Below are 56,531 nucleotides of genomic sequence, written 5' to 3' on the forward strand. Positions count from 1 at the left end.
CAGAAAAGCCTCATGCGCAAGCATGGGGCTTTTTTGTTTGTCTGATATTACCAGGGGCCAGAGCGCCCGGCCTGAGTGATCATCGATCACTTCGATGCGCAGGAAGTCGGCGCCAATAATCACTATGAACACGTCTGTTGTCGCGGGCTCATTGCCGGCGATGACCCGTCAGGAGCGATACATACCTGAACGATGTTATCCATGGAGAGGCTCCGGAGTTACGGTTCACTGGGGCCTGAATGGCGCTGACCAGGCGCTGAGGAGTGATTTCTGGCAGGGAAGAGCCGGGATCTTATAAAAGCTCCATGTTGGCTGCAGGTGATTTATTGTTTCCTTGCGGTTGTAGTAACTCCGCGAGCAACTGATCCTTGATAACATTATGAGTGGTAAGGATATGGCGACCATCGCCGGGTTGCTGGATATTTCTGTCAAAACCGTTTATGCCTGCCGTAACCGGATGATCGGTAATATGGGATTTAATACCACCAGTTCCGCTGCCCTGATGCTTTGCCGGGATCTCACCCGACTCCCTCCTCCATTCGATGGCGTAAGTAAGCCTGGCGATTAAAGGGTATGACTGTGTCAGTCAACAGGCATCCGGTGAAATATCGTTGGTCATGATACGATGGCAGACAACGGCAGGCGGGGTGTTACCGATCTGCGATTACTGTATTTTTACCACACAATGCGCAGCAGGAAATTGCAGATGAAGATGCTTTCTTTCACCGGTTCGCCCTGGCAGACGGGACAACAGCTCGGTCAGTTCGGGCGCGACGCTTATCATAAAAAAATTACCCGGACCTCCCTGTGGCAGCGGGTGATGGCCCTGAAAGATTCCGACCATGCCAGGCTGATGCAGCAACTGACCCAAAGCGCCTTTCCGGCGATTTTTTCCGAACTGGAGGGCCTGGCTGAGGGGCTTGATGCGCCGTTTGAGGAGGTGTTTGCCTGGAACTGTCGCGGTGATTTAGTTCGTTCAACTTCCGATGGTTGCACGACAGTGGCGGGGTTTTCCGACAATGGTGCATGGGCCATTGCTCATAATGAGGACGGTTTCCCCCAGTTACTTGAGGACTGTGCGCTGGTGACAATACGACCAGAAGCGGGGATGGCGTTTACCAGTTTTGCCTACCCGGGCTCCCTGTGTGGCCATACTTTCGCGGTGAATGAAGCGGGTCTTGTCAATACGGTTAACAATATTCGCGCTCTGGAGCGACCCGCGGGGTTGCCGCGTCAGGTGCTGGCGCGCGCCGCGTTGAATGCGGTTTCGCTGGATGAGGCGCTGACCATTTTGACGACGCAACCGCGCGCCGGGGCGTTTCACCATACGCTGGGGCAGATGGGCGATCGGCGTATGTTTAGCGTCGAGGCGACCGGTAGCGGTTATTCGGTGATGGAGATTCAGTCGCCGTTCGGCCATGCTAACCACGCCATCCATCCGCAACTGGATGGTATGGCGCAGGTGGTGACCGCCAGTTCCGCGGCGCGCCAGGAGCAACTGGAAGCGTGGAAAATGCAGGTGGCGGGCGAAACGCTGGCGCCGTTGGCAATGCAGGCGCTGCTCTCCGATAACCGGCATCCACAATTGCCGATTTACCGCCTGGCGCCGGACGATCCCGATGATGAAAATACCCTGGCGACGGCGCTGTTTACGCTGACGGATGCCTCTGTCACATGGCAGGTCTGGCAGCGGGATCGCCATATTCCGCTACTATCCGGTACGCTGAACGCCGTTTGATCATGCTGTAAATAGACCAGGGCCATCAAAGGTTTTTATCAGGGGGAGTGATGGTTTTATCAACGCGCCCGGCAACGGATTTCAGCATCGTACAACTGGCGGATATTCTTGCATTTTGTTTTCGCGGCTATCCGGTTGCGCTGTCGATGACACCGGAGCGGTTTGCCCGGCGTTTTATGGCTGAAGATCTTAGTCTGCCGGATTCCGTGGTCTGGATGGCGGGAGAGCAACCGGCGGCGATAGCGCTGGTGGCGCGACGCGACTGGTCCGCCAGGCTGGCGGCGTTTGCGGTCAGCGATACCCGGCGTGGCCAGGGGCTGGGTAAGCGTTGCATGGCGCAGGTTGTGGCGCAACTGGCGCGCGACGGGGTACGCGATATGCGTCTGGAGGTGCTGGCAGATAACGTGTCGGGTATGGCGCTCTATCAGTCGCTGGGGTTTGAGATTCAGCAACGGCTGTTGGGATTCAGTGCGACGGATTTGCCGGATGTGGGCGATTTATCCGCAGAAGAAAGATGGCAGGCGTTCGATCCCGCCGCTTTTCCGCCCCTGGCGCCCGGCGAGGCGCAGGCGCTGCCGTGGCAGATGGCGCCGGCAACGCTGAATGGCCTTCCCGGCGCTCTGTGGCGCTATCAAAACAACGCGTGGGCGGCTATCAGTCGGCTAACCGCAACGCCACAGTTGCGTTTGCTGTATGTGGCGCCCGAGCTGCGTAGGCAGGGGAAAGCGCTCGCGCTGCTGCAAGCGCTGGGGCGGCGCTGGCCGGGAATCAGCACGTCCGTCTGCGTGCCGGAACGATTTACGCCGCTGTTTACTGCGGCGGGTTATGCGCCCATGGCATTATCCCAGTACGAGATGCGGCTCAGTTTTCCACCCGTTCCCGACGTTGAATAAATACCCGCAGAGCGATGATCGATAGCCCGGCGCAGGCCAGGGTCATCAGATGAAAGGTATCACTGCCCCATTGTTGCCAGAGCCAGCGCGCCAGTTCAATGCCCAGCGCCATCAGCGCCAGCAGGATAATATTCAGCGTCGCGGAAACCGTGCCTTTCGGGGCGCTGTCGGAAAATAGCGTCAGGCGGAACAGTACCGGAAACATCAGTCCGACGCTCAGGGCGAACAGACTCATCCCGGCGACCGGGCCTGGCCAGCCCCCGGACAGCAGGTGGTCCAGCGCCAGCGCCAGCGGTCCGGCAGCAACCAGTAGCGGGGCTGAGCGGCGCAGAACCTTGTGATGGGCGTTTTTCCCGGCCAGATAGCCGGACAGCAGGTTGCCGACAATCACGCAGCCAAATACCGGTACCTGAGACCAGGCGTAACCGGTGCTGGACAGACCGCGATCCTGCATCAGCACCAGCGGTGATATCGCCACCCAGCTCATCAGGGGAATATAGATGGCGGTAATGGTCAGCGTACCGCTAAGGAAAACCGGGTTGGCAATAATGCTGCGGAAATCGCGCCAGATGGCTGACAGCGAAAAACGCTGGCCGCGTTGCTGTACGGTTTCCGGCATATACAGGAGTAGCCCGATACCGCCGAGAGCGCTCATGACGGCAATTGCGCCAAACATCATTTTCCAGTGGGCCAGGTGGAGGAAGACGGCGCCGAGTAGCGGCCCGATAATTGGCGCGACCAGGGTGATGGAGATGATGATCGACATCATGCGGATTGCCGTGGTTTCGCTGAATGCTTCCTGTACCGTAACGTAGCCCACCGTAGCGATAAAACACATACTGGTACCCTGAATAAAGCGGGCGATCAGGAACTGCGTCATGGTCTGGGTCGCCAGGGTGGCGAGACAGGCCAGGGTAAAGATCGCGGCGCCGGCAATCAACACCGGGCGGCGGCCAATGCGATCCGAGAGCGGACCGAGCAGCCATTGTAAAACCATCCCCCCCGCCATGTATAAACTGATCGAGGCCGGCGCCAGCGACGGATCGGCGTTGAAATCGCGCACCACGTACAGGATCCCCGGTTGGATCATGTCATTGGTCAGGTATGCGGCGAATTCATAGAGAATCAGCGCAGCGGGAAAGAGGTACAGTGTTTGCCAGGCAGTCCGGGCGGTCATAAATTCTCCCTTGGCGGCGTTAGTTATTGCGGTATTTCTGCCAGCGTCAGCAGCATCCCGCAGCGGGCGGCGCGCTCAAAGCCGCAGGCGGCCTGCTGTTCCAGCGCCGTGTGCAAATGTGCCGGTAGAACCGCTTCCGGCACGATGGTGAATCCCAGCCGTTGATAAAATGGCGCATTCCACGGCACCTGGCGAAAAGTTGTCAGAGTGAGGCCGCGAAATCCATGCCGGCGGGCATGGGCGATCACCTGCTCCACCAGCCGCCGTCCGATTCCCTGGCCCTGCCGCTCATGCCTGACGGATAACTCTTCGATGTACAGCGCGTCACCCTGCGGGCTGGCGTTGATAAATCCGATGGGGCGGTTCTGGTCGTCAGTCGCTACCCAGGCCAGGCGGCGGCGAATAAATTCCCGGTGGCACTCCTGACTCTGAATCTCGTCGTCAGCAATCCAGGCCAGCGCCGGTATGCTGAGAAATGCCTGGCCGGCGGAGCGTTCAATGTCACACAGCAGGGGGACATCCTGGAGCGTGGCGTGGCGAATCGATAACATCCATTTTCCTTAATCGGTCGTTAGCGGCAGATCAAACAGCTTAATTATCGCGCTGGCCGCCGCGAGAATCTCTGTACGCTGTTCTTCCTGGCGGCGGGCCAGAAACACGGTGATATTCAGCTTCCCGGCGAGTGCCGCGGTCAGCGGTCGGTAACACAGACCGGGACGCGAACCGGAACACACCGAAGCCGGCAGCAGGGCATAACCTTCACCTCTGGCCACCTGCGCCAGAACGCGCAGTGTGTCCTGGGCTTCCGGTTGACGCGTAAGCGGTATGTCCAGCGTAGCGAATACCGCTTCACATTTGTCATAAAAGGCCGGATTTTCCCGGCGCGCAAACCAGTAAAGCGGTAGATCCGCGAGCTGCGTTGGGCTCAGCGTTGGCTGAGCGGCTGCCGGATGATGTTCCGGTAACGCCAGCATCAGCGGTTCATGCCATAGCGCCTGATAGTACAGACGAGGATCGGCCAGTACGCGTTCTCCCACCAGAGCGAGGTCGAGGTCGCGACGCAGCAGACCGTTGAGTAACTGCCGGGAGCTTAATCCTTCGCTGAGAACGATCTCGCGCATTTCAGGGCGCGCCAGCGCCTGAGCAAAAGGGGGAATGGCGCGGAAATCCAGATTGCTGGTCATGCCCAGAACCGGAAGCGGCGTGGCGCTGGTCAGCGAGGGAATAAAATGCTCCATCTCCTGTAACCAGCGGCTGGCGAACTGCTCCAGGCGCTCACCGCTATGGGTCAGGGTGACGCGGTGAGTATCACGAATAAATAGCCGGGTACCGAGCTGCGCTTCCAGATTCTGGATCTGGCGCGTCAGGGGCGGCTGGCTGATACCCAGCTCGTCGGCGGCCTGACGGTAGTTGCGGTAGTGCGCTACCGCCAGAAAGCAGCGTAGCGCACGTACTCCGGGCAGGGAAGAAAAGGCAAACATAGCGGCTCCGGGCAGGGCTGATACTTTTTTTATATCACAGAATTAGCAATTCCGCTGCCGGGGAAGCCGTGGGAAGGTGGTCAGGCAATCACAGGAGGAAGTATGAAATACCTGACATTACGCCACACTTCACAAAGCGCTGTCTCGCTGCCGGTTATTGGTTTCGGGGCGATGGGCATCTCTGAATTTTATGGCGCCACCGACGACGAACAAGCGCGGGAGGCGCTGGCATACGCTCTGGATCACGGCGTAACGCACTTTGATACCGCGGACTGCTACCAGTTCGGCGACAATGAACGCTGGCTCGGGCAGGCGTTGTCCGGTACACCGCGGGGATCTTATCTGGTGGCCAGCAAGGCAGGGATCGTGCGCGATCGCCACGACCCGGCGGCACGTGGAATTTGTATTGATGCGAATTATATTCAGCGCCAGCTGGAACAATCGCTGGCCAATCTCAACACCGATTATCTCGATCTGTTTTACATCCATCGTCTGCCGCCGCAGGCCACTGAGAGTGAGCTGACGGCGCTGGCCGGACGGCTGGCAGAGTTGAAGGCGCAGGGCATGGTGCGGGCGATTGGTCTTAGCGAACCGCGACTGTCCTGGCTACAGTTTATCCACCAGCGCTGCCCGGTGAGCGTCGTGCAGTCAGAGTTCAGCCTGCTGGAGCGTACAGTGGAACGCAATGGCGTGCTGGACTGGTGCCGCGAACAGCAGATCGCTTTTGTCGCTTACAGCCCGCTGTGCCGCGGTCTGTTGACGGAGGGATTTCAACTGCCGTCGGATAGCGCTGATTTCCGGCGCGCGCTGCCGCGCTTTAGCCCGCATAATCTCGAACATAACCAGGCGCTGGCGGCGCAACTGGCCGCTGTCGCCCGGCGCCACGGGATGACGCTACCGGCGCTGGCTATCGCCTGGCTGATCGGGCAGGGGGTCGCGGTCATTCCGGGAATGCGTAAGGCGCAGCGCGTGGAGGAAGCTCTGTCCGCACTGGCCTGCAATTTGACGCCGCAGATGCTGGAGGAACTGGAGGCGCTGCTTAGCGCCCACCCGGTGCAGGGGCTCCGCTATGCTCCACAGGCGATGCGCGCCTTCGGATTTGATAGTGAGAGGGGCTGATCCGTTGTCAGGCGGCAGATAAAAAAGGCCGGAGTATCACTCCGGCCCTGATCCCGCCAGCAGCCAGCAATCTTAGCCCTGCCCGGGTTCTGCCTGAGCGGCATCGTGGGTTGCCACCACCTTAATATCCACCATACCGATCCCCAGTTGACGCGGTGAGTGACCGAGGATATTGCCTTCGTTGGTGGACTGCGGGTCAGGCGGCACAATGGTCAGCACGTTACTGCGATCCGGGTTATCGAAATGCAGTGTTGTGGTGCTGACGTCATTGCCCAGCGTCACAGTCTGCTGCTGGTTGCCCACCCGAACCGGGATTGGCCGATTGGCATTGGGGCCAAAAGCTTTGGCGGTGATCACCAGATCGAATTTCTCCGGTAGCGGGTCGTTATATTCAATGGTCACTTCCGGCGCCAGCCGCGCATTGGACCAGCGGCCCCAGTCTTCCGGCCGCGAAATGCCGGCGAACTTTTTAACGCTTTGCGGTGCTCCCGCAACGCTGAATACAAAATTGTCCGACGGGTAGCGAATATCATTGTCGTTAATCTTCAGCATATCGACATATTGCTGGTAGCGCCCCATGTCAATCACGCTGCGGCCAAACGCCGCTTTTGCAGACCACTGCGGGCTGTCAACCCGCTGCACAGTTTGGGTTCCTCCTAATTGCCCCTGGGAAACGCACAAGTCGGTGGACAGCGCCAGTTCAGGTTTCCACAGGCGCGCCATCTTGTAGCAGCGATCGACCCAAATAAAGTTGTCCCGCGGGGCGAAATTGGCCAACTGGTAGCGCAGTGGTGCGGAATACTCGCTTTCCGGCAGCGGTTCTACGCGGTCATCGGAAACCCGCAGCAACAGCGGCAAACGGAAGCGTGAACCGGAAAAGGCAATGCTGTTTTTCTGCTGATCGATAGTGAAATCATCGATTTTCTTCGGGAAGTTCCACAGCCTGATCACGTCAGGTTTCCAGGCGAGGATTTTCTCTTTCATGTTCAGGAACACGGTCGACAGCGATTCTCCGGACAAACTGCTGCGTCCCAGACCAAGATAGTTGTCGCCACCCAGCATATCCAGCACCGTGGCGCCGTTATCCATCGCGTTGCGTTTCACTCCGTTCAGTTCCGCCTGCGGGTTATCGCCGCGCAGGATAAAAAACAGGTTGTTGCGATCGTGCTGGTTAAGGTATTTCCAGGCGCTATTGTTCATCGCCAGATGGTCGGAAGAGACGACAATGATGGTATCTTTAAACCACGGCGAGGCTTTGATTTTTTCAATCAGCGCCGCAACATGCTGCTGGCTGCAGGTCACCGCGCTAAAGGACTGGTTCACCTTGCCGTCAAAGGTATAGCTTTTGCGCTCGCAACTGCGGGAAACAAACCCGTCCGGATGGTGGGTATCAACGGTCAGGGTAAACAGCGAGAAACGCTTACCGGCCTGCGACAGCTCTTCATATTTCTTCCACACCTGATCGAGCACCACATCGTCGTAAAAACCCCAGTCGTTACGATAGTTGGGATCGTCGACCACGGTTTTCAGTTCTTCCGCCCCGTAGAGGTGATCGAAACCGTGGGATTTCAAAAACACGTCTTTTCCGGCGAAGCGCAGGTTGGCGCCCTGGATAAAGTAGTTTTCATAACCGGAATTCTTCAGGATATCCCCCAGACAGACGTTCTGCGGGAAGAAGCTCGAAACCGACGATGAGGCGTTGCCCTCAAAGGGCGCGAACAGCGGGACACCACACTGCGAGGCCACCATCCCGGCGATCGTGTAATCCATCCCCGGTAACTGCCCGGTATGGCTGAAATCCAGCCCTTCAGATTTCAGTTTCCCCAGTTCCGGCGTCAGACCGGGGAAGGCCTGGTCGTTAAAATAGGTACGCTCCAGGCTCTCCCCATAGATGTACACCAGATTATATTTGGGCGTCGGAATGGTTTTTCCGGGCTCTTTATAATAGATACGAAAATCCGGGTCGCCGTCACGGGTCTGGGATTTCACCAGTTCGGTTATCTGGCGGAACGCCGGACTGGCATCCACTGACGCCAGCGCCAGTACCAGTGCCAGTAGGCTATAGCCCATATGGTGGGGCAAATGACTACGGCGGCGCAGTAGCCAGGCAAGGCCGCCAAATACCGCCGTCAGTACCAGTATCAGGCCTGCGCCTGGTAGCAGGTACTTACTGACTCCCGCTCCGGCCAGGCTGTTGGTCAGCGTGTAGAGTACCGCGTCGTTGATCCCTTCGCCGGTAAAATAGTTACTGGCATAAAGGGTGATATTCAGGATAACAAACAGGCCAAGCACGACCAGGGTGGCAATAAACCACCAGGTATTGCGGCCCGCTTTAAGGGCATAAATCGCGATTGAAGCAATAAACAGCGCGACAGAAAGTAACTCTGACAACTCCGAAACCTCATCCAGAACTAAACGACCCTGCGAACAGGCGCCCATGACATTTTTCGCTGCTCAATTTAACGACGTTGTCATGTTGCTGCAATGCTACCTTCAAAGAACTGTGCCTTTATTCAGACTTAGTTTAGAAAAGCAATATTGTGTGTCGCGTCACATCAGAGGATTCTTTTTTTTTGTGTTGGTCGTAGCGGCCGGGTTGGTGTAATTAACTGTCCATTAGTCAGTTGTTAAATTTATTGCCTGCTGTTACGTGAACTATCTGACTTCATGTTGAGCGCTGTTAGCGGGCATTTGCTCCTTCTGGCGCGTCGGGAGAAAATCTCTCTTTTTTCCTCTGGTCTGGTAAATGAGTTTATTTTTAATTATTTGTTTATTGAATGTATTTTCTGGCGTCCGCTGTGTGGAGAAGACAAAGGAGAGAAAAATTTTCTCCCGGAAGCGGATAGCCCGCGGTATTTGAGTAAAAATTTCTTCGGCTGGTCAATTACAGTAATCACTATTGAGACTGCGCGACCAAAGAGATGTGCTATGAATGCCGAATACTCCCCATTATTAATGGAATGGCTGAAAAGAGAAGTTACGCCGGCGCTGGGCTGTACTGAGCCGGTTGCCGTGGCGTTCGCCGCAGCCTGTGCGGCCAGCTATCTTCCGTCCTCCTGCGAAAGTATCCGCGGATTCATTTCCGCTAACCTGTACAAAAACGCAATGGGCGTGACGATCCCCGGTACCAGTGTCTCCGGCGTCGCGCTGGCGGCAGCAATTGGCGCGTTGGGCGGCGATGCGCAAAAGGGGCTTCAGACGCTGCAGGGAATTAGCGGCGCTGTGGTGGGCCAGGCTCAGGAGCTGGTCGCCGCTGGCGCCGTGGCGATCGAAGCCCGGGATACCGCGGATTTTATCCATATTGATTTAACGCTGCAGGCTGGAGAACACTGTTGTCGGGTGGTGGTGATCGGGGCCCATACCCGGGTCGTTGGACTGTATGTGGATGGTGCGCCGGTGACGATCCCCCAGGCTGGCGACGGCGATCAACAGCGGGAACTGGCCGGATTTACCGTGGGTGAAGCGTTCAGATTCATCAGTCAGATCCCGGCGGCGGAAATTGCGTTTATGCTGGAGGCGGCGCGGCTCAATATGGCCCTGTCGGCTGAGGGGCGCCAGCGTAAATATGGCCTCAACATTAATGGTACCCTCGCGGCGGCGGTAGAAAGCGGCATGATGAGTAATGATCTGATGAGCGCCATTATCATTAATACCGTTGCAGCTTCTGATGCCCGTATGGGCGGCGCGGCGGTGCCGGCTATGTCGAATTTTGGTTCCGGCAACCAGGGAATTACGGCCACGATCCCGGTTGTGACCGTGGCTCGTCACCTGAACGTCGACGACGATACCCTGGCCCGGGCGCTGGCGCTGTCCCATCTGGTGGCGATTTCAATTCATGCCCGCTATACCCGGCTTTCCGCGCTGTGCGCGGCGTCAACCGCGGCAATGGGGGCGGCAGCGGGTATGGCGTGGCTGTTCAGCCGGGATCTGAAGGCGGTGAACAGCGCCATCATCAATATGGTCAGCGACGTCAGTGGCATCATTTGCGACGGCGCATCGAACAGTTGTGCAATGAAAGTCTCGTCAACGGTATCCAGCGCCTTTAAAGCGGTGCTGATGGCGCTACAGCAGAGCCAGGCCAGCGCTAACGACGGAATTGTCGGCGAGGATGTGGAGCAGACTATCGATAATCTGTGTCGCCTGGTGGTCAGGCCGATGGCGCACACCGATAAAGAAATTATTACCATTATGGCCAGTAAGTAAGCGCCCGCAAAGCAGGGAAGTGAAGGGAGCGCGGAACGGCTCCCTTTTTGCTGTCAGGACAGGTAGTTGACGCCCTGTTTGAGCACCAGATCGCAGGCTTTGGTTTTGACCTTTTCCGCCAGCGGCGTGCTGCCGATATTATTCAGATTCAACTGCTGCCCGTTGCCTGTGTTGAGCAGACCCATCAGACCCTGCTGATAATCGGTTTTCTGCTGTTCCTGGGCGCTGGATAGCCCAAGCTTATCCAGTAACTGGTTCTTAACGTTTTCTGTGCTGGTGGCGGCGACCAGTTTCTGTTTCATACAGTACTGGAGGATACCCGCGGCGTTGGTCATGCTGCCGGAGCTCAGGGCCTGATTGCCGCCGTTAAGCAAACTGGTCAGCGACGCGATGGAACTGCCGCTCTGGCTGGTGGAGGTTCCCGACTGGCTGAGCTGCCCGGCGGCGCTGGAAAGTTGATCCTGCCAGTTCGCGGCCAACGCAGAGGCGCTGAACAGGGTTGCGGCCGCGAGGGCGGCATAAAGACTACGGTGTGAAAGCTTCATAGCGATACTCTTGTCAGGATGTGTCCCACCATGGCATTCAGTGGTGACGGACAGGATGGCGCACGGCGGTACGCCTGTTGCGAGCAGCATAAACCTGCATCGGGCAGGGAGCCCGCGTTTATTAAGTAAAGTACAGGGTTCCGGATTATTCCTGGCAAATCAGTATTCTTTACCGGTTACCCGGCTGCGATAGCTGTCCCAGTTGAAGATCACCCACAGGCTGTTGCCGAGACGCATACGATCCATGACGCGTTCGCCCAGCAGCTTGTTCATTTCATCCATATTGCTGTTGGTCAGCATACCGGTAGGGCGTTTGGAGGAGGAGCGACGATCGACTAGCTGATTGATGATTACCTTTTCATAGCGGGATTCGGTCTGCATGCCGATCTCATCGATCACCAGCAGGTCGACATTGCTCAAATCGTTCAGTAACTGCTCCTCACTGGTCTCCCGGTTGCCAAAGGTGCCTTTCATCGCCGACATGATATCGGCGACAGTGATGATCAGGACTGATTTGCCGCGTAACAGCAGTTCGTTGCAGATCGCCGCGGCGAGGTGGTTTTTACCGGTCCCCGGTTTACCGGAAAAAATAAAGCTGGCGATGTTACCGTCAAACTCTTCCACATACTGGCGCGCTTTGGACAGCGCGTTCATCTGCCCCTCGTTTTCCACCCGATAGTTATCAAACGAACAATTCTGATGCAGCGGACGAATACCGGAACGGTTAAAGGTGCGCTGCATCTTCATGGCGCGATTCTCGCGGGCGAGGGCCGCCGAGCGCAGTTCACCCTGCTCTTTTTGCCAGGCCAGTAACTCTTCCCCGGTTTTGAAGGCCGGTTTGATATTGGCCGGCATCATTTTTTGCAGGCGTTTCATGAGTTCAGCAACGTCTTTCATCTTCAACCTCTGAAGCCCGGTGGAATTTGATTATCGGGTTCGCTGACGGCGTTAATATCGCGCGGCGGCTGGCCGCCGTTACGCATCCGGCCGGTCTGTACGCTGCGGGCCAGTTTTTGCTGCCATTGAACGTGATGGAATACTTTGCCTTCCGCCTGCCAGTAGGCGATAAAAGCCGCCAGCTCTTCGTCGGTAACTGGCTGAGTCAGGGCGATGCCCCATAGCGCGGCCAGACGCTGGAAATCCACATCGGGCTGCCAGGTGGAATACATGGCGAATTTACCCAACGGGGCCGCAGCGGGAGCAGCGGACGGCTCTTCAAAGAACGGCGCCTCCAGCGTGACATCGCTGACGGGCGCTGCCAGCTTTTCTTCCAGCGCCAGCAACTGCGCCAGCCGTTCCGGCGTCAGCGCGTAAAAGGCCGGCGCGTTATTGGCGAAGACAGCCACGGCGCCGCTTTGCGCTTTTGCCAGGACTGGCGCGTAATCCTGCATGAAAGCTTCAATAGCGCTCACATCGGTCGTCAAAATTCGCGATGACATAACATATCTCAATACCAGGCAATAAATAGAAAGGGCGTCAGACCACATAGTAGCATAGCGTGAAGGGCGGGAGGAGGTCGTGACGCCCGCAGTTGCCTGCGGGCCAGGTTCACACCCGCGGACGTTTGCGGTATAGCCACAGCCCCGGCAATGAAAGCCCGATGGAGAGCGCGCCAACAATAAAGGCCGCCTTCAGAAAGTTGGTCACCAGAGTTATCATCAGCGGCTCGCTGTAGCCGAAATGGGCCAGTTTGACCGCGGAAATCATGGCGGTATAGGCATAAATCCCCGGAAACATCGGGATAACCGCCGCCACGGTAAAGACTTTCGGATGCGCCAGATACCAGCGCGACCACTGAATCCCGATACTCCCCACCAGAATAGAAGCAATAAACGTACTCCATTCAATACCGAAGCCGGTGGTCATCAGCACCATGCGTGTGGCATGGCCGATGGCGCCGAGTAGCGCGCACCAGGGCAGGGCGCGCATCGGTACGTTGAATACCATCGCGAAACCCACCGCCGGGATGGCGGAAAGCGCCATATCCTGCACCAGCGTCACAATAAACGTGATTATGCCCATCCGCGCAGCCCCCAGAGCGTGAGCGCCATAACGACGCCGATACAGGTAGCGAGCGTCAATAGACTGGCCATCGCCCAGCGAGCCAGACCAGTATTGACGTGTCCTTTAAACATATCGGCGACGGCGTTAATCAGCGGGAAGCCGGGAACCAGCAGTAATACGCTGGCGGCCATAGCGATGGTTGATGTATCGGCAAACGGCGGCGTAGCCAGCAACAACCCGGAAACCGATGTCGCCACAAAGGCGGTAAGGCAAAAGTTGATCTGCGGATGCATGTGGCGCTGTGTCAGCGTCTGGCGAACGTACATGGCGATCGCGCCGGCAAAGAACGCGACCAGCGCGCCGTCCCAGCCGCCGTCGTTCAGTTTACAGAAGCAGCCGCAGGAGAGTCCTACCATCAGCACCACCGCCCAGCGTGGGTAGCGCAGCGGCTTAATATGCGCAAAACGCTTCTCCACTCCCTGATGGTCCAACAGGCGGTGCTCGGCCATAATCACAATGTGCTGGACTTCTGTGACTACGTGCATGTTGATTCCGCGATCGATGTTTTTACGCGTAGAGGTCAGGCACTGGCCGTCTTTAATGGTGGTCAGCACGATAGCATTCGCTGAGATCGAGCTTTCTACACTGTCCATCCCCAGCGCTTTCCCCAGCCGGGTAGAGAGTTCTTCAACCAGCGCGCTTTCTGCTCCGTGCTGGAGTAAAAACAGCGCGCACTGTATGCTTAAGCGGGTAATCTCCCGCTGACTGGCGTCCTGAATCGTCATGGTAAATCCGGGAATCAAAGTAAGCTGTTCGGCAAATCGAACCCACATTATTACCACAGTGCGGGTAAAACGACGGGGCGGTCTTGATCAAATTTTCGTGACTTATTCATGGTTACTCTTTTTTACATCATGAACGTGACTTGCATCACGTTTTTCTCTGGGTGTGTGTATAAGAACCCTACAGATTTTTATAAGTTTTATTGCGGCAAGGTTAGGTGTTTTATATATCAGCTAAATAGATTGGTGGTTATGACAGCAGGAAGAGCAAAAAAAGAATCATGAGTTGGATTAATGAAACGCCTGGCAATGAATTGTGTATTATTTTTTTATATGAATGATATATCTTTTTATGAAATGTTATTTATTAATATGAATTTATAGAACTAATGTTAATCAGGGGAATGGTTGTCCGTTGAATATTCTTGTCAATGATAACGCTCGGTTTTTAAAGTATATTTTAAATGATTCGGTTGATGAAATTATTGATATTTGCTTCTCATTAGTATGGGTGATGTAAAGAGGTGTGTGGATAATATAGCGAGTGAGAATGATTTTCATATTTTATGTATAGCCATTTTTATACTATATCGTAGGGTGAATACATTATTTATTGGCTAACTATAAAGTGGTTTTTCTGAATTATATTATCAAGGATGTTTGTTGACAGCAGTTCTATCTCTTTTTAAAATGCATATGCTTTAAATTTTTTTATAATTATACGGTAAATCATATCTATTGAGTCCGTCTATATAACCTATTGAATACATTGTTGTATTTTTGCTATTTCAGTTTGTGATTTTCTCTGCGCTTTTGGGATAGTGATTATTCATGGAATTGATTAATTGCGATTAATTATAAAATTTTCATATGAATTGTGATAATACTACAGGAGGTAGATATGTTACATGGAAGCCAACGGATTATTGTTATGAGTCGTTTTCCCCTGGTGGTAATGGGGTTGAGCCAGGGGATTAGTAAACATTTTTCCTCGTATTCCGTCTTTTTTTGCCCGGGAACAAATGTTCTTTCAGCGGAATTATTAGCACAGTCTGCACTATTAGTCGGCGATCTCAGCGGCGAGCGGGAAGAGATCGAAAGTGATATCCGCACAATAACCGCGCTTCAGGAAGGATGCATTACACCCGCGATATTTTTAATTCCGGGAACCGTCGCGCCAGAGCTCATTGAACCGCTACTAAAATCCGGTAATACATTACTCTCTAACCGTCTGTCACTGGAAGAGTTAATTGGCGCTATCCAGCAAACATTGTCGAAAGATGATTTAACACATTCGCCGCTGGAGCCAGATACCGGTAGCCATAATGATATTTCCGCACAAACCAGTATGTTGTCGCTGACGTTGTCGGAGCGCAGGGTGTTGCGTCTGCTGGCGAAGGGCTGGAGTATTAATCAGATTTCATCATTGCTGAATAAGAGTAATAAAACCATCAGCGCGCAAAAAAATAGTGCGATGCGGCGTTTATCATTACGCAGCAATGCCGAGATGTATGCATGGATAAACAGTTTGCATGGCATGTGGGAATTAAATCTTCTGTCTTCTAAAAAGGAGGCCGGAGAATGGAACTAATGCGTCCTTCCAGAAATATCGCCCTCATTGAACAGTGCGCCATGAGTACCGTCGGTATTCGCATGTTATTGCGGGATAATGCTTTTAGCGCAACCCAACTGCACTGCTTTCAGCATTACGAAGAGTGCCGAAAAACTCTTGATAGCGGGCAATATAAAACGGTTATTTTTTCCCTTAATGGTACCCGCGAACATCGGCGGGAATGTTTTATGTCTTTAACCGAGCTGGCCAACCGCTTTCCCGATACGCAACGGGTGGTGATGGCCAACGACAGCGTTGAATCGCGTCTGGTTTGCCAGTTACTGTCGGTACCGTTGCACGGCGTATTTAATAAAACCGAACCGCTGGCCCATTTTCGTGAAGGGCTGTCGCTGCTGTTAAGCGATCGCGGTAGAGACAGCGACACCCAGCATAACCACTGGTATCTGAGCCAGACAGTACGCATGCTGAGCCCGACTGAGCGGCGGATCCTGCAGTTTCTGACCGATGGCTACTCTATCTCGCAGATAGCACAGCATCTTAACCGCAATATTAAGACAATACGCGCCCACAAATTCAATGCTATGACCAAGCTGGGCGTCCACAAGGATATGGATTTGCTTAACGCTGCCGATATTGTTCTCAGCCGTCCGGGCGCCTGCTAAGTTTTTCCCCGATACCCTCTCATTTTGAGAGGGTTTTTTCTGCCTGTAATAAATCATTATAAAACATATAGATGTGTTTATTTTGTAATATTTATCATCCTTATATTACACTATGAAATAATTAGTCTGATACGCAACTGCGTGATAACTGCTATAAACATTTTATTAACATAATGTTAATCAAGGGTTGGCGTCGCCATCCCGACAAGGTCACCTCACCCTCTCCTTGCCAGGCCATGGCGCGCATTTCACTGCTTTGCGCGGTTTTTTGAAAGACAGGACAATTCTATGTTTACTCCTCTTAACTGGACGCCCGTTCAGCGCCATGTGGCGACCGCCAGTTTCTCGGCCTGGATGCTGGATGCGTTTGATTTTTTTATTCTGGTGTTTGTGCTCAGCGATCTGGCGGGTTATTTCCAGGCCAGCATGTCGGAGGTGTCTCTGGCTGTTATGCTCACCCTGGCCGTCAGGCCAATTGGCGCATTGTTGTTTGGTCGGCTGGCGGAAAAATTCGGGCGGCGGCCGATTCTGATGCTCAACATCACTCTGTTTTCCATTTTCGAGTTGCTTTCCGCCTGGTCTCCTTCTTTTGAGGCCTTTCTGGCATTCCGCCTGTTTTACGGCATTGCGATGGGCGGAGTCTGGGGCGTCGCCTCTTCGCTGGCCATGGAAACCATTCCGGATCGTTCGCGCGGTCTGATGTCAGGGATCTTTCAGGCGGGCTATCCGTGTGGATACTTACTGGCTTCCGTGGTTTTTGGGCTGGCCTGGGAATGGGTGGGATGGCGCGGGATGTTCCTGATCGGCGCGCTACCGATTCTGCTGCTGCCGTATATCTGGTTTAAGGTGCCGGAATCGCCGGTCTGGCTGGCGGCGCGGCAGCGTAAAGAGAGCACGGCGCTACTGCCGGTGATTCGCACCCACTGGAAGCTATGTCTGTATCTGGTGGCGGTGATGGCCTGCTTTAACTTTTTCAGTCACGGTACTCAGGATCTCTATCCCACCTTTCTGAAAGTGCAGCACGGTTTTGAACCACATACCGTCAGTATTATCGCTATCTTCTATAACATCGCCGCGATGCTGGGCGGTATTTTCTTTGGCTCGCTGTCAGAACATATCGGGCGTAAGAAAGCGATGATGATTGCCGCTTTTCTGGCGCTACCGGTACTGCCGCTGTGGGCCTTTTCCAGCGGTTCTTTTACCATCGGCCTTGGCGCATTCCTGATGCAGTTCATGGTACAGGGCGCCTGGGGCGTGGTTCCAACCTGGCTTAATGAGCTGGTACCCGCCAATGCGCGCGCCGTATTGCCTGGGTTTGTCTACCAGTTAGGCAATCTGATCGCTTCGGTAAATGCGACCCTACAGGCCAGCATTGCCGAGCACCATCAGGGGGATTACGGTTTTGCCATGGCCTGCGTCGCCGGCGTCGTTGCGGTATTGATCTGTACCTTCGTCGCTTTCGGCCGGGAAACTCGCGGTATGGTGATTACCGACAGAGTCAACGGTGAAGCATCACAGCATTCCGCTCACTGACAGACATCCACCCACTCGGCGCGGGTGATTTCCGCCAGTCGCTGCGGTGAAATACGGATGGCGCTATGGATGGCGCCTGCCGCTGGCAGAACTTCATCGTACTGGCGCAGAGAGATGTCGCAGTAGACCTCCAGCGGATTTTCCAGACCGAATGGACAGACACCGCCCACCGGATGGCCGGTACAACTGACGACCTCATCACTACTCAGCATACGGGCTTTCGCTCCGAACACCTCTTTGAGTTTTTTATTGTCGAGGCGGGTGTCGCCTTTCGCCACGATCAGAATGACCCGATCTTTTATCTTGAGAGACAGCGTTTTGGCGATTTGTCCGGGTTCTACCCGGTGCGCGGCGGCGGCAAGCTCAACGGTGGCGGTACTTTGGTTCAGTTCGATGATTGCGATGTCGGGGGCATTTTCGGCAAGGAACTGCCGGACAGACTGCAGGCTCATGCTTTTCTCCTGGTGATTTCGGCAAATAATCTGTCACAAGCGGGGGCCTGCTGTAAACCGTTAGCATTCACGGTGATACGGCGTGCGTGCAGGGTCTCATCCTCCTGCCGTGGATATTTACAATATGCATGGATAGCGCTAGTTTCTGAATGGTATTGCTAATTTTTGGAATAATCATTCAATTGAGGGATGTGACATGGACAGGAGAACGCTGCTTAAATCATCAGGATTATTATTGGGTGGGCTAACGTTAGGGCGCTTTTTGACCGGGACGGCGCACGCCGGCCAGACGGCGACAATGTCGGTTTTAGGCGGTATTGGCGCGCTGCAGGCCCCGTCGCAGGCCCATCCACTGCTGCTTAATTTTAACGAAAATTCACTGGGCATGTCGCCTCTGGCGCGTCAGGCGATAGTGGAGGCGCTTCCCCAGGCATTTCGTTACCCGGATGCCGCCAGAGAGGCATTAATTGAGAAAATAGCCCGGGCGCATCAGCTGGAAACGGCGCAAATTTCGCTGGGCAACGGTTCGTCCGAGTCGATTCAGGCGGCGGTACAGATGGCCGTTTTCCAGGCTCGAAAAGCGGGTAAGGCGGTACAACTGGTCGTGCCGGATCCGACGTTTAACTACGCTGAGCTGTATGCCTCCGCACTGGGAGTGACCGTGGTTAAAGTGGCGTTGAACGCTAATCTGGCGTTTGATATCGCCGCATTGCAGCAGGCCGCGGCGGGTTTTGACGGGGTTTCGATTATCTATCTGTGTAATCCGAACAACCCGACAGCAACGATCGCGCCATCCAGCCAACTGGAATCATGGATCACGTCCGCGCCGGAAAATAGCTGGTTTATCCTTGATGAGGCCTACGCCGAGTTTGTTACCGATCCCGCTTTCCGTAGCGCTATCGGGCTGGTTAAACAGGGCCGCAAGAATCTGATTGTGACCAGAACGTTCTCGAAAATTTATGCGCTGGCTGGGTTGCGTATTGGCTATGCCGTCGCTCACGCGGATATCATTGCGCAGACGGAAGCGTTCATGTCGCTGGACAATACCAATATGACGGGCGCGGTAGCGGCGCTTGCCTCCCTGGAAGATCGCGCTTTCCTGGCCAACAGCCTGGCGTCGACGGACGCGGCGCGTAAAATTGTCACCACGGCGCTGGATAAACTGGGGCTGGAGTATCTGCCTTCGCAGGCAAACTTTATTTTTCACAAAGTACCGGGAGAAGTGAAAACCTACCAGCAACGGATGAAAGAACACCATGTGTTTGTCGGCCGGGAGTTTCCGCCGGCGACGGGCTGGAATCGCCTGACTCTGGGCACGCCGCAGGAGATGAGTCAGTTTGTGGATATCCTGAATACTTTCAGAGAGAAAGGATGGGTATAAGGTCGCAGTGCCTGTAACAGTAAAAAAACAGCCGGGCGCTGTGGCCCGGTTGGTTACCTGCCGGCGGAAACTGTTTATTTCAGCGTGCAATCGCCGCACTGAGCGACGCCCGGTAGCCGGTTACGCTGGCAGCAGGTGCGCCGCGCGAGCAGGCCGTCACGAACGATCATCGTACGAAACAGCGGGTTTACATCGCCGTTGAGCAACAGGGGATCAAAGAAGAGCGGCTGGCGAAGTTCATTGAACAGCGTCTCGCCGATAAGCGGTTTGATCTCATTCAGGAACCAGCCTGCCAGATAGCCGGTATTGCTCCAGATAAGTTTGCCGTTGATATCCCCGGTCTGCTCCAGCGCTTCCACCAGCGGAGCGACCACGCCGCGCCACAAAATTTCCAGGCGCTGGCGGGGGCTCTGGCGACTGGTTGCCTGGTCCGGGCGGGTATCGATATCGAACTTAGCTGCCCGGCCGGTTTCGTGAAACCGGGCATAAATACGTCGGGTCGATAAGTCCGGTACCAGCGGTTGTGTCAGCATTATCAGCATCAGCGGCGGAACCAGCAGGCCGATATACCACTGGGTCCACAGGGATTTCAGCGGCTTATTTTCACGATGCTTGTGCGGATCGTTGCGGTAAATATGATCGCTGTAGACGGCCAGCAGGGAGGCCAATACGACCGGCTGGCGCCATTCATCCAGCGTCATCCCCCGCTGCGCAGGCTGCCGGGTAAAGGTTATCAGTTCGTTGAAGTAGGGGCGCCGGGCGGCAAAACTATCATGCAGGGTCTGGCTGAGCGGCGGAGCGCCAACTGCCATATCCGGGGGACGGATTGACTCATCCAGGAGTAAAGCGCTTCGCAGGGCCATGAATGTTACCATAAATCTAAATGATAATTATTTTTAATATTATCTTTCTGACCAAATGGTGACAAGGGGAATCTCGGTTTATGACGGCATTCCTGACTGGTCATACTGATCGGCGGTAAGGATATGGTTGCGCCCCATCCGCTTGGCGGCATATAGCGCTTTATCTGCCTGAGCCAGGGCGGGGGCAACATCCGCTGTCGGCAGAGGGGCAATACCGATACTCACCGTGACACTGGTCGCTACGCCGTCATTGAACAGATGTGGGATTTTCAGCTCGAAGATCTGCTGGCGGATGCGCTCCGCCGTCTGGCAGGCATGCTCAATACTGGTATTGGCAAGAACTATCATAAATTCTTCGCCGCCGTAGCGGGTCACAATATCCCGGGAACGCACCGCATTGCGGATCGCGCTGGAAACCCGGATTAGCGCCTGATCGCCCATCGCGTGGCCATAGTGATCGTTGTAGGCCTTAAAGTGATCGATATCCAGCAGCAGAATATGATGGGGTTGATCAAAGTGCAGGTTATCGAGACGGTTTTGCAGGCCGCGCCGGTTATACAGTCCGGTAAGCGGATCCAACATACTCAGATCGTTCAGCGTCTCTTTTTCCTGCTGGAGTCGATTCATCAGATCCAGCGCAAAGGCATCATTACGCTTCTGTATCAGGTACTGGATAGTGATACCGATAGTGGGCAGCGCGACAGAATACAGGATGTGCAGCAGATGTTCGCCACGATCCAGCCAGATAATAGTCAATGTGGGGGGCAGACAATGCAGGCAAAACGCCAGAACATTATTGATAAAGGCAATGGCGCCAATAAATAAAATACTCAGTAGAGCAATTAACAAATATGCGGCGCCCGGATCGCTAATCATGCTGTTTTTCAACCAAATATGCCACGACCACAACAATCCAAATAATAACGAGGTGATATTATTATTCATCAGCCTGGCGCGATTTATCCACTGCCAGCCCAGCAGCAGGCTCGCCGCCAGAATCATCGTCACAGGCAGAGTGAACCGCGGTGTATTGGGGGCTGGATTAGCGATACTGAACAGTGCCGATATGGCATTGAGCAGAATAAACAGGTGCGATGAGAGCCGGGATTTTTCATCCAGTAGCGCTCTCCAGGTTTGGGCCATCATATTTTGCGTCGTTGTGTAATCTGTCGTGTCAGGAAAGCCCGGGCAATATAAAGAGGGCGTCGCGAAAAAATATACCGTGATATTCCAGTAGGCTGAGGCGCCAGCGACCGATTGCGCGGCCTGTTCCCGGACTTTTCCCGGAACGGAGCATTTGCAACGCTCTGCCCGGCCGGTTTAATGGATTAGGGTATGTTTCGCGGCGATCCGGATTTTGATTGGCTTAAGAATTTTCCGGGTGAATTTATCACCAATAATCATTCGTGTCATTACTGAAAACCAGAAATGGTCGTCAGCGCATTTGTCTTGCTGACAGATGAGAAATTTTATCATATGATATTAGTTATCATTCTTATTTCTGCGACAGGTGCTGACGATGCAAAAGAGACTGGAGAGTGGATGGGGGATGCTTCTGCCCGGCCTGCTGGTGCTGACGCTGGCGATGTGGGATCTGACATTCAGCGAATGGCGCGTGCTGCTGGTTGCGGCGCTGCTCAGCACCTCGGGGATGCTGTTTCACAAACGGCTGCGTCATTTTATTTTGTTACCGTCCTGCGTGGCGTTCGCCGGTAGTTTGTTGATGCTGATGATGAGTCTGGGGCTGTTTGCCGGAAGATAACCGGAAGAGATAAATCGCAGGGAAATAACAGGAAGTGGTGCGAAGAGAGGGACTTGAACCCTCACGCCCGTTAAGGCACTAACACCTGAAGCTAGCGCGTCTACCAATTCCGCCACCTTCGCACAGGGTTGATATCATTTCGCATTGGTGCGAGGGGGGGGACTTGAACCCCCACGTCCGTAAGAACACTAACACCTGAAGCTAGCGCGTCTACCAATTCCGCCACCTTCGCGCAGTGCGAACGATATCTTGCGTGGTTGTTGGTGCGAGGGGGGGGACTTGAACCCCCACGTCCGTAAGGACACTAACACCTGAAGCTAGCGCGTCTACCAATTCCGCCACCTTCGCATACCGGCAATACTGTAGAAAGTATCGCAACCACGGAGGCGCATTCTAGATGTTTTCTGAACTTCGTCAATAGTTAATTGAACGCCGCTTTTCCGACTGGCGCAAAAAACGGCACTCGTCGCAAAAATTAGCGCTTCGCGTTGCGCCCCATCACCGCCCGGTAAACTTTGAAACGCCCGGTCTGGGCAATCACTTCGTGGTTACCGAAGGTTTCATCCAGCTCCCGCGGGTAAGGGAGAAAGGCGTTGGCGACAATCCGCAGTTCGCCGCCGATATTCAGATGGCGCACCGCGCCGCGGATCAGGCTTTGCGCCGCGTCCAGGCTGGTCTGCAGGCCATCATGGAATGGCGGGTTGGAGACAATCATATCGAAACGGCCGTGAATGTCGGAAAAGACATTACTGGCGATGACTTCTCCGCTGATATCGTTAACCTGTAATGTGGCGCGACTGGCGGCGACCGCCGGCGCGGAGACGTCGCACAGGGTTAGACGCACTTTCGGCGAATGTCTGGCGAGGGTGGCGGCCAGCACACCAGCTCCGCAACCCACATCAAGCACTTTACCTTTGGTATGCGGCATAAGGGTGGAAACCAACAACTGGCTGCCGGGATCCAGCCCGTCGCGGCTGAACACGCCCGGCAGGGTTTTAATGGTCAAGCCATCGACCTGATATTGATCCCACCAGTCGTCGGCATTGAATGAGGGACGGTTTTCCAGGCGGCCATGATACAGCCCGCAGCGACGGGCGCTGTCTACTTTATTCAGCGGTGCGAATGCCGCCAGCATCTGCTCGGCGCTGCGCACTCCGCTGCGATTCTCCCCGACCACGAAGATGTCGCAGCCAGTCGGCAGCAGCGACAGTAAGTTCAGCAACTGAAACTGTGCCTCAGGTTTGTTTTTCGGCCAGTAATAGATCAGAGTGTCGCTGTCAGCAATAGTGTCAGCGTCTGCCGCCAGGCCGTAGCTGGCCTGCTCGCCCATACGCGCGCTCAGGGTCTGCCAGTGATGGTACTGCTGGGTAAATGCCCGGCTTTGCGCGCAGGTGAAGCGGGCAGGCAGGTCATCCTGCAGGTCGCCGGCGAATAAAATGCGGCTATCCTGGAAATCATCACTGTGGCGTAGCAGCACTTCGCTGGCCGGGGTTAACGCAGACATGGCAACACTCCTTCTCAAACAGAGCGGCGATTATACACGTAATCCAGCGGGCTGCCTCTCTGTTGGCTGCGGTCGTGGCATGCCGCGGCCGGATTTGCTATATTTGCGCCCTCCCATCGTAAAACAGGTTTCGCTATGGCTTCCCGACGTGACTGGCAATTACAGCAGCTGGGTATTACCCGCTGGATATTGCGTCGCCCGGCGGTGTTGCAGGGCGAAATCGCGATTGCGCTGCCGGAACATATTCGTCTGGTGGTGGTGGCGCAACCCGCGCCGGCCCTCGACAACCCGCTGATCGGCGATGTGTTGCGCAGCATGGCGCTGACGCCGGACCGGGTACTGCCGTTGACTCCCGATCGGGTCGCGATGCTGCCGGAGAAACACCGCTGCAATAGCTGGTGTCTGGGCGTGGATGTGCCGCTGGGGTTAAGCGGCGTCAGGCTGGTCTCTCCCGGTCTGGAAGAACTTCAGCACAGCGGCGCGGCGCGGGCCGCGCTGTGGCGACAAATTTGCGAACATGAACAAGATATCTTTGCTACTGCCGGCTGACCTGGCGGCGGCGTATGCCATTGAGCAGCGCAGTCACGCGTTTCCCTGGACGGAAAAAACCTTCTCCGGCAATCAGGGAGAGCGCTATCTGAATTTCAAACTGGAAACTGACGGCGTAATCGCCGCTTTTGCCATTACCCAGGTGGTGCTGGATGAGGCTACGCTGTTTAATATCGCCGTTGATCCGCGTTACCAGCGGCGTGGGCTCGGCAGAGCGCTGTTAAGTCACATTATCAGCGAACTTGAGGCGCGCAATGTGCTGACCCTGTGGCTGGAGGTGCGGGCGTCGAACGCGGCCGCTATCGCCCTGTATGAAGATTTGGGATTTAACGAAGCCACGGTGCGGCGTAATTACTACCCTACGGCCGGCGGGCGGGAAGACGCGATTGTGATGGCGCTGCCGCTGGGTTAACGGCGGGTGAATCAGACACTGAAAACCGGGATAAGAAGGTGACCTTATGAAGTGGGACTGGATACTTTTTGATGCCGACGAAACGCTCTTTACCTTTGATGCGTTTGGTGGTTTACAGCGGATGTTTCTTGATTACAGCGTGACTTTTACTGCAGATGATTTCCAGGACTATCAGGCGGTGAATAAACCGTTGTGGGTGGACTATCAGAATGGCGCGATCAGCGCGCTGCAATTGCAGCACCGGCGCTTTCAGGGCTGGGCGGATCGGCTGAATGTGCCGGCGGAAGATCTCAATAATGCGTTCCTGAACGCCATGGCGGAGATCTGCGCGCCTTTACCCGGCGCGGTAGCACTGCTGAATGCCCTGAAAGGGAAAGTGCGGCTGGGGATCATCACCAATGGTTTTACCGCGCTTCAGCAAATCCGCCTGATGCGTACCGGGCTGCGCGACTATTTCGATTTGCTGGTGATTTCCGAGCAGGTTGGAGTGGCGAAGCCGGACCGGCGTATTTTCGATTATGCCCTGCAACAGGCGGGCAACCCCGACCGCCAGCGGGTGCTGATGGTGGGGGATACGGCAGAATCGGATATCCTCGGCGGCAATAATGCCGGCCTGGCGACCTGCTGGTTGAATGCTCATCAGCGTCCGCTGCCGCAGGGCGTCGAGCCGGACTGGACCGTCGCTTCATTAAGCGAACTGGAACAACTGCTGCTCCCGGCCCGTTAACGCTTTCAGGCGCCCGACGCGGCGCCTGGAATAAACATTGATTGCCTGCCCCCGGTGGATGAGTAAAATAGCCGCATTTTTGGTATTTCACACCGTGCGGCCTGTACCGCGCGCTTACACAGAAGACTGAATGATGACACTGTCTCCTTATTTACAAGAGGTGGCGAAGCGTCGCACCTTTGCCATTATCTCGCACCCGGACGCCGGTAAAACCACCATCACCGAAAAGGTGTTACTGTTCGGACAGGCTATTCAGACCGCCGGGACCGTCAAGGGCCGCGGTTCCAGCCAGCATGCCAAATCGGACTGGATGGAGATGGAAAAACAGCGCGGTATCTCTATCACCACTTCGGTGATGCAGTTTCCGTATCACGACTGCCTGGTCAATCTGCTTGATACCCCAGGGCACGAGGACTTCTCGGAAGATACCTACCGTACGCTGACAGCGGTGGACTGCTGCCTGATGGTTATCGACGCCGCAAAAGGGGTCGAGGATCGTACCCGCAAGTTGATGGAAGTCACGCGCCTGCGCGATACGCCGATCCTGACGTTTATGAACAAGCTTGACCGTGATATCCGCGATCCGATGGAACTGCTGGATGAGGTGGAGAACGAGCTGAAAATCGCCTGTGCCCCTATTACCTGGCCGATTGGCTGCGGCAAGCTGTTCAAAGGGGTGTACCACCTCTATAAAGACGAAACCTATCTGTATCAGAGCGGTCAGGGTCATACCATCCAGGAAGTGCGTATCGTTAAAGGGCTGGATAACCCGGATCTGGACGCCGCCGTGGGCGAGGACCTGGCACAGCAGCTGCGCGATGAGCTGGAACTGGTACAGGGGGCGTCCCACGAATTTGATGAAGAACTGTTTCTGAGCGGCGAAATCACCCCGGTGTTCTTCGGCACCGCGCTGGGCAACTTTGGCGTGGATCATATGCTCGACGGCCTGGTGGAGTGGGCGCCGGCGCCGATGCCGCGCAAAACCGATGTGCGCGAAGTTGAGGCCAGCGAAGAGAAATTCTCCGGCTTCGTGTTCAAGATCCAGGCCAACATGGATCCAAAGCACCGCGATCGGGTGGCCTTTATGCGCGTGGTGTCCGGTAAATATGAAAAAGGGATGAAACTGCGCCAGGTACGTATCGGTAAAGATGTGGTGATTTCCGATGCGCTGACCTTTATGGCCGGTGACCGTTCTCATGTCGAAGAAGCTTACCCGGGCGATATCATCGGGCTGCATAACCACGGCACCATTCAGATCGGCGATACTTTTACTCAGGGTGAAATGATGAAATTCACCGGTATCCCCAACTTCGCGCCGGAACTGTTCCGCCGGATCCGCCTGAAGGATCCGCTTAAGCAGAAGCAATTGCTGAAGGGGCTGGTACAACTGTCCGAAGAGGGCGCAGTACAGGTATTTCGCCCCATCGCCAATAACGATCTGATTGTCGGCGCAGTAGGGGTACTGCAGTTTGACGTGGTGGTGGCACGTCTGAAGAGCGAGTACAACGTTGAAGCTATCTACGAGTCGGTGAACGTGGCCACGGCCCGTTGGGTGGAGAGCGGAGACGTGAAGAAATTCGAAGAGTTCAAGCGTAAGAACGAAATTCAACTGGCGCTGGACGGCGGCGATAACCTGACCTACATCGCCCCGACGATGGTGAACCTGAATCTGACTCAGGAACGCTATCCGGACGTTACCTTCCGTAAAACCCGCGAACATTAATCCCTCCGGGCGCTGCGGCGCCCGTCTTTCCTGCTGTCTGCGACGTCATAATCTGCAGAATGTTCTTAAATGCTGACGTTTTTTGCGTTGTTTGTCGATTTTTTCTGCAACTTACCCGCTGTGTTGCAAATTGTGGACTATATTTAACAAAGTCATAACCGCGAGGGCGGTTGAAAACACCAGTGCTGATATATTCTCTGGATTTTCCTCCGATACACGACGGTTACAGCGATATTTAATATTGCGGGAGTCAGAGGCGAATTCGCCTTATATGAGGTATGAGCGCACTGGCTCTGACGTTTTGATGGTTGTCCTGATTGACGCCATCGTTTTGCAAGCGCTGCCGTGAGTAGCGGACCGCTCAAATTCTGAGCAAACCACAGGAATGAATCGATGAATACGACTAAGATTTCAAAAACTCTGCTGGCTGTTGTGTTGGGCTCTGTTATGGCTGGAGGGACAGCTTTCGCAGAAGAATCCGTCATGGATAAAGCACAATCCTCGGCAACCAGCGCAGGGGAGAAAATCGATAGCTCTGTGAATAAAGTCGGTAATTTCATGGATGACAGCGCCATCACCGCTAAAGTAAAAGCGGCGCTGGTGGATGATAAAGACATTAAGAGCACCGATATTTCCGTGAAGACCGATAATAAGGTAGTGACCCTGAGCGGCTTTGTGGAAAGTCAGGCGCAGGCTGAAAAGGCCGTTACGGTCGCCAAAGGGGTGGAAGGCGTGACTTCCGTTAGCGATAAATTGCACGTCAAAGACGGTAAATCGCAATCCCTGAGCGGTTATGCCGGTGACGCCGCCACCACCAGCGAGATTAAAGCCAAACTGCTGGCAGACGATATTGTGCCATCGCGTAAAGTGAAAGTAGAAACCACCGATGGCGTGGTACAGCTTTCCGGCGATGTTGAATCGCAGGCGCAGTCCGATCGGGCGGAGAGTATCGCCAAAGCCGTTGACGGCGTAAAAAGTGTGAAAAACGATCTGAAAGTTAATCCGTAATTCTGCAACCCTCCCTTCCCCGGCGAATGCCGGGGGAGACGTAAAGTACGACCAACCAAAAAATATTGTTAATCACGGCAGTCGGCTTTAGCCGGCGATGTGAGATCTATTCACTATGGTAAAGGAGCGTCTTATGTTTCGATGGGGCATTATCTTTCTGGTTATTGCGTTGATTGCTGCTGCGCTGGGCTTTGGCGGGCTGGCCGGGACTGCGGCCTGGGCTGCGAAAGTGGTCTTCGTGGTGGGGATTATCCTGTTCCTGATCAGTCTGTTTACCGGGAGACGCCGTCCATAGCGAAATCGGTTAATATATCATTTCTGGTATAAGCCAGCCCTGTCGGGCTGGCTTTTGCCGTCTTCAGCCAGACGAATAGCGCACGCCTCGCCGTTGTTTCCCGCACCGGCGGCAGCAGATAATAATTAAACCTTCATCTATCAGGATACATTTTGTGGGTCAGAGAATTCCCGTCACGCTCGGCAATATCGCGCCGCTGGCATTAAAACCCTTTCATCCCGGACATGTGGCGCTGGTGTGTGAGGGGGGCGGGCAACGGGGGATTTTTACCGCTGGCGTGCTGGATGAGTTTATGCGCGCCGGCTTCGATCCTTTCGATAGTTACTTTGGTACCTCCGCCGGCGCGCAGAATTTATCGGCGTTTGTCTGCCATCAACCGGGCTATGCCTGGAAAGTTATCTCCCGCTTTACCACGACCCGCGACTTTTTCGATCCGCTGCGTTTTGTGCGCGGCGGCAACCTTATTGATCTTGACTGGCTGGTGGAGTCCACCGCCCGCCAGATGCCGCTGGCAATGGATGTCGCCGCCCGACGCTTTGATAGCGGTAAGACGTTCTACATGTGCGCCTGCCGCAGCGATGACTACACGGCAAACTATTTCCTGCCGGAAAAACAGTCGTGGCTGGATATTATTCGCGCCTCCAGCGCGATTCCGGGGTTTTACCGCAGTGGGGTGGATCTTGACGGCGTGAGTTATCAGGATGGCGGTATCAGCGACGCGGTGCCGGTTCAGGAGGCAGCCCGACGCGGGGCCAGCACGCTGGTGGTGATCCGTACGGTGCCATCGCAAATGTATTACACTCCTCAGTGGTTCCGGCGTATGGAGCGCTGGCTGGGCGAAAGCAGTCTGCAGCCGCTGATCAATCTGGTCCAGCATCATGAGGCCAGCTATAGCGCGATGCAGCACTTTATTGAAAAACCGCCGGGAAAACTGCGTATCTTTGAAATTTACCCGCCGAAGCCGCTGCGTAGTATGGCGCTGGGCAGCGGACCGGGCGCGCTGCGCGCCGATTATAAAACCGGGCGCTTATGCGGCCGTTATTTCCTGGCGACCGTGGGGAAATTGCTGGCCAGCCAGCCGCCGCTACTGCGCTACGGGGCGCGGCGCCGGGCTGTGCCGGTGAGCGGCGGAGCTGCTGTCGCCGCCAATGATACTGTGACGCTGAACGCAGCGCCGCAGGCAGAGGCCAATGACGTGACGTTTAATCATGAGGATCGCGCGTGAAGGGCCGTTTTATTGATACCCACTGCCATTTTGATTTTCCACCGTTTAGCGGCGATGAGACCGCCAGCATTGCCAGCGCCAGCGCGGCGGGCGTCTCGCGGATCATTGTGCCGGCAGTTACGGCGGCGCGTTTTGCCGGTGTGGTGGCGCTGGCGGAGAACTACCCGCAGTTGTATGCCGCGCTGGGATTACATCCAGTGTATGTTGAGCAGCATCACGATGACGCGCTGGCGCAGCTTGAGCGTTACCTGGAACAGCGCTGGCATAAGCTGGTGGCTATCGGGGAGACAGGTCTGGACCTGTGGCGCGACGATCCGCAACTGGCGCGCCAGGAAGCGCTGCTCGAAGCCCAGTTTCACCTGGCAAAGCGCTTCCGGCTGCCGGTGATTCTCCATTCGCGTCGTACCCACGATAAACTGGCGATGCATTTGCGGCGCCATGCCCTGCCTGCGACCGGTGTGGTTCATGGGTTTTCCGGCAGTTACGAGCAGGCGAAACGGTTTGTCGATCTCGGCTATCGGATTGGCGTTGGCGGGACAATCACCTATCCCCGGGCCCGAAAAACTCGTGAAGTGATAGCACGTCTGCCTCTGGATGCGTTGTTGCTGGAAACCGATGCGCCGGATATGCCGGTTAATGGCCGCCAGGGGCAGCCCAACCGTCCGGAGCGGGTGGCGGAGGTGTTCAATGTATTATGCGAACTGCGCGCAGAACCTGGCAGTACTATCGAAGAAGTAATAAAGCGCAATACTATCAGATTGTTTAATGTGACTTAACTAACAATTAAATGTGATGATGGTCACTCTTTGGAGGAGAGGTAGACATTATTTACTGAAAGTTTGTGATGTTTATTACATTAGAAACGGTTCCTGTGGCTATAATCAGCCGCATTGCTCCGCAACCTGAGCGGGTAATTTCGGCTAAATACACAGGGAAACTGTATGCAAATCCTTATGGGTCTTATCGGCATGGTGGTACTCATGCTGATCGCCATTCTGCTTTCCAGCAATCGCAAAGCAATTAATATCCGTACCGTCGTGGGGGCCTGGTTAATTCAGGTCGGCATTGGCGCGCTGATCCTCTACGTTCCCGCGGGGCGCAGGGTTCTGTTAGCGATGTCCGATGGCGTGGCAAAAGTTATCGCCTATGGTAATGAAGGCATTGGCTTTCTGTTTGGCGGCCTGGTGTCGGACAAGATGTTTGAAGTTTTTGGCGGCGGCGGATTTGTCTTTGCGCTGCGCGTCCTGCCGGTCATTGTCTTTTTCTCCTCGCTGATTGCGGTGCTCTATTATCTGGGCATTATGCAGATAGTGATCCGTATTCTGGGCGGCGGCCTGCGCGCAGTGCTGAAAACTTCGCGGACTGAATCACTGTCCGCCACGGCGAATATTTTCGTCGGCCAGACCGAGGCGCCGCTGGTGGTGCGTCCTTATATCAGCACCATGACTCGCTCTGAACTGTTCGCGGTGATGTGCGGCGGGCTGGCATCGGTGGCCGGCTCCGTGCTGGCGGGCTATGCCCAGATGGGGGTACCGCTGGAATACCTGATCGCCGCTTCCTTTATGGCGGCGCCGGGCGGACTGCTGTTTGCCAAAATCATCGTACCGGAAACCGAAAAGCCCCACGATTCCCCGGATATGCAACGGGTGGAGAATAACGCTGATAAGCCATCCAACGTACTGGATGCCGCAGCGTCCGGCGCGGCATCAGGGATGCAACTGGCGCTGAATGTCGGCGCGATGCTGCTGGCGTTTGTCGCTCTGATCGCATTGATTAACGGTATTTTGTCCGGGATTGGCGGCTGGTTTGATTACCCGCAGCTTTCCCTGCAATTGCTGCTCGGCTGGGTATTTTCTCCGCTGGCCTGGCTTATCGGCGTACCGTGGAATGAGGCGACCGTGGCGGGTTCGTTTATCGGCCAGAAGTTGATCATCAACGAATTCGTCGCCTACCTGAATTTTGGTGAGTATCTGAAAGACGATGCGGCGGTGAGCGCTGCGGGGCTGCAGGTGCTTTCCGGCCATACCAAAGCGATCATTTCGTTTGCGCTGTGCGGCTTTGCCAATCTTTCCTCCATCGCCATTCTGATCGGTGGGCTGGGGAGCATGGCGCCAAACCGTCGTCATGAAGTGGCGCAGTTGGGTCTTAAGGCGGTGGCGGCCGGGACGCTCTCTAACCTGATGAGCGCGACGATCGCCGGCGTCTTCCTGGCGCTGTAATTTCGCGCAATGTTATTATCGTAACATTTTTTTCCCCCCGGAGTGCGCAACCGCGCACTCCGTTGCTCTGAACTGCACATTTTCCTGTCCGTCTCCCCGCTGCTTCGCCTATAATAGCGATATGTTTGCAGCCGTTGCTTCTGTTTTGTGAGTAAAGACACATATCGCGGATATCAATGGATGTTAGAATTTTAACATTGTCAGCGCGCCTGGCGATTCAAAGATGCGTCTGGCGGGGAAGATAATCTGTCCTGCCTGCGGCACTGAGCGGAGCGCGTAATTTTTTAGCGGAGAAAACCATGACTGATTTAACCACCAGCAGCCTGCGGGCCCTGAAACTGATGGATCTCACCACCCTGAACGATGACGATACCAATGAGAAAGTCATCGCACTCTGCCGCCAGGCCAAAACGCCGGTGGGTAATACGGCGGCGATCTGTATCTATCCGCGCTTTATCCCGGTCGCCCGTAAAACGCTACAGGCTCAGGGAACGCCGGATATCCGTATTGCGACAGTGACCAACTTCCCGCACGGCAATGACGATATTGACATCGCGCTGGCGGAAACCCGGGCGGCGATTGCCTACGGCGCTGATGAAGTCGATGTGGTATTCCCGTATCGCGCTCTGATGGCCGGCAATGAGCAGGTGGGCTTTGATCTGGTCAAAGCCTGTAAAGACGCCTGCGCGGCGGCGAATGTGTTGCTGAAAGTGATCATTGAAACCGGCGAACTGAAAGAAGAAGCGCTGATCCGTAAGGCGTCGGAAATCGCTATCCGCGCTGGCGCGGACTTTATCAAAACCTCTACCGGTAAAGTGCCGGTTAACGCCACGCCGGAAAGCGCGCGCATCATGATGGAAGTGATTCGCGATATGGGGGTGGCGAAGCGTGTTGGTTTTAAACCTGCCGGCGGCGTGCGCAGCGCGGAAGACGCGGCGCAATATCTGGCCATTGCCGATGAATTGCTTGGCGCCGACTGGGCCGACGCCCGTCATTATCGTTTCGGCGCTTCCAGCCTGCTGGCCAGCCTGCTGAAGGCCCTGGGTCACGGCGACGGTAAAAGTGTGAGCAGCTATTGATGAGCCGGCGGCGAACTGGCGCCGCCTGTTCCCCTGTAGAGCCAGGAGGGTATTGTGTTTCTCGCTCAAGAAATCATTCGTAAAAAACGCGATGGGTTGACGTTAAGCGACGATGAACTGCGCTTTTTTGTTAACGGCATTCGCGATAACACCGTTTCCGAAGGGCAGATCGCCGCGCTGGCGATGAGCATCTTTTTTCGCGATATGACGATGCCGGAGCGCGTTTCTCTGACCATGGCGATGCGCGACTCCGGTACGGTTCTGGACTGGAAGTCGCTGCACCTTAACGGTCCGCTGGTGGACAAGCACTCAACCGGCGGCGTCGGGGATGTCACATCGCTGATGCTCGGGCCGATGGTGGCCGCCTGCGGCGGTTATGTGCCGATGATCTCCGGGCGCGGCCTGGGCCATACCGGCGGCACGCTGGATAAACTCGAAGCGATTCCCGGTTTTGACATCTTCCCGGACGACGCGCGCTTCCGGCAGATTATCCGCGACGTTGGCGTCGCGATTATCGGCCAGACCAGTTCGCTGGCGCCGGCGGATAAACGTTTTTACGCCACGCGTGATATTACCGCGACCGTGGACTCTATCCCGCTGATTACCGCCTCTATTCTGGCCAAAAAACTGGCTGAAGGGCTGGATGCGCTGGTGATGGATGTCAAGGTCGGCAGCGGGGCGTTTATGCCGACTTACGCACTGTCTGAACAACTGGCGGAGGCGATTGTCGGGGTAGCCAACGGCGCCGGAGTTCGCACCACGGCGCTGCTGACCGATATGAATCAGGTACTGGCATCCAGCGCCGGCAACGCCGTGGAAGTGCGCGAGGCGGTACAGTTCCTGACCGGGGAGTACCGCAATCCGCGGTTACTGGAAGTTACGCTGGCGCTGTGCGCCGATATGCTGGTTTCCGGCAATCTGGCGGCGGATGAGACGCAGGCGCGCATGAAACTGCAGGCGGCGCTGGACAGCGGTAAAGCGGCGGAAACCTTCGGGCGTATGGTGGCGGCGCAGAAAGGACCCGCCGATTTCGTCGAGCGCTACGCGCACTATTTGCCCGTCGCGCCGTTCAGCAAAGCGGTATATGCCGACCGCGCCGGTTTTGTGGCGCAAATGGATACCCGGGCGCTGGGGATGGCTATCGTGGCCATGGGCGGCGGCCGTCGTCAGGCATCGGACACCATTGATTACAGCGTCGGGTTTAGCGACATGGCGCGCCTCGGCGAGTCGGTGGACGGCCAGCGTCCGCTGGCGGTGATCCACGCGCAGGACGAAGCCAGATGGCAGGCAGCGGCCAGTGCACTGAAAGCGTCAATTGATATTGACGATGCCGCGCCAGACGAGACGCCAGTTGTCTATCGTAGAATTAGCGGATAAGTGATATTCTGTTCTGATCGCTTTTTTTTAACGCTCAGGTAGCGTTATCCCTTCGGTTCGCCGCGCTGGCGGCCGGATTGAGGGGTAAATCAGCGCAATAACGTGCGGAGAAACTATGAAACGTGCATTTATTATGGTGCTGGACTCATTTGGTATCGGGGCGACCGAAGACGCGGCGCGCTTTGGCGACGCCGGGTCTGATACGCTGGGGCATATTGCCGATGCCTGCGCCAAAGGGGAAGCCGATCGCGGGCGCCACGGGCCCTTACACCTTCCGAACCTTACCCGTCTGGGGCTGGCGAAAGCGCATGAAGGCTCCACCGGGTTTATTCCCGCCGGCATGGACGGCAATGCTGAGGTAGCCGGCGCTTACGCCTGGGCGCATGAGCTTTCGTCCGGTAAAGATACGCCGTCAGGCCACTGGGAAATCGCCGGCGTACCGGTACTGTTTGACTGGGGTTATTTTACCGATCAGGAAAACAGCTTCCCGCAGGCGCTGCTGGATAAACTGGTGGAACGAGCCAACCTGCCGGGTTACCTCGGTAACTGCCACTCTTCCGGTACTGTCATTCTCGATAAGCTTGGCGAAGAGCATATGAAAACCGGCAAGCCGATTTTCTATACCTCGGCGGACTCGGTGTTCCAGATTGCCTGTCATGAAGAGACTTTTGGCCTTGACCGGCTTTACGCGCTGTGTGAAATCGCCCGTGAAGAGCTGACGGAAGGGGGCTATAACATTGGCCGCGTCATTGCCCGACCCTTTATCGGCGATAAAGCCGGTAGCTTCGAGCGCACCGGTAACCGCCATGACCTGGCCGTGGAGCCGCCGTCGCCGACCATCCTCAAAAAACTGGTGGATGAAAAGGGCGGCCAGGTGGTATCGGTAGGGAAAATCGCCGATATCTACGCCAATGTGGGCATCACCAAAAAAGTGAAGGCCACTGGTCTGGACGCGCTGTTCGACGCCACCATTACCGAGATGAAAGCCGCAGGCGACGACACTATCGTATTCACCAATTTTGTCGATTTCGACTCTTCCTGGGGCCACCGCCGCGATGTGGCGGGCTACGCCGCAGGTCTGGAGTTGTTTGACCGCCGTTTGCCGGAATTGATGGCGCTGGTGGGGGAAGACGATCTGTTGATCCTGACCGCCGACCACGGCTGCGATCCGACCTGGCAGGGCACCGATCATACCCGCGAGCACATCCCGGTGCTGATCTATGGTCCGAAGGTCAAACCCGGCTCGCTGGGGCATCGTGAAACCTTTGCCGATATAGGCCAGACGCTGGCGAAATATTTCGGCGTTTCCGACATGGAATACGGCAAGAACATGCTGTGATCGCACGGGCGCCGGGCGCGCCCGTCACAATACCAGACAATTAAGGAACAGACAGAATGGCAACGCCACACATTAACGCAGAAATGGGCGATTTCGCTGACGTTGTACTGATGCCGGGCGATCCGCTGCGCGCTAAGCACATTGCGGAAACCTTCCTGGAGGATGTCCGCCAGGTCAATGACGTGCGCGGTATGCTGGGTTTCACCGGCACTTATAAGGGGCGTAAGATTTCCGTAATGGGTCACGGAATGGGGATCCCTTCCTGCTCTATCTATACCAAAGAGTTGATCACCGAATTTGGCGTGAAGAAGATAATCCGCGTGGGCTCCTGCGGGGCGGTGCGTGCGGACGTCAAATTGCGCGATGTGGTGATCGGCATGGGAGCCTGTACCGACTCTAAAGTCAACCGTCTGCGCTTTAAGGATCATGATTTTGCCGCCATTGCCGATTTCGATATGGTGCGCGACGCGGTAGATGCCGCGAAAGCGCTGGGAGTTGATGCCCGGGTCGGCAATCTGTTCTCCGCCGACCTGTTTTACACGCCGGATCCGCAAATGTTCGATGTGATGGATAAGTACGGTATTCTGGGTGTGGAGATGGAAGCGGCGGGTATCTACGGCGTGGCGGCGGAGTTTGGCGCGAAGGCGCTGACCATCTGTACCGTGTCCGACCATATCCGCACTCACGAGCAGACCACCGCGGCGGAACGCCAGACGACCTTCAATGACATGATCAAGATTGCACTGGAATCCGTCCTGTTGGGCGATCGGGCGTAACCTCTCGCAGAGGGAGAATCAGCCAGTCGGGATTCTCCCTGTACCACCGGGTTCGCAAACGGCATTATCCGGCGCGCTCACCGTTCTGGTGAGCGTTGAAAATCACATTCTCTACAGTAGAGAAAGGCATTGCCCGGGGAGCCGTCGTTGCAGTGAGTTTGGCCGCGCTCGGGGCATTTTCAGGCCTGATGGCACAACGCTTTGGGCCGGTGGCGGCCCGGGGTTTCAGCGTACCGCGCCGGCTATCCAGCCAGCCAGCTCACGCAGCTCGGCCTGCTGTTCCGGAAAACTGTCGATTAATGATTCACACTGTTGCCGCAGCGCCTCAGCCCGGTACGGACAGCCCTGCAGCCGTTCGGCCAGCGCTTCCAGCGGCGCCGGGTTCAGACTGTCGGTAAATACCTGAGCGCGGGTGATCTGGCCCTTTTCGACGTCAAAATGCAGTTCAACGCCTCCCCAGCTAAAGCGCTCATCCACCAGGTGGCTGAAGGCCGGCGCCTGACCGAAGTTCCACTCCCAACTGCTCTGCCGGGCAAAGGTTTCGGCGAAACCGGGTAGATTCGGCGCGGCGTGCGGCGAAATCACTTCCGGCATGACCCGATCGCCGTAGTGGGTGAAGAAGGCTTCGCTAACAGCATCGCAGACCTGCTGATGGGTGATAGTCGGCAGCAGTTCCACCAGGTTGGCCACCCGGGCGCGCACTGAGGTGATGCCTTTTGCCTGGAGCTTTTTAGGATCCGGATTGAGGTAGTTGGCCAGGCGACTGAGATCGGCGTTAAGCAGCAGCGTGCCGTGGTGAAAGCCGCGATCTTTGGTTTCGCGATAGGCAGAGCCGGAGACTTTGCGATCCCCCTGCGGCGTGCTGATCACCAGATCATTGCGCCCGGAAGCCTCAGCGCTAACCCCCAGCGCATTCAGCGCGTTAAGCACGATGGCGGTGGAGATGCTTTTGTTGTACTCCGGTTTACCGGCCATAAACGTGAAACAGGTGTTGCCTGAATCATGGAACACCGCGCCGCCGCCGCTACTGCGACGCGCCAGTTTGACGCCATCCTCTTCCATACGCCGGGTGTTGCACTCTTTCCATGGGTTCTGCGCCCGGCCAATGACCACGGTATCGGTATTGCGCCACAGAAACAGCACCCGCTGGGTGGCGGGCATCTGGCGGAAAATACATTCTTCTACCGCCAGATTGAACCAGGGATCGTAAGAGTCGGAGAGCAGCAGGCGCAGCGTTGACATAACAGGATTCCGTTTCTGAAAAGGGAAGCCAGTTTACCACAGCCTGCCGCCCTCAGGGCGCGGCAGGCTCGCGCTCCAGGGAACAGATGCTCAGCGGCTGCCGGGAGCGCCGCTGTCGGATGCGCTTTCCTCTCCGGCCTTTTCGCTCTCATCTTCCGGCACTGGCGTGCTGGCGGTCAACAGATAGGGGGATTGCTGCCAGCGGGTACGTTTCCCTTGTAGCAGGGTGCGGGTTAGCACAATGCCGACGGCCAGCGCCAGTAGCAGCATCAGGCGCAGAATATTGGTGGTGTTATCGACCTGTTTGGCCTCGGTTGGCAGGGTATGGGTATCGAGCGTAATACGCAGATAGCCCATCGGGCCGTTTTTACCTTCCACTGGCTGGACGATTTGCTGATTGAAATAGCTGCCGGCCTTTTTACCGTCCAGCGCTAGCCGGTCGCGAACGGCGACGCCTTCGCCGCTGCGGCTGATCAGCGCCCCTTCTTCGTTATAGACCGACGCGTCGAGGATCCGGCTGTTATCGGTCAGGCGTGTGAGCAGCGCGGCGATCTGTTTGTCGTCCGGACTGGCGTTTTTCATCAACGGCGCCAGCGAATAGCTGACCTGCTGAGCCAGCGTTCGGGCCAGCTCTTCGAGCTGGACATTGCGGGTTTGCTGATGGTTCTGACTGAACCAGGAAGCCCCCTGCATTAGCGCCACCAGCAGCGCCAGACAGATAAGCACAATGACTGCACGATGGATTCGGAATTTCAGTTTTGTTCGCGGCATAGTTCACCTGCTGAAAATTTGCAGCTTTAATGTTGCCAGAAGCGCTCATGACAGGGTAGCCTCATGCGTTGTTTTGTACCGGCCCGATTAACCTTGTACAGGAGTTGTAATGTCAAACAGTCTGACCTGGTGCGACCTGCCGAGCGATGTTTCCCTCTGGCCCGGGTTGCCGCTCTCATTAAGTGGCGATGAGTTGATGCCGCTGGATTATCGCGCTGGCCGCAGTGGCTGGCTCCTGTACGGACGGGATCTCGACAAACAGCGGCTGGCGGATTATCAGCGTAAGCTGGGGGCGGCAATGGTTATCGTCAGCGCCTGGAGCATTGACGACTATCAGGTGCTGCGCCTGGCGGGATCGCTGACTGCGCGTGCAACCCGGCTGGCCCACGACGCCGGACTGGACGTGGCGCCGATGGGGCGTATTCCCCATTTGCGTACCCCGGGCCTGCTGGTGATGGACATGGACTCGACGGCGATTCAGATCGAGTGTATTGATGAAATCGCGAAGCTGGCCGGTACCGGCGAGATGGTGGCGGAAGTCACTGAGCGCGCCATGCGCGGGGAGCTGGATTTTGCCGCCAGTCTGCGCCAGCGGGTGGCGACCCTGAAAGGGGCGGATGCCAATATTCTGCACCAGGTGCGCGAGGGGCTACCGCTGATGCCTGGCCTGACGTCGCTGGTGCAAAAATTGCAGGCGCTGGACTGGAAAGTAGCTATCGCCTCGGGCGGTTTTACCTTCTTCGCCGAATATCTGCGCGATCAACTGGCGCTGGTGGACGTGGTGGCCAACGAACTGGAAATTGTCGACGGCAAACTGACCGGCCAGGTGATTGGCCCGATCGTCGACGCGCAGTATAAAGCGATGACCCTGCAGCGGCTGGCGCAAGCGCACCAGATCCCGCAGGCGCAGACGGTGGCGATCGGCGATGGCGCTAACGATCTGCCGATGATCGAGTGTGCGGGGCTGGGGATTGCCTACCACGCGAAGCCGAAAGTGAATCAAAAGACTGAAGTGACCATCCGTCATGCGGATCTGATGGGGGTATACTGCATTCTGTCCGGAAGTTTGAATCAGGAATAATCAGGGGGTTGCGGTGGCGAAAGCTCCAAAACGCGCGTTTGTCTGTAATGAGTGCGGCGCCGATTATCCGCGCTGGCAGGGCCAGTGTAGCGCCTGTCATGCCTGGAACAGCATCACGGAAGTGCGTATCGCCGCTTCCCCCACCGTGGCGCGTAACGAACGCCTCAGCGGCTATGCCGGCAGCGCCGGCGTCAGCAAAGTGCAGAAGCTTTCCGAAATCAGCCTTGAGGAACTGCCGCGCTTTTCGACCGGGTTTAAAGAGTTCGATCGGGTGCTGGGCGGTGGTGTGGTGCCGGGCAGCGCGATTCTGATCGGCGGTAACCCCGGCGCCGGGAAATCAACTCTGCTGTTACAAACCCTGTGCCGGCTGGCGGAGCAAATGAAGACGCTGTACGTCACCGGAGAAGAGTCTTTGCAGCAGGTAGCGATGCGCGCCCACCGCCTGGGGTTGCCGACCGGCAATCTCAATATGCTGTCGGAAACCAGCATCGAACAAATCTGCCTGATCGCCGAGGAAGAGCAGCCAAAACTGATGGTGATCGACTCTATCCAGGTCATGCATATGGCGGATATTCAGTCCTCCCCGGGCAGCGTGGCGCAGGTGCGTGAAACGGCGGCTTACCTGACGCGTTTTGCCAAAACCCGCGGAGTGGCCATTATTATGGTAGGGCACGTCACTAAAGACGGCTCGCTGGCCGGGCCGAAGGTCCTGGAGCACTGCATTGACTGTTCGGTGCTGCTCGACGGCGACGCCGATTCCCGCTTCCGCACCCTGCGCAGCCATAAAAACCGTTTTGGCGCGGTCAATGAGCTGGGGGTGTTCGCCATGACGGAACAGGGGCTGCGTGAAGTCAGCAACCCGTCGGCGATTTTCCTCAGCCGCGGCGACGAGGTGACTTCCGGCAGTTCGGTGATGGTGGTCTGGGAAGGCACCCGTCCGCTGCTGGTGGAAATTCAGGCGCTGGTGGATCAGTCGATGATGGCCAACCCGCGGCGGGTGGCGGTCGGTCTGGAGCAGAACCGGTTGGCTATCTTGCTGGCAGTGCTGCATCGCCACGGCGGTCTGCAGATGGCCGACCAGGATGTGTTCGTCAACGTGGTGGGCGGCGTGAAAGTCACGGAAACCAGCGCCGACCTGGCGCTGTTGCTGGCGATGGTCTCCAGCCTGCGTGACAGGCCGCTGCCGCAGGACCTGGTGGTGTTCGGCGAAGTCGGGCTGGCCGGGGAGATTCGTCCGGTTCCCAGCGGCCAGGAACGTATTTCCGAAGCTGCGAAGCACGGCTTCCGCCGGGCGGTGGTGCCGGCCGCCAATGTGCCGAAGCGGCCCCCGGAAGGCATGCAGGTCTTCGGCGTGAAAAAGCTGTCGGATGCGCTGGCGGTGTTTGACGATCTGTAAATCATCTTTTTATCCGGTCGCTCACGCTGCGGCGGCCGTGAATCCCTTTGATTAGCTGGCGGAATTCCGCCCCATGCAGGAGGCAAAGCATGTCGTCTTTTGAGTACCTGAAAACTGCAATCCGCCACAAAGGCTGCACTCTGCAGCAAGTCGCGGATGCCAGCGGCATGACCAAAGGCTACCTGAGCCAGTTGCTGAACGCCAAGATCAAAAGCCCCAGCGCCCGTAAGCTGGAGGCGTTGCACCGTTTCCTCGGGCTGGAATTTCCGCGCCAGCAGAAAAATATTGGCGTGGTGTTCGGTAAGTTTTATCCGCTGCATACCGGCCATATCTATCTGATTCAGCGCGCCTGTAGCCAGGTGGATGAACTGCATATTGTTATGGGCTATGACGAAAGCCGCGATCGCGCGCTATTTGAGGACAGCGCCATGTCCCAACAGCCGACGATCAGCGATCGTCTGCGCTGGCTGCTGCAGACGTTCAAATACCAGAAAAATATTCGCATTCATGCCTTTAATGAAGAGGGCATGGAGCCGTACCCTCACGGCTGGGACGTGTGGAGTCGCGGGATCAAAGCCTTTATGGAAGAAAAAGGGATCGAACCGAACTGGATCTACACCTCGGAAGAGGCGGACGCTCCGCAGTATCTGGAACATCTGGGCATTGAAACTGTGCTGATCGACCCACAGCGCACCTTTATGAATATCAGCGGTTCGCAAATCCGCGAGAATCCCTTCCGCTACTGGGATTACATCCCAACGGAGGTGAAACCCTTCTTTGTGCGCACGGTGGCGATCCTTGGCGGCGAGTCGAGTGGTAAATCCACGCTGGTGAATAAACTGGCCAATATCTTTAATACTACCAGCGCCTGGGAATATGGCCGGGATTATGTGTTTTCCCATCTGGGCGGCGATGAGATGGCGCTCCAGTATTCCGATTACGACAAAATCGCCCTCGGTCACGCCCAGTACATTGATTTTGCGGTGAAGTACGCCAATAAAGTGGCGTTTATCGATACGGACTTCGTTTCGACCCAGGCCTTCTGTAAGAAGTATGAAGGCCGTGAACATCCCTTTGTTCAGGCGTTGATCGACGAGTACCGTTTCGATTTGGTGATTCTCCTGGAGAATAACACCCCCTGGGTGGCTGATGGGTTACGCAGTCTGGGAAGCGCCGTGGATCGCCGTGAATTCCAGCAGATGCTGATGTCGATGCTGCGGGAAAACAATATTGAGTATGTGCATATTACCGATGCGGATTATGACACCCGCTTTCTGCGCTGCGTCGAACTGGTGAAGCAACTGATGGGCGAACAAAATCCCTCTCTGCCGGGCAGGTAGTTTCGGCTGGCGACGATGCTGTGACGCCACGTTTGCTATGCAGCGTGACCTGAACAGTATCGACGCCATTCCATCTTCCCTGTTGCACCGAAGCTAACCGTTAACTGAAAGGATTTCTGCACTATTTTCTGAAGTTTATTTCATATGACAGCTTTCCTTCAGAACTTCATATTATCAGTGGCGATATCTAATATCTGCTCTGCTTAAACTCCCTGAACGCCTTGTTCATTATCTAATAATTCGGCAAAACGAATATATGACGGCTAAAAATAAGCCAGGAATATTCATAATGAAATGCCTGAATTTCTCTGAAGAGTAACCCGATATTCGTAGTGAATTTTCTTAATATTCCGGGTTTCTGGGGAGTTTTTTTGAAGAAATGAAACTATTTTCATTTTAAATCATTTGTTTTTTTTATATTTTTTTAATTTAAAACTTGCTATGTCATTGAAATTAATTTTTTATTGGATTTTTTTTGTTGAAAATTATTAATTATTTTAATTGGTTTATGATAGCTTACAACGATCAATTAGTGAATTATAATAGCTTTTTTCTATTGTATTTTTATTATTGATCGTTCAAAACGATTATTTTTTATATTTTTTTCTCTGTATAAATTTAAACATAACCGTATTTATTCAAAGTTGGTTTGTAAGTTATTAATAGCCTTTTGGTCACTCTCGCCATATCAATGGTGGTAAAATGAATCTAAATTTTATTTATTTTTCAGGGTTATTCCTGTGTTCGTTATCTGTGCATTCAGCGTTCGCCGCATTATCAGTGGAGCGCTCCCGGGTCATTTTCAATGAAGGGGAAAAATCCGTCGGCTTAACTGTGAAAAATAGTAATTTACAGGATCCCTATCTTGCTCAGGGATGGATGGAAAACGAAAAAGAAGAAAAAATCAGCGGTCCTCTGATGATCTTGCCTCCAGTCCAGCGTGTGGAAGCTGGTGGAAAAACAATGATTAGAATTCAGCAGGTTACAGACATATCCGCCCTGCCCAAAGACAGGGAGAGTGTTTTCTGGCTTAACCTGCGCGAAATCCCGCCCAAATCCGATAGGCCCAATGTTCTGATGCTGGCCATGCAGACCCGGATGAAGGTCTTCTGGCGCCCGAAATCCCTGAAGGTCGATCCGCTGGCTGATACGGTTCCCGGTACCGACACCCTGACGCTTACCCGCCAGGGCGACCGTTATCAGGTGAATAACCCGACAGCCTGGCATTTTTCTTTCGTCGAGATGCGCAGCAGCCTGCACGGCAAGGGGCTGGATAACTTCGAGCCGGTGATGGTCTCCCCGAAAGGGAAGGCAGAACTGCCGCTGCCAGCATCCCGGGCGGGTAACAATCCGGTTCTGGTGTTTATCAATGATTACGGCAGCGCACGGTTGTTGCCGTTTACCTGTACCGGCAACACCTGTAAGGCCGGCAAAGTGGCGTTACCCAGGGAGGGCTGATATGAAGCATCTATTTTTTACCGTGACTTTACTGGCAGGTGCGGTTCTGCTGCCGTCAGGGCAGTTGGTTGCTGCTGAAGGTGATACTACCACTATCAAAGTTACCGGTACCCTGGTAGAGGGGCCACAATGTACGGTTAACACCAACAACGTTGTGAACGTAAATTTCGGTACCAGCCTGGTTACCCGCATGGTGGATGGTGCTAATTACAAAAAGGAAATTATCTACGATCTCACCTGTACCGGACCTACCAGCACAGCCCTGAAGTTGACCATCCGCGGCACCCTGGCCAGCTTTGGCTCCGGGCTGCTCACCACCAGCAAAAGCGGGCTGGGGATTCGCCTGTTCAGTGGTAGTGCCGGTACCACCACCCTGACTCCGGGTAGTTACGTTAATTTCAACGGTACAGCGAATAGGCCCCGGCTGTGGGCGGTACCGGTGGCCCAGAACAGCGCCACCCTGACTGCCGGTTCGTTTACCGGCACCGGCACTATGGTCATTGATTACCAGTGACACGACAGGAGAGAAACACAATGACAAAAAACCTTCTGCATTCCCTGTTACTGACCACCGGCCTCAGTATGGCCGGTAGCGCGCTGGCGGATGCCACAGTGAACTTCAGCGGCATCCTGATAGAAGCCCCCCCCTGCGTGGTAAACGAGGACAAGGTGATTACCGTTAACTTCGGTGATGAAGTGATGACCACCCGCGTTGACGGAACACAGTACAGAAAACCCATCACCTTCGACCTCGACTGTTCGATGGCGGCCTCTTCAAACCAGAAAGTGCGGATATCCGGCACCGTGGCAAGCTTTGACGGCACCGCGCTGGCCGGAGGTAAAACCGGGCTGGGTATTGCCCTGTATAACGGCAACAACCGGCTGAATGTCGGTGACTGGGTGAATTTTACCAATCCGAACGTACCGCAGCTGTACGCAGTGCCCATAAAGCAGAGTGGGGCGACCCTGAGCGGGGGGCCCTTCCGGGTGATGGCCTCGCTGGTGGTGGAATACCAGTAAATGGCACAGACGATAAAAGGGAAAGCGCGATGAACAGCAACAGACAAACATTTGTATGGCTCTATCTGCTGATGTTGTCAGGGATGGCGGCACCGGCAATGGCAGCAGATCCGGAGAACCTGGAATTTCTCGGTACCCTGGTTGAAGCGCCGGCCTGCACGATAAGTGAGGGAGGGCCGGTATATGTGGAATTCGGCGATGTGAGCATCAAAAAGGTGGTGGACGGTAACTACCGGCGGACAGTGCCGCTCACCCTGAAGTGCGAGGACACCAGTCTGACGTGGCAATTGCGTCTGAGCGTGCGCGGTAACGCCGCGGGATTTGATACCGATAATGCCACGGTAGTGACGCCGGAGCAGGCGAGTCTGGGGGTGAAAATTTACCAGAACGGCCAGCCATTTAAGCTGGGCGAGGCGATTAACGTCAACAGTGCAACGTTGCCAGGTATTGAAGCGGTACTGGTACAGCGCGATGGCGTGGATCTGGTGGAAGGGGATTTCAGCGCCACCGCTACCCTGCGGGCGGAATATCAGTAACGCGGCTTTATGCACAGGAGAGTGCAGGTGAAAAAACAATTATTTTTGATGGCGCTGACATCGGCTCTGATGATACCGATTTCAGCTCCTGTTTACAGTGAAACCTACCAGTGGAAAACGATCACTTCGGTAACAGTTGGTATTTCATTGGGAGTGGCTACCCAATGGTATGTCTATGTGGGTGATATTACTGCTGATTCTGGCAGTGTCAGTCTGGATTCCACAGCGGATTTTGTGGGTAGGCCTCAGGGGATGCTGGCTGCCAGGGCGATGACTGGTGGTGGATATTACTGGGGGACTATTGATGTTGCCACAACTTATCCACCACCGGGTCTGCCATATAGTGGAACCTGGCGCCAGGTGCTGGCCGATAGTGTCGGGCATGTCAAAAGCGTAGTGTCAATTCGAAACAATTCTGTAGCGGGTGGCTCTTCTGAAGTCTGTTTTGGTTACATACCTTATAGCGGAACGAATTACAATTTTGAAACTTTTGTTTTTCCGCCCGGTGCTGGTGAGGGAGTAAACTGTATCGTCGCCCCGCCACCAAATGAGTGGTGCGCCATGACTGTCCCTGAGGTAACTCTGAACTTTGGCACTTTGATGCTCGATCAGGCGGTCGGTAAAACGGCTGATACTTCGGTGGGAGTGTCCTGTACGTCATCCTCAATCAGTTATGTGCTGAAACTGCAGACCGGAAATACCTATATCCCGCTCAACAACGGGATGCGTGCTAACCTGGGACTGGGAGATACTAATACAGCACCCGGTAGCACTACTTACTCCGGCTCTCAGTCTGATCTCAAGCTGACGGGCACTCTGGCTGGTACTCCGACATCAAGTGGGGCGTTCAATGGCAGCGGGGTGCTGATGGTAGTGTATCAGTAAGTGAAGTTTGATCTCTGTGGTTGGGAGCAATACTGTGGCGGTGTAGTTTTGCGCCACAACGCACTGCCAGCAAGCGCCCACCCTGTCCAGCGCGATGGCGTGAAAAAAGCACTATTGCTATCGCCATCAGCTCGCTGTCTTACACGGGCTTTCGTTGACACAGCTTTACATAACATCCCTAATCCCCCCTCAATTCCTGCAGAGTCCTGGTGAAAAATCAGCGCCAGGGTTACAGGAAACCCGGTATAAAACATCATCGGAGAATAATATGAATACGCTGAAAAATACCCTGCTCGCCACCGTACTTCTGAGCTGCGCTGCCGGCGCTTTTGCCGCACCGACTAACCATGAAGCCAGACCGCAATCCGGGCCGAAGCCGTGCCACGGAATGATGATGCCGCCGCCTGCGCCGATCTATGCTGTCAGCCAGCAAACCGATGATCCGAAAGCCGCGCTGGATAATGTGGTGAAAAACGTTCCTGAGCTGGAAAAAGGCAAGAAATATGAAATTCGGGTTGTCGTGAAAGAGCTTCCGGCGAAACCGGAAAGAGCGCCGGCGCCAGCACCGGTACAGTGATGACTCGCGAGTCAGGGGGATAAACAAGCCCTGACCGTGGAGAACAGGTAGCCTGAGCGGTTATTTTAGCGCCGCATCAGGCTCTTTAAACGGCAGGAACAGGAGCTTCTGATGACAAGAAAATGGTTAAGTACCTTGCTGGCGTTGTCTGTGGCTCTGCCATCGATTGTGTCAGCAGCGCCCGGGCGCGACCCCGGGCCTGCTCCCGGCCGCGGTCCTGACAGACCGGGTCCGTCGGCGCCAGCGCCGAAACACAACCCCGGCCACCGGATGAGCGTGCTGCCCGATCTGGCTACCGCGCTGGTGGTTGGCGGCCTGACCTATTACCTGGTTAATGGGCTGTATTACCAGAAGCAGGGGGTTGAATACATCCAGGTCGAAACGCCATCAGGCGTATCGTCGGCGCTGAATGTTGTGGACTTTAACGGCAAGCGCTATTACGTGCGCGACGGCCATTATTATCAGCGCGATATCAACGGCAGTTATACCGAGGTACCGCGTCCGGCGGGCCTGTAGCCGGTCTGGCGGCGGCAGAGTGCGAGGCTCTGCCGCCTGTTCCCTTTCCGTCTGTTAAAACACAACCACCACTTTGCCGCGCATATGCCCTTCCAGCACTTTCTGGTGGGCGGCGCTGATGCTTTCCACACTCAGGCCCTGTAGCGTTGCGCTCAGGGTACTGTCGACAATGCCTTTATCCACCAGTTGCGCGACCTGATTGAGGATCTCCCCCTGGCGCGCCATATCCGGCGTCTGGTACATACTGCGGGTGTACATGAATTCCCAGTGTAGCGCGGCGGATTTGGATTTCAGTACTGACTGGTCCAGCGGCTGTTCGTTTTCAACGATGGTGCAGATATGGCCCTGTGGCGCAATAACCTGGCAGACTGCCGGCCAGTGACCGTCGGTGTCGTTGAGGATAAAGATGTAGTCCACCGTATTGATGCCGTGTTTCGCCAGTTCCTCCGCCAGAGAGTGGTAATTGACCACCAGATCGGCGCCGCGATCCCGGCACCATTGCGCAGAATCTTGCCGCGAGGCGGTGGCAATCACTTTAACTTTGCTGTTGTGCTTGGCAAACGGGATCGCCAGTGAGCCGACCCCGCCGGCGCCGCCGATAATTAACAGCGTTTTGTCGGCCCCCGCCTGTTGAATGTTCAGACGCTCAAACAACCCTTCCCAGGCGGTCAGGGCGGTGAGGGGGAGCGCGGCGGCGGCGGCCCAGTCGAGGGTTGCGGGCTTACGGCCGACAATCCGCGCGTCGATCAACTGGTGCGTGGCATTGCTGCCGGGCCGGGTGATATCGCCGGCATAATACACTTCATCACCGGCCTGAAAACCGTTCACCTGAGCGCCGATGGCCCGAACCACTCCGCTGGCGTCCCAGCCGAGAATACGCGGCTGCGTCAGGCCATTTTTCTGTAGCCCTTTATGGACTTTGGTATCAACCGGGTTTATCGACACCGCTTTGACTTCCACCAGCAGGTCGAAGGGGCCCGGCTGCGGCATCGGGAATTCAATGGTGGTAAAAGACGCAGGCTCCTGCGGGTTAACGGCGATGGCTTTAACGGACATAAATTCGTTTCCTCATAATGAGTTTATAACGCTGTACTGTGAAATGTAGTCTATGCACAGTGGAAGCGGCTGATAAGATGGACAATCATTAACTCAGTGTTCGTAAGAGATAAACAATCATGTTCAGGCAGCTTCAGGATATGGCGCTGTTCGCGCTGGTGGCGGAATGCGGCAGTTTTACCGCCGCTGCGGCGAGGGCCGGGTTGCCTAAGTCCAGCGTCAGCCAGCGTATCAGCCATCTCGAAAATCAGCTTGGGCTGCGGTTGCTTAACCGCACCACCCGTAAGTTGAACCTGACCTTTGCCGGCGAGCATTATCTGACCCACTGCCGGGAGATGATGGCCGCCAGCGAGCGGGCCGGGCAGGCCATTCAGCGGCTGCGCGATAACCCCAGTGGCCGGCTGCGCATCACCTGTCCGGCAGGTATTGGCGCCACGCTGCTGGCGCGGATGAACGCGTGTTTTCAGGAACGCTATCCGGAGGTAACGCTGGAAGTGTCGGTGTCTGACGATATTCGCGATCTGGTGGAGGGTGGTTTCGATGTCGCGCTACGTACCGGTAAACCGCAGGATTCATCACTGATTGGCCGCATGATCGGCCACTGTCCGCGCTACCTGCTGGCGGCGCCGGATTATCTGGCGCGTCATCAGCCGATCGGCCATCCGGGACAGTTGGCTACTCACCGCTGTATCGCGCATCGCGCCTGGACGGAGTGGGTGCTGAGCCGGGATGAAGAGTATTACCGCTGCCTGTTGCCCAATACCCATCTGACCGACAATTTACTGTATGCCAGGGAGTGCGCTATCGCCGGTGGCGGAATTACGTTGTTGCCGGCTTTCCTGCTGCAGGACACCGTCGAGCGGGGGCAGTTAACGCCGGTACTGGCACAGTGGCAGGCGCAGGGAAACGATTTGTGGCTGGTGTATCCGAGCCGTAAGCTCAATTCTCCCGCGCTGGCGAGTTACATTGAGTTTGCCGCTGGTTTTCAAGAGATTCGCGATTTCTATCTGCGCTAAAGCGCCCCACCGGCAGGCGGCGGGGCGGCGAGGATTACTTAGTAATACGCTTGTATTTGATACGCTTCGGCTCCAGCGCTTCGGCGCCGAGGGTACGCTTCTTATACTCTTCGTATTCAGTAAAGTTACCTTCGAAGAACTCGACTTTCCCCTCATCCTGGTAGTCCAGAATATGGGTGGCGATACGGTCGAGGAACCAGCGGTCATGGGAGATCACCATCGCGCAGCCCGGGAATTCCAGCAGGGCGTTTTCCAGCGCGCGCAGGGTTTCCACGTCGAGGTCGTTGGTCGGTTCGTCGAGCAGCAGCATGTTGCCGCCGACCTGCAGCAGCTTGGCCAGATGCAGACGACCGCGCTCACCGCCGGATAACTCGCCGACGCGTTTGCCCTGATCGGTACCTTTGAAGTTGAAGCGGCCGACATAGGCGCGGCTCGGGAGCTCGAAGTTGCCGATCTTCATCATGTCCAGCCCGCCGGAGACCTCTTCCCAGACGGTTTTCTTGTTGTCCATTGCATCGCGGAACTGATCCACAGACGCGATCTTCACCGTTTCACCGAGGGTGATAGTTCCTGAATCCGCCTGCTCCTGGCCGCTGATCATACGGAACAGGGTGGATTTGCCGGCGCCGTTCGGCCCGATAATCCCGACGATCGAACCTTTGGGGATCGAGAAAGACAAATTGTCGATCAGCACCCGATCGCCATAGGACTTGGTGAGGTTCTCCACTTCGAGGACTTTGTCGCCGAGGCGCGGTCCGGGCGGAATGAACAGCTCGCTGGTTTCATTACGCTTCTGGTATTCGACGCTGTTGAGTTCTTCAAAGCGTGCCAGACGGGCTTTACCTTTCGACTGACGGCCTTTAGCGCCCTGGCGGACCCACTCCAGCTCTTTCTCAATGGATTTGCGGCGTGCTGCTTCGGCAGAGGCTTCCTGGGCGAGGCGCTGATCTTTCTGCTCCAGCCAGGAGGAGTAGTTGCCTTCCCACGGGATCCCTTCGCCGCGGTCCAGTTCGAGGATCCAGCCGGCCACGTTGTCAAGGAAGTAACGGTCATGGGTGATGGCCACGACGGTGCCTTCAAAGTCGTGCAGGAAGCGTTCCAGCCAGGCGACGGATTCGGCGTCGAGGTGGTTGGTCGGTTCGTCAAGCAGCAGCATGTCCGGTTTTTCCAGCAGCAGACGGCACAGCGCCACACGGCGGCGCTCACCACCGGAAAGATTGCCGATTTTCGCGTCCCAGTCCGGCAGGCGCAGAGCATCGGCAGCGCGCTCGAGCTGAACGTTCAGGTTATGGCCGTCATGGGCCTGGATAATTTCTTCAAGCTTGCCCTGTTCGGCCGCCAGTTTGTCAAAATCGGCATCCGGATCGGCATACAGCGCATATACTTCATCCAGACGTTTCAGGGCGTTAACCACTTCGGCGACCGCTTCTTCTACGGATTCGCGTACTGTGTGTTCGGTATTGAGTTGCGGCTCCTGGGGCAGGTAACCGATTTTAATGCCCGGCTGCGGGCGGGCTTCACCCTCGATGTCTGTATCGATGCCGGCCATAATGCGCAGCAGGGTGGATTTACCAGCGCCGTTAAGGCCCAGTACGCCGATTTTTGCGCCGGGGAAAAAGCTGAGAGAGATATCTTTCAGAATATGTCGTTTCGGCGGGACCACTTTGCCGACACGATGCATGGTATAAACGAATTGAGCCACGTTGCGACTTCGCCTCTTTTATAGTGATTTAACATGATTGTTATACGTTGTGCGAAGTGTAGCCTTTTTCACACCTGAATCCCAGCGACGGGATTGGGCAGTGCCTGCGGGAGCGGTTAGGTAAAAAAATGTTTTTTGCATAGCGCGCCGGGCCTGGCCCCGGTTAGCATGACCTTCTCCCTTTATGATATGGCGGCATGAGGCTGCGGGGTGGATTAACCGATGCGAGGAGTTGTTGTGGGGAAAGCCAGACAAGCAGTATGGCGGGTGTTGGCGGCGGGCGTCTGCATATTGACGCTCCATCACGCGGCGCAGGCCGACACGCTGGACGATCAGCGTAGCCGCTATTCACAAATCAAAAAAGCGTGGGATAACCGGCAGATGGATGTCGTGCAGCAGCTCATGCCGACGTTACGCGATTACCCGCTGTATCCGTATCTGGAATATCGCCAGTTAACCGACAATCTGATGAATGAACCGGCTATCGCCGTCACCCAGTTTGTCCAGGCCAACCCGACGCTGCCGCCGGCGCGCACACTAAAAAACCGCTTTGTTAATGAACTGGCGCGTCGTGAGGACTGGCGGGGATTGTTGGCTTTTAGTCCGCAAGCGCCGGGCACTATCGAATCGAAATGTAATTACTATTATGCGAAATGGAATACCGGCCAGCCCGCCGAGGCCTGGGAAGGGGCGAAACAGCTGTGGCTGACTGGTAAGAATACGCCTGCCTCTTGCGATCGTCTGTTCTCTGTGTGGCGGGCTTCGGGCACTCAGGATCCGCTGGCTTATCTGGAGCGTATTCGCCTGGCGATGAAAGAGGGCAATACGCGGCTGGTAACCTGGCTGGCCGGGCAGTTGCCGGCCGATTATCAAACTATCTCCGGGGCGATAACCGGCCTTGCCAATAATCCCAACAGCGTGATGACCTTTGCGCAAAGCGTCAGCCCGACAGATTTTACCCGCCAGATGGCCGCGGTGGCTTTTGCCAGCGTGGCGCGCCAGGACGTGGAGAATGCCCGCCTGATGCTGCCGACGCTGATTCAGGTCCAGAAACTGAATGACGAGCAGGCTCAGGAATTGAAAGAGGTTGTCGCCTGGCGGCTGATGGGCAATGACGTGACCAGCGAGCAGGCTAACTGGCGCGATAATGTGGTGATGCGTTCCGGGTCGGTGTCGCTGATTGAACGCCGGGTGCGTATGGCGCTGGGGAGCGGCGATCGTAAAGGACTGAACACCTGGCTGGCGCGTCTGCCGATGGATGCCAAAGAGAAAGACGAGTGGCGCTACTGGCAGGCCGATCTGCTGCTGGAGCGCGGACGTAAAGACGAGGCGAGCGAGATCCTGCGCTCCCTGATGCAGCAACGTGGTTTCTATCCGATGGCTGCGGCGCAGCGGCTGGGTGAGGATTACCCGATCCGCGTGGATAAAGCGCCGGCGGTTAATCCGGCGCTGGTGCAGGGGCCGGAGATGGCCCGGGTGCGCGAACTGATGTACTGGAACCTGGATAACACCGCGCGCAGCGAGTGGGCCAATCTGGTCACCAGCCGTTCCAAAGCCGAGCAGGCGATGCTGGCGCGTTACGCCTTCGATCAGGACTGGTGGGATCTCAGCGTTCAGGCGACGATTGCCGGGAAGCTATGGGATCATCTGGAAGAGCGCTTCCCGCTGGCCTACAAGGGTACTTTCAACCGTTATGTGAGCGGTAAAGATATTTCCCAGAGCTATGCGATGGCGATTGCCCGCCAGGAGAGCGCCTGGAACCCGAAAGTGCGCTCGCCGGTCGGAGCCAGCGGTCTGATGCAGGTGATGCCGGCGACGGCGGCGCACACGGTGAAGATGTTCAGTATTCCCGGCTACAGCAGCCCCGGCCAGCTCCTGGACCCGGAGATGAATATCAATATCGGCACCAGCTATCTGCAGTATGTCTATCAGCAGTTCGGCAACAATCGTATTCTCTCCTCTGCGGCCTACAATGCCGGCCCGGGGCGGGTGCGGACCTGGCTGGGCAACAGCGGCGGGCGTATCGACGCCGTGGCGTTCGTGGAAAGCATTCCGTTCTCGGAAACCCGGGGCTACGTTAAAAATGTGCTCTCCTATGATGGGTTTTACCGCTATTTCATGGGGGGTAAGCCGGTACTGTTGACCGAAGCCGAATGGCGGCGGCGTTATTGATTTCACCATGAGTATGTTATGCTGCCGTACTCGTTAAATAGTATGGCAGCGTAACATGAATCAGAACTCCCCCTGGTCAGCCGAACAAGCCGAACACAGTCATCAGGAGTGGCTGCGTTTTGTGGATTTGCTACAGCGAGCGTTTGAAAGGCAACTCCATTTGCCGCTGTTAACGCTGCTGTTAACGCCGGATGAACGCACCGCTCTGGGTACCCGGGTGCGTATCATCGAAGAGTTATTGCGCGGCAATATGAGCCAGCGCGAACTGAAAAACGAGCTGGGAACCGGCATCGCCACCATTACCCGCGGCTCCAATAGCCTGAAGGCATCGCCGCCAGAACTGCGGGCATGGCTGGAGAAGGAGATGCTGGGCGACGGTCAGCGGTAAATCTCATTATGAAACGGACTTAACGCCAGGATCACGGCCTGGTGATAGACGCTGCTGCGCGTTAGCTTGCCGGCGGTAAAAATACCGATGGCGCCCTCTTTGCGGCCAATTTTATCAATCCCCGTCCACTGCGACATTACCGGGCCGAGCGCGGCGCCGGCGCGCACCTGTTTGAGAATACACGGCGGCAGAGGAAGCGTCGCCGAACGGGCCTCTCCGCGCTGAGTCGCGTTCTCAATCACCACCCAACTGTAGGTGCTGTCGTCATCAATACCCGCCTCGATGGCTACCCAGAAGTCGGCGTCAGGGCGTGCCTGGCGGGCGTTGGTAGCCCGCTGGCGTGCGCCAGCTCGCGTTTCCTGGTCGCCAAGCGGCTGTTCCGGAACGCCGCTATCGACGTCTATGGGCTCAATATGGCAGGATCCTGAACCGAAAATATCTTCAAAGGCCTGACGAATTGCCTGAATTTTGGCGGGATTTTGGGTGGCGGAGATAACATAGTACATAATCAATGATACTTTAACGAAATTGTGCCAGCAGTATAACGGAAAAATAATATGTTACAGGTATATCTGGTTCGTCACGGCGAAACGCAGTGGAATGCCGAGCGGCGTATTCAGGGGCAGTCGGACAGCGCTTTAACCGCCCAGGGAGAGCTTCAGGCATGTCAGGTGGCGGAGCGCGCCAGGCATCTGGGCGTCACGCATGTGATCGCCAGCGATCTCGGGCGTACCCGTCAGACGGCGGAGATCATCGCTCAGGCCTGCGGTTGCGCGGTACAACTGGATCCGCGTCTGCGCGAGCTGGACATGGGGGTGCTGGAAACGCGTCCCATCGACTCGTTAACCCCGGAAGAAGAGAGCTGGCGTCGCCAGTTGGTGAACGGCACGCCGGACGGTCGCATTCCGCAAGGCGAAAGCATGCTGGAGTTGAGCGGGCGGATGCGCGCCGCGCTGGATGCCTGCCGCGAATTGCCCGCCGGTAGCCGTCCGCTGCTGGTCAGCCACGGTATGGCGCTGGGCTGTCTGATTAGCACCATTCTCGGTTTACCGGCCTGGGCAGAGCGCCGTTTGCGTCTGCGTAACTGCTCGATTTCCCGGGTCGATTACCAGCAAAGCCCGTGGCTGGCTTCGGGATGGGTGGTGGAGACCGCAGGCGACATCGCGCATCTGGATGCCCCTGCTCTGGATGAACTGCAGCGTTAACGGCGGACCGGGATCAGGTATTCGCAGCGCACCATCATTGGGCGATCCTGTTCTCTGGCATTCTCTGCCGGGAAGAAACGCTCTATGTCCTGGCCGCGCCGGCGGGTCAGGTTCAGCGACGGCATGCAGGTCCCGTAAATGGTGAGGATGAACTCCTGGAGTCCGGTGCCGGGTCCCTCGTAGTTAAATTGCACGTAGTCGCCCCCTTCAAGGGTGACTGCTTCTGCGTCCGGGATATGGCCGTTTGCCAGCTCAGGCGCCAGCGCGGTGGTATAGAACACCTCCTGCTCGTCGTCCCTTTCCATGCTCGGGCGCGGCTCGTGCAGGCCATACAGCACCGGCGGGATAGTCGGCGAGTGGGCCAGAAACTGCGACCAGAACTGAATGCGCATCTCCTGACGCGATTCATTCAGTTGTTCCAGCGTGCAACTGTAGCTCTGGGTAACGCCCATCAGATGCGTTTCCGGCAGGGTAATGAAGTGCGGCTGCGGCGGTGTGAAATCCCCGAGACGGATTGGCGAGCGCATTCCGAAGGAGCTCCAGTCCGGCGAACGGCGATAGAGCGCCGGCGTCTGGGCGAACTGTTTTTTAAAGGCGCGGGTAAATGTTTGCTGTGAGTCAAAGCGATATTGCAGCGCGATATCGAGAATCGGTCGCCCGGTCAGGCGCAGCGCGACAGCGGATTTTGAAAGGCGACGGGCGCGGATATAGGCGCCGATGGCATGGCCTGTGACATCTTTAAACATCCGCTGTAAATGCCACTTGGAATAGCCTGCTTTTGCTGCCACATTATCCAGGGAAAGCGGTTGGTCCAGGTGGCCTTCCAGCCAGGTAAGCAGATCGCGAATGATCCCAACTTGATCCATAACTATCCTCTATCCTGACAAGCCAGTGTCTGATAAATAAGGTAGCGGATAATAGCACTTTTTGTTCTTTAAGCGTTCAGGGTTTTTTTTGGCAAGCTGTGCGCAGGTGGCGTTTTTTTGCCCTTTTACGCTTAATGATGTGAAATAAAAAACGTTTTTTATGCAAAATATCTTCTCGTTTAGCCTGAAATCTGGATTCGGTAACAATATGAAAGGAATAGTATTAATGGGCGCCGCGGCGTTGTTATTGGGCGGCCAACTGGCCCGGGCGGAGCAGGTCGGTTCAGTCGATACTGCGTTTAAAATGATTGGCCCGGACCATAAGATTGTGGTGGAAGCCTTTGACGATCCGGACGTGAAAAATGTCACCTGTTACCTCAGCCGGGCGAAAACCGGCGGCATCAAAGGCGGGCTGGGGCTGGCGGAGGACACCGCGGATGCGGCTATCTCCTGCCAGCAGGTGGGGCCGATTGAACTGAGCGATAAGATCAAAGCCGGGAAGGCGCAGGGCAATGTGGTTTTCCAGAAGCGTATTTCGCTGGTCTTTAAAACCCTCCAGGTGGTGCGTTTCTATGACGCCAAACGCAATGCGCTGGTTTACCTGACATATTCAGATAAGCTGGTGGATGGTTCTCCGAAAAATGCCCTGAGCGCTGTGCCGATCATGCCCTGGAACTGAGGGACGCGGATAACAAGGAGAGTGCGATGACAGGAACGGTTGTCTGGCTGGTGGAAGATGAGATCGCCATCGGCGAGCCGTTGGTCTACACCCTCCAGCAGGAGGGGTTCGCGGTACGTATCTTTGAACGCGGGTTACCAGTGCTGGAAGCCGCCGCCCGGGAACTGCCGGATATGCTGATTCTTGACGTCGGTCTGCCGGATATCGATGGTTTCTCATTGTGC

The 56,531-nt window shown here is 55.9% G+C and carries 58 protein-coding genes and 3 tRNA genes (1 of these 61 running past the window's edge); 39 read left to right on the plus strand and 22 right to left on the minus strand.

Annotated features, from left to right (window positions below; all coding sequences use genetic code 11):
- Positions 1-364 precede the first annotated feature (364 nt).
- The 3 genes from AQ981_RS26110 (at position 365) to AQ981_RS12700 (ending at position 2,631) form a co-directional block, all read left to right on the plus strand.
- Positions 365-568, plus strand: coding sequence for a helix-turn-helix domain-containing protein (locus AQ981_RS26110; RefSeq protein WP_275935308.1), 204 nt, complete (start codon positions 365-367; stop codon positions 566-568).
- Positions 569-706: 138 nt separating this feature from the next.
- Entirely contained in the window at positions 707-1,738 is a 1,032-nt protein-coding gene (locus AQ981_RS12695) for a C45 family autoproteolytic acyltransferase/hydrolase (RefSeq protein WP_058912111.1), read from the plus strand.
- A 50-nt stretch (positions 1,739-1,788) separates the two neighbouring features.
- Positions 1,789-2,631: a GNAT family N-acetyltransferase gene (locus AQ981_RS12700; RefSeq protein ID WP_058912112.1), complete on the plus strand. Its 843-nt coding sequence runs from the start codon at positions 1,789-1,791 to the stop codon at positions 2,629-2,631.
- Here the strand turns inward: AQ981_RS12700 and AQ981_RS12705 are convergent.
- Genes AQ981_RS12705 through AQ981_RS12715 form a run of 3 tightly spaced genes read right to left on the minus strand, consistent with a single transcriptional unit; the run spans position 2,600 to position 5,289 of the window.
- A complete protein-coding gene (locus tag AQ981_RS12705) occupies positions 2,600-3,808 on the minus strand; it encodes an MFS transporter (RefSeq protein WP_058912113.1) in 1,209 nt (402 codons plus the stop codon). The two genes, AQ981_RS12700 and AQ981_RS12705, sit on opposite strands and share 32 nt — an antisense overlap.
- Positions 3,809-3,831: 23 nt before the next feature.
- Entirely contained in the window at positions 3,832-4,359 is a 528-nt protein-coding gene (locus AQ981_RS12710) for a GNAT family N-acetyltransferase (RefSeq protein WP_058912114.1), read from the minus strand.
- Positions 4,360-4,368: 9 nt separating this feature from the next.
- Positions 4,369-5,289: a LysR family transcriptional regulator gene (locus tag AQ981_RS12715; RefSeq protein WP_058912115.1), complete on the minus strand. Its 921-nt coding sequence runs from the start codon at positions 5,287-5,289 to the stop codon at positions 4,369-4,371.
- A 102-nt stretch (positions 5,290-5,391) separates the two neighbouring features.
- On the opposite strand from AQ981_RS12715, the gene AQ981_RS12720 reads away from it, so the two are divergent.
- Positions 5,392-6,408 (plus strand): aldo/keto reductase, encoded by a 1,017-nt coding sequence (locus AQ981_RS12720; protein WP_058912116.1) that lies wholly within the window; start codon positions 5,392-5,394, stop codon positions 6,406-6,408.
- Between the two features lie 72 nt (positions 6,409-6,480).
- On the opposite strand, the gene opgB is transcribed toward AQ981_RS12720, so the two are convergent.
- Positions 6,481-8,799: a phosphatidylglycerol--membrane-oligosaccharide glycerophosphotransferase gene (opgB, locus tag AQ981_RS12725; RefSeq protein ID WP_058912370.1), complete on the minus strand. Its 2,319-nt coding sequence runs from the start codon at positions 8,797-8,799 to the stop codon at positions 6,481-6,483.
- A 537-nt stretch (positions 8,800-9,336) separates the two neighbouring features.
- Here opgB and AQ981_RS12730 point away from each other — a divergent pair.
- On the plus strand, positions 9,337-10,611 hold the full coding sequence (locus tag AQ981_RS12730; protein WP_058912117.1) for an L-cysteine desulfidase family protein: 1,275 nt from the start codon (positions 9,337-9,339) through the stop codon (positions 10,609-10,611).
- Positions 10,612-10,664: 53 nt separating this feature from the next.
- Here the strand turns inward: AQ981_RS12730 and AQ981_RS12735 are convergent, their stop codons facing one another.
- The 5 genes from AQ981_RS12735 to AQ981_RS12755 form a co-directional block, all read right to left on the minus strand.
- Positions 10,665-11,156, minus strand: coding sequence for a YjjA family protein (locus tag AQ981_RS12735; protein WP_058912118.1), 492 nt, complete (start codon positions 11,154-11,156; stop codon positions 10,665-10,667).
- Between the two features lie 159 nt (positions 11,157-11,315).
- A complete protein-coding gene (dnaC, locus tag AQ981_RS12740) occupies positions 11,316-12,053 on the minus strand; it encodes a replicative helicase loader DnaC (protein WP_058912119.1) in 738 nt (245 codons plus the stop codon).
- Between the two features lie 2 nt (positions 12,054-12,055).
- Entirely contained in the window at positions 12,056-12,595 is a 540-nt protein-coding gene (gene dnaT / locus AQ981_RS12745) for a primosomal protein DnaT (protein WP_058912120.1), read from the minus strand.
- Positions 12,596-12,704: 109 nt separating this feature from the next.
- Entirely contained in the window at positions 12,705-13,178 is a 474-nt protein-coding gene (locus AQ981_RS12750; RefSeq protein WP_058912121.1) for a threonine/serine exporter, read from the minus strand.
- Positions 13,169-13,945, minus strand: a complete 777-nt coding sequence (locus AQ981_RS12755) for a threonine/serine exporter family protein (protein ID WP_058912122.1) — start codon at positions 13,943-13,945, stop codon at positions 13,169-13,171. Before AQ981_RS12755 ends, AQ981_RS12750 begins: the two co-directional genes overlap by 10 nt.
- A gap of 898 nt (positions 13,946-14,843) precedes the next feature.
- On the opposite strand from AQ981_RS12755, the gene AQ981_RS12760 reads away from it, so the two are divergent.
- From AQ981_RS12760 to AQ981_RS12770, 3 genes are all read left to right on the plus strand, one after another.
- Positions 14,844-15,533, plus strand: a complete 690-nt coding sequence (locus tag AQ981_RS12760; RefSeq protein WP_058912123.1) for a response regulator transcription factor — start codon at positions 14,844-14,846, stop codon at positions 15,531-15,533.
- Positions 15,524-16,177, plus strand: coding sequence for a DNA-binding transcriptional activator BglJ (gene bglJ / locus AQ981_RS12765; protein WP_058912124.1), 654 nt, complete (start codon positions 15,524-15,526; stop codon positions 16,175-16,177). Before AQ981_RS12760 ends, bglJ begins: the two co-directional genes overlap by 10 nt.
- Positions 16,178-16,465: 288 nt before the next feature.
- Complete coding sequence (locus tag AQ981_RS12770; protein ID WP_058912125.1) at positions 16,466-17,710, plus strand: MFS transporter; 1,245 nt, start codon at positions 16,466-16,468, stop codon at positions 17,708-17,710.
- Here the strand turns inward: AQ981_RS12770 and AQ981_RS12775 are convergent.
- Positions 17,704-18,162: a YbaK/EbsC family protein gene (locus tag AQ981_RS12775; protein WP_058912126.1), complete on the minus strand. Its 459-nt coding sequence runs from the start codon at positions 18,160-18,162 to the stop codon at positions 17,704-17,706. The two genes, AQ981_RS12770 and AQ981_RS12775, sit on opposite strands and share 7 nt — an antisense overlap.
- A 196-nt stretch (positions 18,163-18,358) precedes the next feature.
- Between AQ981_RS12775 and AQ981_RS12780 the strand changes: the two genes are divergently transcribed.
- Positions 18,359-19,543 carry a pyridoxal phosphate-dependent aminotransferase gene (locus AQ981_RS12780; protein WP_058912127.1) on the plus strand — a complete coding sequence of 395 codons (1,185 nt, stop codon included), beginning with the start codon at positions 18,359-18,361 and terminating at the stop codon, positions 19,541-19,543.
- 74 nt (positions 19,544-19,617) lie between these two features.
- On the opposite strand, the gene fhuF is transcribed toward AQ981_RS12780, so the two are convergent.
- Both fhuF and AQ981_RS12790 read right to left on the minus strand, forming a co-directional pair.
- Positions 19,618-20,406, minus strand: coding sequence for a siderophore-iron reductase FhuF (fhuF, locus tag AQ981_RS12785; RefSeq protein ID WP_058912128.1), 789 nt, complete (start codon positions 20,404-20,406; stop codon positions 19,618-19,620).
- Between the two features lie 78 nt (positions 20,407-20,484).
- Complete coding sequence (locus tag AQ981_RS12790; protein WP_058912129.1) at positions 20,485-21,552, minus strand: GGDEF domain-containing protein; 1,068 nt, start codon at positions 21,550-21,552, stop codon at positions 20,485-20,487.
- A gap of 373 nt (positions 21,553-21,925) precedes the next feature.
- Between AQ981_RS12790 and AQ981_RS12795 the strand changes: the two genes are divergently transcribed.
- Complete coding sequence (locus tag AQ981_RS12795; protein WP_058912130.1) at positions 21,926-22,168, plus strand: DUF1435 domain-containing protein; 243 nt, start codon at positions 21,926-21,928, stop codon at positions 22,166-22,168.
- A gap of 35 nt (positions 22,169-22,203) precedes the next feature.
- On the opposite strand, the gene AQ981_RS12800 is transcribed toward AQ981_RS12795, so the two are convergent.
- The 4 genes from AQ981_RS12800 to rsmC all read right to left on the minus strand — a co-directional run bounded on the left by AQ981_RS12800 (position 22,204) and on the right by rsmC (position 23,672).
- A tRNA-Leu gene (locus tag AQ981_RS12800) sits at positions 22,204-22,290 on the minus strand.
- Positions 22,291-22,313: 23 nt separating this feature from the next.
- Positions 22,314-22,400, minus strand: a tRNA-Leu gene (locus tag AQ981_RS12805).
- Positions 22,401-22,429: 29 nt separating this feature from the next.
- Positions 22,430-22,516: transfer RNA gene (locus tag AQ981_RS12810), tRNA-Leu, on the minus strand.
- 127 nt (positions 22,517-22,643) lie between these two features.
- Positions 22,644-23,672, minus strand: a complete 1,029-nt coding sequence (rsmC, locus tag AQ981_RS12815) for a 16S rRNA (guanine(1207)-N(2))-methyltransferase RsmC (protein WP_058912131.1) — start codon at positions 23,670-23,672, stop codon at positions 22,644-22,646.
- 135 nt (positions 23,673-23,807) lie between these two features.
- Here rsmC and AQ981_RS12820 point away from each other — a divergent pair, with 135 nt between their 5' ends.
- From AQ981_RS12820 to deoD, 13 genes are all read left to right on the plus strand, one after another.
- Entirely contained in the window at positions 23,808-24,221 is a 414-nt protein-coding gene (locus tag AQ981_RS12820; protein WP_058912132.1) for a DNA polymerase III subunit psi, read from the plus strand.
- On the plus strand, positions 24,190-24,633 hold the full coding sequence (gene rimI / locus AQ981_RS12825; protein ID WP_058912133.1) for a ribosomal protein S18-alanine N-acetyltransferase: 444 nt from the start codon (positions 24,190-24,192) through the stop codon (positions 24,631-24,633). Before AQ981_RS12820 ends, rimI begins: the two co-directional genes overlap by 32 nt.
- 46 nt (positions 24,634-24,679) lie before the next feature.
- Positions 24,680-25,360 carry a pyrimidine 5'-nucleotidase gene (gene yjjG / locus AQ981_RS12830; RefSeq protein WP_058912134.1) on the plus strand — a complete coding sequence of 227 codons (681 nt, stop codon included), beginning with the start codon at positions 24,680-24,682 and terminating at the stop codon, positions 25,358-25,360.
- A 133-nt stretch (positions 25,361-25,493) separates the two neighbouring features.
- On the plus strand, positions 25,494-27,083 hold the full coding sequence (prfC, locus tag AQ981_RS12835; protein ID WP_058912371.1) for a peptide chain release factor 3: 1,590 nt from the start codon (positions 25,494-25,496) through the stop codon (positions 27,081-27,083).
- A 393-nt stretch (positions 27,084-27,476) separates the two neighbouring features.
- A complete protein-coding gene (gene osmY / locus AQ981_RS12840; RefSeq protein WP_058912135.1) occupies positions 27,477-28,091 on the plus strand; it encodes a molecular chaperone OsmY in 615 nt (204 codons plus the stop codon).
- 133 nt (positions 28,092-28,224) lie between these two features.
- Positions 28,225-28,386, plus strand: a complete 162-nt coding sequence (locus AQ981_RS26115) for a DUF1328 domain-containing protein (protein WP_071608896.1) — start codon at positions 28,225-28,227, stop codon at positions 28,384-28,386.
- A gap of 154 nt (positions 28,387-28,540) precedes the next feature.
- Positions 28,541-29,611, plus strand: coding sequence for a patatin-like phospholipase family protein (locus tag AQ981_RS12845; RefSeq protein ID WP_058912136.1), 1,071 nt, complete (start codon positions 28,541-28,543; stop codon positions 29,609-29,611).
- Positions 29,608-30,387: a TatD family hydrolase gene (locus tag AQ981_RS12850; RefSeq protein WP_058912137.1), complete on the plus strand. Its 780-nt coding sequence runs from the start codon at positions 29,608-29,610 to the stop codon at positions 30,385-30,387. The genes AQ981_RS12845 and AQ981_RS12850 overlap by 4 nt, the downstream gene beginning before the upstream one ends.
- A gap of 165 nt (positions 30,388-30,552) precedes the next feature.
- Positions 30,553-31,830 carry a NupC/NupG family nucleoside CNT transporter gene (locus tag AQ981_RS12855; RefSeq protein WP_058912138.1) on the plus strand — a complete coding sequence of 426 codons (1,278 nt, stop codon included), beginning with the start codon at positions 30,553-30,555 and terminating at the stop codon, positions 31,828-31,830.
- 299 nt (positions 31,831-32,129) lie between these two features.
- Entirely contained in the window at positions 32,130-32,909 is a 780-nt protein-coding gene (gene deoC / locus AQ981_RS12860) for a deoxyribose-phosphate aldolase (protein ID WP_058912139.1), read from the plus strand.
- A 54-nt stretch (positions 32,910-32,963) separates the two neighbouring features.
- Positions 32,964-34,286, plus strand: a complete 1,323-nt coding sequence (gene deoA / locus AQ981_RS12865) for a thymidine phosphorylase (RefSeq protein ID WP_058912140.1) — start codon at positions 32,964-32,966, stop codon at positions 34,284-34,286.
- A 115-nt stretch (positions 34,287-34,401) separates the two neighbouring features.
- Positions 34,402-35,625 carry a phosphopentomutase gene (gene deoB, locus AQ981_RS12870; RefSeq protein ID WP_058912141.1) on the plus strand — a complete coding sequence of 408 codons (1,224 nt, stop codon included), beginning with the start codon at positions 34,402-34,404 and terminating at the stop codon, positions 35,623-35,625.
- A 56-nt stretch (positions 35,626-35,681) separates the two neighbouring features.
- Entirely contained in the window at positions 35,682-36,401 is a 720-nt protein-coding gene (gene deoD / locus AQ981_RS12875; RefSeq protein WP_058912142.1) for a purine-nucleoside phosphorylase, read from the plus strand.
- Positions 36,402-36,626: 225 nt separating this feature from the next.
- Here deoD and lplA read toward each other — a convergent pair whose 3' ends face one another.
- Both lplA and AQ981_RS12885 read right to left on the minus strand, forming a co-directional pair.
- On the minus strand, positions 36,627-37,643 hold the full coding sequence (lplA, locus tag AQ981_RS12880) for a lipoate--protein ligase (RefSeq protein WP_058912143.1): 1,017 nt from the start codon (positions 37,641-37,643) through the stop codon (positions 36,627-36,629).
- Positions 37,644-37,733: 90 nt separating this feature from the next.
- Positions 37,734-38,414, minus strand: a complete 681-nt coding sequence (locus tag AQ981_RS12885) for a YtjB family periplasmic protein (protein WP_058912144.1) — start codon at positions 38,412-38,414, stop codon at positions 37,734-37,736.
- A 109-nt stretch (positions 38,415-38,523) separates the two neighbouring features.
- Here AQ981_RS12885 and serB point away from each other — a divergent pair, with 109 nt between their 5' ends.
- From serB to AQ981_RS12935, 10 genes are all read left to right on the plus strand, one after another.
- Positions 38,524-39,495 carry a phosphoserine phosphatase gene (gene serB, locus AQ981_RS12890; protein WP_058912145.1) on the plus strand — a complete coding sequence of 324 codons (972 nt, stop codon included), beginning with the start codon at positions 38,524-38,526 and terminating at the stop codon, positions 39,493-39,495.
- 13 nt (positions 39,496-39,508) lie between these two features.
- Complete coding sequence (radA, locus tag AQ981_RS12895; protein WP_058912146.1) at positions 39,509-40,891, plus strand: DNA repair protein RadA; 1,383 nt, start codon at positions 39,509-39,511, stop codon at positions 40,889-40,891.
- 89 nt (positions 40,892-40,980) lie between these two features.
- A complete protein-coding gene (nadR, locus tag AQ981_RS12900; RefSeq protein ID WP_058912147.1) occupies positions 40,981-42,231 on the plus strand; it encodes a multifunctional transcriptional regulator/nicotinamide-nucleotide adenylyltransferase/ribosylnicotinamide kinase NadR in 1,251 nt (416 codons plus the stop codon).
- Between the two features lie 702 nt (positions 42,232-42,933).
- Positions 42,934-43,689, plus strand: coding sequence for a fimbrial biogenesis chaperone (locus tag AQ981_RS12905; protein ID WP_058912148.1), 756 nt, complete (start codon positions 42,934-42,936; stop codon positions 43,687-43,689).
- Between the two features lies 1 nt (position 43,690).
- Positions 43,691-44,203, plus strand: a complete 513-nt coding sequence (locus AQ981_RS12910; protein ID WP_058912149.1) for a fimbrial protein — start codon at positions 43,691-43,693, stop codon at positions 44,201-44,203.
- 20 nt (positions 44,204-44,223) lie between these two features.
- Positions 44,224-44,709, plus strand: coding sequence for a fimbrial protein (locus AQ981_RS12915; protein WP_058912150.1), 486 nt, complete (start codon positions 44,224-44,226; stop codon positions 44,707-44,709).
- A gap of 29 nt (positions 44,710-44,738) precedes the next feature.
- Positions 44,739-45,245 carry a fimbrial protein gene (locus tag AQ981_RS12920; protein ID WP_071608897.1) on the plus strand — a complete coding sequence of 169 codons (507 nt, stop codon included), beginning with the start codon at positions 44,739-44,741 and terminating at the stop codon, positions 45,243-45,245.
- A gap of 27 nt (positions 45,246-45,272) precedes the next feature.
- Positions 45,273-46,130 carry a hypothetical protein gene (locus AQ981_RS12925; RefSeq protein ID WP_058912151.1) on the plus strand — a complete coding sequence of 286 codons (858 nt, stop codon included), beginning with the start codon at positions 45,273-45,275 and terminating at the stop codon, positions 46,128-46,130.
- Between the two features lie 268 nt (positions 46,131-46,398).
- Positions 46,399-46,707 (plus strand): hypothetical protein, encoded by a 309-nt coding sequence (locus AQ981_RS12930; RefSeq protein ID WP_058912152.1) that lies wholly within the window; start codon positions 46,399-46,401, stop codon positions 46,705-46,707.
- Positions 46,708-46,818: 111 nt separating this feature from the next.
- Positions 46,819-47,223 carry a DUF6515 family protein gene (locus AQ981_RS12935; protein WP_058912153.1) on the plus strand — a complete coding sequence of 135 codons (405 nt, stop codon included), beginning with the start codon at positions 46,819-46,821 and terminating at the stop codon, positions 47,221-47,223.
- 54 nt (positions 47,224-47,277) lie between these two features.
- Here the strand turns inward: AQ981_RS12935 and AQ981_RS12940 are convergent, their stop codons facing one another.
- Positions 47,278-48,279, minus strand: coding sequence for a zinc-binding alcohol dehydrogenase family protein (locus AQ981_RS12940; protein WP_058912154.1), 1,002 nt, complete (start codon positions 48,277-48,279; stop codon positions 47,278-47,280).
- 119 nt (positions 48,280-48,398) lie between these two features.
- Between AQ981_RS12940 and AQ981_RS12945 the strand changes: the two genes are divergently transcribed.
- Entirely contained in the window at positions 48,399-49,295 is an 897-nt protein-coding gene (locus tag AQ981_RS12945; RefSeq protein WP_058912155.1) for a LysR family transcriptional regulator, read from the plus strand.
- Positions 49,296-49,329: 34 nt separating this feature from the next.
- Here the strand turns inward: AQ981_RS12945 and ettA are convergent, their stop codons facing one another.
- A complete protein-coding gene (gene ettA, locus AQ981_RS12950; protein WP_058912156.1) occupies positions 49,330-50,997 on the minus strand; it encodes an energy-dependent translational throttle protein EttA in 1,668 nt (555 codons plus the stop codon).
- Between the two features lie 237 nt (positions 50,998-51,234).
- Between ettA and sltY the strand changes: the two genes are divergently transcribed.
- A complete protein-coding gene (sltY, locus tag AQ981_RS12955; RefSeq protein WP_058912157.1) occupies positions 51,235-53,169 on the plus strand; it encodes a murein transglycosylase in 1,935 nt (644 codons plus the stop codon).
- 55 nt (positions 53,170-53,224) lie between these two features.
- On the plus strand, positions 53,225-53,557 hold the full coding sequence (gene trpR / locus AQ981_RS12960; protein WP_058912158.1) for a trp operon repressor: 333 nt from the start codon (positions 53,225-53,227) through the stop codon (positions 53,555-53,557).
- Here trpR and yjjX read toward each other — a convergent pair.
- Positions 53,548-54,063: an inosine/xanthosine triphosphatase gene (gene yjjX / locus AQ981_RS12965; RefSeq protein WP_058912159.1), complete on the minus strand. Its 516-nt coding sequence runs from the start codon at positions 54,061-54,063 to the stop codon at positions 53,548-53,550. The two genes, trpR and yjjX, sit on opposite strands and share 10 nt — an antisense overlap.
- A 51-nt stretch (positions 54,064-54,114) precedes the next feature.
- On the opposite strand from yjjX, the gene gpmB reads away from it, so the two are divergent.
- Positions 54,115-54,762 carry a 2,3-diphosphoglycerate-dependent phosphoglycerate mutase GpmB gene (gene gpmB, locus AQ981_RS12970; protein WP_058912160.1) on the plus strand — a complete coding sequence of 216 codons (648 nt, stop codon included), beginning with the start codon at positions 54,115-54,117 and terminating at the stop codon, positions 54,760-54,762.
- On the opposite strand, the gene robA is transcribed toward gpmB, so the two are convergent.
- Positions 54,759-55,628, minus strand: a complete 870-nt coding sequence (gene robA / locus AQ981_RS12975; protein WP_058912161.1) for an MDR efflux pump AcrAB transcriptional activator RobA — start codon at positions 55,626-55,628, stop codon at positions 54,759-54,761. The genes gpmB and robA overlap by 4 nt on opposite strands.
- A 208-nt stretch (positions 55,629-55,836) precedes the next feature.
- On the opposite strand from robA, the gene creA reads away from it, so the two are divergent.
- Together creA and creB are read left to right on the plus strand one after the other, a co-directional pair.
- On the plus strand, positions 55,837-56,307 hold the full coding sequence (gene creA, locus AQ981_RS12980; protein WP_058912373.1) for a protein CreA: 471 nt from the start codon (positions 55,837-55,839) through the stop codon (positions 56,305-56,307).
- Between the two features lie 26 nt (positions 56,308-56,333).
- Positions 56,334-56,531 carry the 5' portion of a two-component system response regulator CreB gene (gene creB, locus AQ981_RS12985; protein WP_058912162.1) on the plus strand. It continues 495 nt past the right edge of the window, so only the first 198 of its 693 coding nucleotides appear in the window; its start codon is at positions 56,334-56,336; its stop codon lies off the right edge, out of view.

Source organism: Entomohabitans teleogrylli (genome assembly GCF_001484765.1).
Taxonomy (GTDB): Bacteria; Pseudomonadota; Gammaproteobacteria; order Enterobacterales; family Enterobacteriaceae; genus Entomohabitans; species Entomohabitans teleogrylli.

Bases quoted from the DNA above. Each gene is read 5' to 3' on its own strand.
- deoD (WP_058912142.1), top strand. From the start codon at position 35,682: ATGGCAACGCCACACATTAACGCAGAAATGGGCGATTTCGCTGACGTT.
- AQ981_RS12715 (WP_058912115.1), bottom strand. From the start codon at position 5,289: ATGTTTGCCTTTTCTTCCCTGCCCGGAGTACGTGCGCTACGCTGCTTT.
- robA (WP_058912161.1), bottom strand. From the start codon at position 55,628: ATGGATCAAGTTGGGATCATTCGCGATCTGCTTACCTGGCTGGAAGGC.
- nadR (WP_058912147.1), top strand. From the start codon at position 40,981: ATGTCGTCTTTTGAGTACCTGAAAACTGCAATCCGCCACAAAGGCTGC.
- AQ981_RS12905 (WP_058912148.1), top strand. From the start codon at position 42,934: ATGAATCTAAATTTTATTTATTTTTCAGGGTTATTCCTGTGTTCGTTA.
- creA (WP_058912373.1), top strand. From the start codon at position 55,837: ATGAAAGGAATAGTATTAATGGGCGCCGCGGCGTTGTTATTGGGCGGC.
- AQ981_RS12920 (WP_071608897.1), top strand. From the start codon at position 44,739: ATGAACAGCAACAGACAAACATTTGTATGGCTCTATCTGCTGATGTTG.
- osmY (WP_058912135.1), top strand. From the start codon at position 27,477: ATGAATACGACTAAGATTTCAAAAACTCTGCTGGCTGTTGTGTTGGGC.
- AQ981_RS12790 (WP_058912129.1), bottom strand. From the start codon at position 21,552: ATGATGGCCCAAACCTGGAGAGCGCTACTGGATGAAAAATCCCGGCTC.
- AQ981_RS12730 (WP_058912117.1), top strand. From the start codon at position 9,337: ATGAATGCCGAATACTCCCCATTATTAATGGAATGGCTGAAAAGAGAA.
- dnaC (WP_058912119.1), bottom strand. From the start codon at position 12,053: ATGAAAGACGTTGCTGAACTCATGAAACGCCTGCAAAAAATGATGCCG.
- AQ981_RS12795 (WP_058912130.1), top strand. From the start codon at position 21,926: ATGCAAAAGAGACTGGAGAGTGGATGGGGGATGCTTCTGCCCGGCCTG.
- AQ981_RS12855 (WP_058912138.1), top strand. From the start codon at position 30,553: ATGCAAATCCTTATGGGTCTTATCGGCATGGTGGTACTCATGCTGATC.
- AQ981_RS12945 (WP_058912155.1), top strand. From the start codon at position 48,399: ATGTTCAGGCAGCTTCAGGATATGGCGCTGTTCGCGCTGGTGGCGGAA.
- AQ981_RS12915 (WP_058912150.1), top strand. From the start codon at position 44,224: ATGACAAAAAACCTTCTGCATTCCCTGTTACTGACCACCGGCCTCAGT.
- AQ981_RS12780 (WP_058912127.1), top strand. From the start codon at position 18,359: ATGGACAGGAGAACGCTGCTTAAATCATCAGGATTATTATTGGGTGGG.
- AQ981_RS12940 (WP_058912154.1), bottom strand. From the start codon at position 48,279: ATGTCCGTTAAAGCCATCGCCGTTAACCCGCAGGAGCCTGCGTCTTTT.
- deoC (WP_058912139.1), top strand. From the start codon at position 32,130: ATGACTGATTTAACCACCAGCAGCCTGCGGGCCCTGAAACTGATGGAT.
- lplA (WP_058912143.1), bottom strand. From the start codon at position 37,643: ATGTCAACGCTGCGCCTGCTGCTCTCCGACTCTTACGATCCCTGGTTC.
- AQ981_RS12885 (WP_058912144.1), bottom strand. From the start codon at position 38,414: ATGCCGCGAACAAAACTGAAATTCCGAATCCATCGTGCAGTCATTGTG.
- AQ981_RS12700 (WP_058912112.1), top strand. From the start codon at position 1,789: ATGGTTTTATCAACGCGCCCGGCAACGGATTTCAGCATCGTACAACTG.
- rimI (WP_058912133.1), top strand. From the start codon at position 24,190: ATGAACAAGATATCTTTGCTACTGCCGGCTGACCTGGCGGCGGCGTAT.
- AQ981_RS12935 (WP_058912153.1), top strand. From the start codon at position 46,819: ATGACAAGAAAATGGTTAAGTACCTTGCTGGCGTTGTCTGTGGCTCTG.
- AQ981_RS12710 (WP_058912114.1), bottom strand. From the start codon at position 4,359: ATGTTATCGATTCGCCACGCCACGCTCCAGGATGTCCCCCTGCTGTGT.
- serB (WP_058912145.1), top strand. From the start codon at position 38,524: ATGTCAAACAGTCTGACCTGGTGCGACCTGCCGAGCGATGTTTCCCTC.
- prfC (WP_058912371.1), top strand. From the start codon at position 25,494: ATGACACTGTCTCCTTATTTACAAGAGGTGGCGAAGCGTCGCACCTTT.
- bglJ (WP_058912124.1), top strand. From the start codon at position 15,524: ATGGAACTAATGCGTCCTTCCAGAAATATCGCCCTCATTGAACAGTGC.
- yjjG (WP_058912134.1), top strand. From the start codon at position 24,680: ATGAAGTGGGACTGGATACTTTTTGATGCCGACGAAACGCTCTTTACC.
- AQ981_RS12775 (WP_058912126.1), bottom strand. From the start codon at position 18,162: ATGAGCCTGCAGTCTGTCCGGCAGTTCCTTGCCGAAAATGCCCCCGAC.
- trpR (WP_058912158.1), top strand. From the start codon at position 53,225: ATGAATCAGAACTCCCCCTGGTCAGCCGAACAAGCCGAACACAGTCAT.
- AQ981_RS12750 (WP_058912121.1), bottom strand. From the start codon at position 13,178: ATGGGCATAATCACGTTTATTGTGACGCTGGTGCAGGATATGGCGCTT.
- AQ981_RS12755 (WP_058912122.1), bottom strand. From the start codon at position 13,945: ATGACGATTCAGGACGCCAGTCAGCGGGAGATTACCCGCTTAAGCATA.
- fhuF (WP_058912128.1), bottom strand. From the start codon at position 20,406: ATGGCCCTGCGAAGCGCTTTACTCCTGGATGAGTCAATCCGTCCCCCG.
- deoB (WP_058912141.1), top strand. From the start codon at position 34,402: ATGAAACGTGCATTTATTATGGTGCTGGACTCATTTGGTATCGGGGCG.
- AQ981_RS12910 (WP_058912149.1), top strand. From the start codon at position 43,691: ATGAAGCATCTATTTTTTACCGTGACTTTACTGGCAGGTGCGGTTCTG.
- dnaT (WP_058912120.1), bottom strand. From the start codon at position 12,595: ATGTCATCGCGAATTTTGACGACCGATGTGAGCGCTATTGAAGCTTTC.
- AQ981_RS12735 (WP_058912118.1), bottom strand. From the start codon at position 11,156: ATGAAGCTTTCACACCGTAGTCTTTATGCCGCCCTCGCGGCCGCAACC.
- AQ981_RS12720 (WP_058912116.1), top strand. From the start codon at position 5,392: ATGAAATACCTGACATTACGCCACACTTCACAAAGCGCTGTCTCGCTG.
- AQ981_RS12930 (WP_058912152.1), top strand. From the start codon at position 46,399: ATGAATACGCTGAAAAATACCCTGCTCGCCACCGTACTTCTGAGCTGC.
- rsmC (WP_058912131.1), bottom strand. From the start codon at position 23,672: ATGTCTGCGTTAACCCCGGCCAGCGAAGTGCTGCTACGCCACAGTGAT.
- AQ981_RS26115 (WP_071608896.1), top strand. From the start codon at position 28,225: ATGTTTCGATGGGGCATTATCTTTCTGGTTATTGCGTTGATTGCTGCT.
- AQ981_RS12705 (WP_058912113.1), bottom strand. From the start codon at position 3,808: ATGACCGCCCGGACTGCCTGGCAAACACTGTACCTCTTTCCCGCTGCG.
- gpmB (WP_058912160.1), top strand. From the start codon at position 54,115: ATGTTACAGGTATATCTGGTTCGTCACGGCGAAACGCAGTGGAATGCC.
- AQ981_RS12820 (WP_058912132.1), top strand. From the start codon at position 23,808: ATGGCTTCCCGACGTGACTGGCAATTACAGCAGCTGGGTATTACCCGC.
- AQ981_RS12695 (WP_058912111.1), top strand. From the start codon at position 707: ATGAAGATGCTTTCTTTCACCGGTTCGCCCTGGCAGACGGGACAACAG.
- yjjX (WP_058912159.1), bottom strand. From the start codon at position 54,063: ATGTACTATGTTATCTCCGCCACCCAAAATCCCGCCAAAATTCAGGCA.
- AQ981_RS12770 (WP_058912125.1), top strand. From the start codon at position 16,466: ATGTTTACTCCTCTTAACTGGACGCCCGTTCAGCGCCATGTGGCGACC.
- AQ981_RS12760 (WP_058912123.1), top strand. From the start codon at position 14,844: ATGTTACATGGAAGCCAACGGATTATTGTTATGAGTCGTTTTCCCCTG.